Below are 54,489 nucleotides of genomic sequence, written 5' to 3' on the forward strand. Positions count from 1 at the left end.
CGCCAATCAGCCGAGTGAACAACGCTCCAGGCCAATACACCTAGGGGGTGTCTCGCCGCTCTCACGCACGGCAACCCGCTACTGGTCTGTACCAACCCCTTGCCCCCGACCCTCCGGCGACGCAAGCTCCCCTCATGGAGCTGGAGTTGCGGCATCTCAAGACGGTCCGGGCCATCGCCGACGCCGGCAGTCTCACCAGGGCGGCGACAGCGCTCGGGCTGGCACAGCCCGCGCTGAGCGCACAGCTCAGACGGATCGAACGGGTTCTGGGAGGTGAGCTGTTCGAGCGGGGACGGCACGGCGTGCGGGCCACCGCACTCGGCGAACTCGTCCTCGAACGCACCCGCGTCGTCCTGCCCGCGGTGACCGAACTGCAGCAGGAGGCGGCGCGGTTCGCCCGCACCCCGCGCGCCACCGCGTGCCTGCGGCTCGGCGGAACCCACGGTCCGCTGCTCGGCGCCCTGGTGGACCGGCTCGCGGACGCGCTGCCCGACGCCCGCGTGACCACCTGCGCCTCCTGGTCCGAACGGCAGCTGGCCGACCTGCTCGCCGAGGGCCGGCTGGACTTCGCCCTCGCCGGGACGTGCGGGTCCGCCGCCCCGCCGGGCGCCGATGGCCTTCAGTGGCGGGAGATCGCCGTCGACCCGGTCTTCGTCATGCTGCCCGAAGAGCACGCGCTCGCCACCGCGCCCGACGTCGGCCTGACCGAGCTCGCCGGTGAGGAGTGGGCGTGCGTGCCCGGCGACGGATGCTTCGGGGACTGCTTCACCGCCTCCTGCGCCCGCGCCGGTTTCACACCGCACCGCGTGTACGAGACGGACACCGCGTCCGTGGTGCACCTCGTCCAGGTCGGCCGGGCGGTCGGCCTGTGCCGGGCCACCTTCCCGGCCACCCCGGGCATCGTCACCCGGCCACTGCGCGGCACGCCCCTGGCCTGGCGGCACCTGCTCGGCTGGCACGGGGCGACGCAGGACGCGGACACCGCCGCCACCGTCCTCGCCCAGGCACGCATGGCCCACGCGGGCGTGGCCGCGCGCAGCGACAGCTACACCGAATGGCTCGCGGCACACCGCGTGCCGTGAAGCGACCCCGGCTGCGCGGCAGCCGCGTTCCATAACACCGGGGAGAGGGTCAACCGATGCCTTACGCGGGCCGGTTGACCCTCCTTACGGTTTCGGCACCTCCCCACCGAGTGAGAAACCCGAACCGAGGAGATCCCCCATGCTCCGACGACACACCCGGGCCAGAGCCGCGGGTGCCGCCGTGGCGGCGACGGCCGCCCTGCTCGTGGCCGGGCTCAGCGGCTCCGCGAGCGCCGGGCAGGCCGTCGCCCCCACTCCGCCCTCCGCCGCGGAGACCCTGCGCACCGACGCCGCCCCGCCCGCCCTGCTCCGCGCCATGGAACGCGACCTCGGTCTGAACCGGCAGCAGGCGGAGCGGCGGCTGGCCAACGAGGCCGAGGCCGGCGCCACCGCGGGCCGCCTGCGCGCCGCCCTCGGCGACGACTTCGCGGGTGCCTGGGTGCGCGGCGCCGAGTCCGGCACCCTCACCGTGGCGACGACGGACGCCGACGACGTACGCGTCATCGAGGCGCGGGGCGCGCGGGCCACCGTCGTACGCCACTCCCTCGCCGACCTGGACGCGGCCAAGGCCCGCCTGGACCGGGCGGCCGAACGGCAGGACGCGACCGACACGCCGGTCCGGTACGTCGACGTACGCACCAACACGGTCGTCGTGCAGGCCGTACGCCCGTCCGCGGCCCGCGCCCTCCTGGACGCGGCCGGCGTCGACGGCTCCCTCGCCCGGGTCGAGCGGACCACCGACCGGCCCCGCGCCCTGTACGACCTGCGCGGCGGCGAGGCGTACTACATCGACAACAGCGGCCGCTGCTCGATCGGATTCCCCGTCACCCGGGGCACCCAGCACGGCTTCGCCACCGCCGGGCACTGCGGCCGGGCCGGGGCGAGCACCAGCGGCCACAACCGGGTGGCCCAGGGAACCTTCCAGGGCTCGGTCTTCCCCGGCCGTGACATGGCCTGGGTGGCCACCAACTCCCAGTGGACGGCGACCCCGTACGTCAAGGGCGCGGGCGGCCAGAACGTGCAGGTCACCGGGTCCACACAGGCGCCGGTCGGCGCGTCCGTGTGCCGGTCCGGCTCCACCACCGGCTGGCACTGCGGCACCGTCCAGCAGCACAACACCAGCGTCACCTACCCCGAGGGCACCATCACCGGCGTCACCCGCACCTCGGTGTGCGCCGAGCCCGGCGACTCGGGCGGGTCCTACATCTCCGGCAGCCAGGCGCAGGGCGTCACCTCCGGCGGCTCCGGCAACTGCAGCAGCGGCGGTACGACGTTCTTCCAGCCGATCAACCCGCTGCTGCAGAACTACGGCCTGACCCTCAGGACGACCACGGACCCCGGGGAGCCGGGGGAGCCGGGCGAGCCCGGTGAGCCGGGCGGCACCTGGGCGGCCGGCACCGTCTACCAGCCGGGCGACACCGTCACCTACGGCGGCGCCGGCTACCGGTGCCTCCAGGGTCACCAGGCCCAGCCGGGCTGGGAGCCGCCGAACGTACCGGCACTGTGGCAGCGGGCGTGAGCCGCTGAGGCGGGGCGCCACCGCGTGACCGACCGCTCCCCGGACGGCCGACCGGACGTCCGGGGAGCGGCCCGTGTCAGGGGCCGGGCCCGGGGTCCGGCCGTACCGCGGACGTCAGTCCGGCCCGTGCCGCTTCCAGCTGGGCGGCGAAGGCGATGCCGAGGAACAGCGCGACGCCCGTGAGGTTGGCCCACAGCAGGAGCGCGACGAACGCCGTGAGAGGCCCGTACACGGCACCGAACGAACCGCTCTCGGCGACGTACAGCGTCAGCAGCCACGTGGTGCCGACCCACAGCACCAGGTGGACGGCCGAACCGAACGCGAGCCAGGTGTAGCCGGGCTGGTCCCGCCGCGGCGACCAGCGGAAGATGACCGCCGAGGCGACCCAGGCGAGGACGATGCCGGCCGGGAACCGCAAGACCTCCCACCACGCCGACACCCCGGGCCGGCCGAACGCCTCGGCCGTCGACTCGCCCACGGCCGCGCCCGCCACCAGGACGAGGAAGCCCAGGACCATCGGGACGCCCGCGGCGAACGCGAGCAGCAGGGCCCGGCCGTACTTCCGGGGGAAGGGCCGGTCGCGTTCGATGCCGTAGATGCGGTTGGCGCCCCGCTCCACCTGGCCCATGGCCGAGGCCAGATTGAGGACCGAGAAGGCCAGACCGACCCACAGCGCGACCGTGCCCCAGACGTCCGAGTGGGCGCTGCGGCGGGTGCCGTCCAGCGCCTCCTCGACGACCTCCGCACTGGCACCCGGCACGATCCGGCCCAGGGTCAGTTCGATGATCCGTCCGACGCTCTCCGTGTGCGCGGCCGTGGCCACCCCGACCAGGGCGATCATGAAGGGCACCAGGCCCAGGACGATCTGGAAGCCCAGGGCGCGCGCGTTGGTGAAGCCGTCGGCGTACCGGAACCGCGAGAACGCGTCGGCCAGCAGCCGCGCGCCTCCGTAGTGCCGCAACGCGGTGAAGGCCTCGTCGCCGGAGAGCTCCTCCCCGATCATGTCCCGCGTCTGCGGAACGTGTACGACCGTCCCCATCGTCTGCGTCTCTCCTCGCACCTCGGGCCGGCAGCGAGCGCGATCACCGGGGCGCCTGCCGCTCCGGTTCCCGGGATACCGTCTGCCCGGCCGCACGCGATGCAGGCGTGCGGCCGGGCACCACCCGGGCAACCCGCCTGGCCGCCGCCGTCAGCCCTTTCCGACGACGATCACTTCGTCCCGGTCGTCCCAGCGGCGTCTCTCGCTCTTGGGCGGATTGATCCGCAGTCCGTGGCCGGGATCCGTCGAGGCGTCGACGTGGCTCCGGTACCCGATGGCGCACTCGCCCCGCTGGCGCGCCGCGGCCACGACCGTGGCGAAAGCCGTCTCGCGGCCGGGCAGGACGTACTCGGCCGCCGGCCTCAGGTGCACCCCGCTGCCCTCGGCGGAGAACAACTCCTCGAACACCGCCGCCAGGTGCCGGTTCTGGGAGATCTGCGCCATCAGCAGACCGATGAGCTTGCCGCTGATGATCACGTCGGCTCCCGGGCTGATCGGAGCCAGTGCCCGGTTGCGGTCGTCGATGAGTTCGGTGACCACCGGCAGCTCGCGTCCGGTGGCCCGCTCCAGCTCCTGCAGCAGCAGGAGGGTGACGAGGGTCCGGTCGTCGGGCTCCTCGTCCGGCAGCCGGTCCGGGGCGCGGTCCTCGCCGAGCACGATGACGCTGTCGTACGAGGCGATCTCCAGGCGGCGCAGGGTGTCGCGGCGGGTGATGTCGCCCTGGTGCAGGGTCAGGGTCAGTCCGGCGCCGACGTCGCTGTCCGCGTCGCCGACCTGCCGGACCGTGGTGTCCGAGGCGTCCGTGACCACGTCGACGGCCGAGCCGGGCCGGGCGCAGCGGCGCAACTGGTCGACGATGAGGGGCGCTCGGCGGTTCCAGCCCAGCAGAAGCACCCGCTCCGGCCGGGCCGGCGCCGGCCGCGCACAGGCCATCGCCGTGTCCTCGGCCAGGTGGGAGCAGTCGTCGAGCCAGATGGTGTCGTCGTCGCGGGAGATGACGACGAGCAGGTCGTCCGGGCCGATCGGCGTGTGCGGCGGCGGACCGAGCAGGGGGACGTCACCCCGCATCAGCCCGACGACGCTCGACGTCGCGTAGGCGAGCAGCGCGTCTCCGAACGGGCGTCCGGCCAGGGCCGGTGCGCTGGTCAGGTAGAACTCGTCCCCGGCGAAGTCCAGCAGTTCGCGGTGGACCAGGGAGAGCCCGGGGCGGCGGGCGGCCTGGACGATCAGCGCGGCGGTGATCACGTCGCTCTCCAGGACGATGCCGCCCGGCCCCGCGGCGAGGGAGGCCGCGAGCCGGTACCGGTCGTCCCGCACGGCGGCGACGACGGGCGGCCCCGGCTCGTCGCCGGGCAACGCGGCCTTGAACGCCAGCAGCGTCTTGACCACTTGGGCGTCGGCGTCGGGCGCGTCGTGGGGGAGGACCAGTACGACGCCGGCGGCGGCCGGGTTGGTCAGGGAGAGCACGGCCGGGTCTGTGGTGGGGCCACTGCGGCAGATCAGCCGGGTGCGGCCGGTGGGGCCGGCCTTCGTGTTCAGCGCCTCCTCCATCTCGGTCTTGTCCCGGTCGGCGAGCACGGCCACCGCCGCGCCGTACCGGTTGGCGTTGGCGGCCACCAGCTCGCCCACCACCGTGAAGACCTGCTCGGACCAGCCCAGAACCACCGCGTGCCCTTCTTCCAGCACGGTGGAACGGCCCCTGCGCAACGCGGTGAGCCGTTCCGTGAACGCCGTGGTGATCAGGCCGACGAGAGTGGAGACGTACAGCAGGGCGACGAGGGCGAGCAGCACGGACAGCAGCACCCGCACAGGTGTCCCGGTGGCGCCGCCCAGTCGCAGTGTCTCCCCGGTGTGGCGCCACACCTGCACCAGCCTGTCCAGGCGGGACGCCGGTGCGTCCGGGTCGGTCCACACCAGGATCGTGCTGGCCGGAACCACGACCGCCAGACAGAGCAGGGCCAGCCAGCCCACGAGGGCGGGGGCACCGCGTGTGAGCGTGCTGTCGAACCAGTAACGAACCCTGTCTCCGAAAGGAGTACGCCGCGGCGCCACCCTTCTCCCCCCTGTCGCGGTACATCCCCGACCGAAGTGTGCTGGCTCGGCGGCCACGACGGACGAAGACCGCGGCGAGTTCACACCTTCGGGCAGATCCCACGAGAGGCCGAGCCGCGACGACACGGCTCGGCCTCTCACCACGGGGGTCCCCACGTCTTACGGGTAGCTCACCAGGTCGGCGACATCGGTGGCCGAGTCGGACGGGCCGCCGCGGTCGTTGACGACGTGCCGGATGGTCCCGGTGCCGCCGAGGGACACGGTGACCATGTTCCGGAAGCGGACGTCCGGGCGGTCGGGCACTTCGAAGGCGTGCTCGGCGGTGACGCTCGGGTCGGCGTTGAAGAAGCAGTAGCTGCCGAGCCCGTAACGCCTGGTGGCTGGTGACCGCGTCGGCGACCTTGTAGGCGGCGTAGCCCTGCGTGGAGCCGTTCATCCAGGCGGCCTGGTTCGGCGGGTCGTAGGGCATCTCGTTCTGGTGGAAGTACGTCCGGCCGCCGTTGCCGTTCCAGATGGTCTGGTGCTTCTGGTAGTGCTCGACGAACAGGCCGTACATCGTCACGCCGTCGCCGTTGACGACGAGACCGGTGTCGGCGGTGTCGGTGTTCCAGCCGATGCCGCTGCCGGGCGTAGGCGAGGATGGTGCGGAAGTCGTCGACGGTCACCGTCTCGCCGTCGTCGGTGATGCCGTTCATCGACGAGATACCGGTGTGCGACGTATCGAGCTTGTTGCCGCTCCACCCGCCGAAGGACGGTATGACATCACCGCCGGCGGCGCGCACGGTGACAGCCATCGCGCCCGGCCCGGGCTCCGGGGTGCCGCCCGCCCGGCGCGGTCCACCTCTGGTTGGCGGCGCCGGTGCAGGTCCAGATCTGCAGCCGGGTGCCGTCGGCCGAGCTGCTGCCGGTCGCGTCCAGGCACTTGTCGCGCTCGCCGGGGAGGAGGGGAGCGCCGCGAGCAGGGCGGTGGCACGCCGTACGCGCGGGCCGCCCGGTCCGGCGGCCGCCCGCGCCGGAAGGAATTGCGTTGACGCGCCCCTGACAGAACAGGATTTCCGTGGCACGCTGCCTCACGCACGTCTATCCGCACCGCTCTTCGAACCCCACCCTGCCCGTACGCGGAAGCCCGGGCACGGCAGAAGGAGACATGCGTGAGACGCCATCGCACAGCCGCGGGCATCCTGCTGGCCGTCGGAGCCCTGTTCACCGGCGGGCTCGTCGAGGCCGGCGCGGCCAACGCGGCAGCCCCCCACAGCGGTTCGGGACAGTCCGTACCGGCCCGCGCCTCCTCCGTCGCCGAACAGCACACGGCCCGCACCTTCTGGACCGCCGACCGCATGCGCGGCGCCACCCCGCTCGATCTGCTGCTGACCCCCCGGGCCGCCCGGCAGTTGAAGACCCCTGCCGCCGGCGGACGGACGACGACCGTCGAACCCACCGCCGCCCCCGCCGCCTTCCCGCAGGCCGGTGGCGCGTGGAGCGGCGGCGGCGCCGTCGTCAAGACGTCGGGCCGGGTGTTCTTCACCTTCCAGGGACGCACCGCCTCCTGCTCCGGCAACGCCGTGACCAGCCAGAACGCCAGCACCGTCATCACCGCCGGACACTGCGTCAAATACCAGGGCAGCTGGCACACCAACTGGGTCTTCGTGCCCGCCTACGACAACGGCAACGCGCCGTACGGCCAGTGGACCGCGACCAGGACGCTCACCACCCCGCAGTGGGAGGCGAGCGAGGACATCAACCACGACATCGGCGCCGCGGTCGTCGCCCCGCTGAACGGCCGGACGCTCACCTCGGTCGTCGGCGCGCAGGGCATCCAGTTCAACGGCGGCTACAACAAGGCGATGTACGCCTTCGGCTTCCCGGCCGCCTCGCCGTACGACGGGACGAAGCTCGTCTACTGCAGCGGCAACAGTTCCAGGGACTTCCTCTTCTCGCAGGACCACAGCCTGGGCTGCAACATGACGGGCGGCTCCAGCGGCGGTCCGTGGTTCACCGGCTTCAGCGAGGCGACCGGCACCGGTCTGCAGGTCTCCGTGAACAGCTTCGGCTACACGTTCCTGCCGAACCGCATGTTCGGCCCGTACTTCGGCGACGAGGCGAAGGCCCTGTACGACAAGGCGCAGACCTCCTAGCGACAGCGGGGGCGGCGGCGGGCGCCGGCGAGCGGCAGGGGACCGGCGTACAACCCTTGCCGCGTGCGGCGGGTCTTGGTGACTACCGAGCACGCGTCAGAAACGACCGGCCCCTCGCCGCCCCCAGGGGGTTCCCCTTGTACTCCAGAACACTTCAGGCCTCCGCCGTCGCCGTCGCCGCGGCCTCCGCCGTCATCGTGCTGTCGAGCACGGCGCCGGCGGGGGCGTACGGGGACAGCTCCCGCGCCTCCCGCGCGAGTGCTTCCAGCCCGGCCCCCGCGGTGTCCACGCGGGCCGACTTCGACGGCGACGGATACGCCGACGTGGCGATCGCCGCTCCCGGGGGCACCGTGGGCGGCAGGTCCGGCGCCGGCTACGTCGCCGTCGTCTACGGCATGGCCGCGGGGCCCGACGGCGTCAAACGCCAGCTCATCAGCCAGAACCGCTACGGCGTTCCCGGCACCGCCGAGACCGGAGACGGTTTCGGCGACTCGCTGGAGGCGGCGGACCTGGACGGCGACGGCTTCACCGACCTCGTGGTCACCGCGCCTGGCGAGGATGTCGGCGACGCCCGCGACACGGGAACGCAGACCGTGCTGTGGGGAGGAGTGGGCGGACTCGCCACCGGCGCCTCCCTCGGCACCGGCCGGTCGGCCACCGAAGCCGGCGACTTCGACGGCGACGGACACCTGGACCTGGCGAGCGCCGACCGGCTGCGGTACGGACCCGTCGGCCGGACCGGCCAGGCGGCCCGCACCACGCCGCTCGTCGCGCCCGACGCCGGGATCCGCGGCGTCCGCGCGCTGCGGGCGGGCGACGTGGACGGCGACGGCGTGACCGATCTCGTGATCAGCGCCGCCTCGGCCGGCACCGGCGGTTCCACGGCGATCCGGCTGCGGCTGCTGAGAGGCGGCGACCGAGGCCTGGAGGCGGGACCGGTCATCGCCGCCGCCGACACGGTGTCGGCGGAGAGCATCGCGCTCGGCGACACCGACGGCGACGGCCGCCAGGACGTCGTCTTCGGACGGCCCGGCGCGGCCGGCGGCGGTCTCGTCGGGGTCGTACGCGGCACCGCCGACGGCCTCGCGCCCAGGGCCGCGCTCATCGGCCAGAACACGTCCGGGGTCCCCGGAACCGGCGAGAACGGCGACCGCTTCGGCACCGACGTCCGCGTCGGTGACGTCACCGGCGACGGATACGCCGACGTCGTCACCGGCGTCCCCGGCGAGGACCTGGCCGGCCGCGTCGACGCCGGCGGCTTCGCCGTCCTGCGCGGGAGCGCGACGGGCCTCACCGGCCGTGGCGCCGTCGCCGTCAGCCAGAACACGGCCGGCGTGCCCGGCGCAGCCGAGAACGGCGACGCCTTCGGCAGCGCCGTCGCGGTCGTCGGCGGACACGTCGCCGTGTCGGCCCCCAAGGAGAACGGCGGCACGGGAGCCGTGTGGGTCCTCGCCGGGTCCGGCTCCGGAGTCGACCCGGCCGGATCGGTGTCGTTCGGGCCGCGCACGCTCGCCGCCCCGGTGCCGGGAGCGCGGTTCGGTTCCGCGTTCCACCAGTGACCCTGGCACCGCCCGGCAGAACACCAGAAGCCACCCCCGCCACCCGCACCCCCGTTTCACCTCCGCGGCTCAGGGGCACTCCGCGGTGACGGACGCACGGAAACGAGCGCGAGCGGCGGGAGACGGCTATGGCGGTCCGGCACTGTCTGATCAAGACCAGCCCTCGGACGGTGTGGGCCGTCCTCGCCGACGGGACCCGCTACGCGGACTGGGTGGTGGGCACGGCCTCCTCGCGGCCCGTGCGGGGCCAGTGGCCGCAGCAGGACGCGGCCATCGGCTACGAGATACGGATCGGCCCGGCCACGCTGACCAACGAGACCGTGGTGCGGCGCTGCGAGGAGGGCGTCGCACTCGAGCTGGAGGCGAAGGCCGGCTGGCTGGGCACCGCGCGGATCGCCATCGAACTGCGGCCCTGGGGCGAGCACTGCCTGGTCCTGGTGGACGAGCACCCGCTGCGCGGCGCCGGGGGCCGGCTGCACAACGTGGGCGTCGAGGCGCTCATCCAGTTGCGGCACCGCGCCATGCTCGCCCGCCTCGCCCGGCTCTGCGAGGCCACGGCCGGAGCGGAGACCGGAGGAGGCGCGCAGGCGGGGGTGGGCTCCCCCGGAGGCGCTCATGCCTGACGCGGTGGTGATCGGGGCCGGACCCAACGGACTGGTGGCGGCCAATCTGCTGGCCGACGCCGGCTGGAGCGTGACGGTCCTGGAGGAGCAGAACGAGGCGGGCGGCGCCGTGCGCCACGACCGGGGCGTCGACCCGGGGTTCGTCAGCGACCTGTTCAGCTCCTTCTACCCGCTGGCCGCGGCCTCCCCGGTCCTGGCCGGACTGCGTCTGCAGGACCACGGCCTGCGCTGGAGCCACGCACCGCATGTGCTGGCCCACCCGCTGAGCGACGGCGGCTGCGCCGTCCTCGACCGCGACCTCGACGTCACCGCGAAGTCCCTGGACGCCTTCGCACCGGGGGACGGCGACGCCTGGCGCCGGCTGCACGAGGTGTGGCAGCGCATCCGCCCCGCGCTGCTGGACGCCCTGTTCACCCCCTTCCCGCCCGTGCGGGCCGGCGCCCGCCTCGCCGTACGGCTGCGCGGCACGGGCGGGCTGCGGCTCGCCCGCAGTCTGCTGCTGCCGGTACGGCGACTGGGCGAGGAGGAGTTCCGCGGCGCGGGCGGCCGGCTGCTGCTCGCGGGCAACGCGCTGCACGCCGATCTGGCACCGGAGGCGGCCGGCAGCGGCGGCTTCGGCTGGCTGATGTCCATGCTCGGACAGACGTACGGGTTTCCCGTGCCGCTGGGCGGCTCCGGCGCCCTCAGCGCGGCACTGACCCGGCGGCTGCTCGCCCGGGGCGGCGTCCTGCACTGCGGACGCAGTGTCGACGAGGTCGTCGTCCGGCGCGGTCGGGCGGTCGGGGTGCGCACGGCCGACGGCGAGGCGTTCCAGGCCCGGCGGGCCGTCCTCGCGGACGTGTCCGCGCCCGCCCTCTACGGCAGCCTCGTCGCTCCGGAGCACCTGCCCGACCAGATACAGGACGACCTGCGGCGCTTCCAGTGGGACTTCGCCACCTTCAAGGTGGACTGGGCGCTCGACGCGCCCGTGCCCTGGACGGCCGGGCAGGCGGCCCGGGCCGGCACCGTGCACCTCGCGGACGGCGTGGACGAGCTGACCAGGTTCGCCGCGCAGATCGCGATGCGGCAGGTGCCCGACCGCCCGTTCGCCCTGTTCGGCCAGATGACGACCTCCGACGCCTCACGCTCGCCGAGGGGCACCGAGTCCGCGTGGGCCTACACCCACGTGCCCGTCGACGTCCGCTCCGACGCGGGCGACGAAGGCCTGACCGGCGCCTGGAGCGCCGCGGAACAGGAGATCATGGCCGACCGTGTCGAACGCCAGGTGGAACGGTTCGCACCCGGATTCCGCTCCGTGATCCGCGCCCGCCGCGTCCTGGCCCCGCCCACGCTGCAGGCGCTCGACGCGAATCTGCACCACGGCGCCATCAACGGCGGCACCACCTCCCTCCACCAGCAGCTCCTCTTCCGCCCGCTCCCCGGCACCGGACGCCCGGAGACACCCGTCGCCGGGCTGTACCTGGCGTCCGCCAGTGCCCACCCGGGCGGCGGCGTCCACGGCGCGCCCGGCGCCAACGCCGCCCGCGCGGCCCTGCGCCGACGCCTGCCGCCCGGCAGGACACGGGCGCAGCGCATCCTGGCCCGCCGCGACCGCACCGGCCGCAAGCTGTGAGGAGCCGGCGCCGACGGCACGGGGAGCGACCGGGGGAGAGCGGCGGAGGCAGACGGGGGGGCAGAGAACGGGGGAGCAGGGAACGGGGGAGAGAGGTCCGGACGGTCCCATGCACTACGGCCCACTCGTGAACCGCACCGTCGTGATCACCGGAGCCGCCCGCGGGCTGGGCGCCGCCCTGGCCCTGGAGCTCGCCCGCCGCGGCGCCCGGCTGGCCCTGCTCGGCCACGAGAAGGACGCCTTGGAGGCGGTCGCCCGCTCCCTGCCGGCACCGGCGTCGGCGCTGGTCCATGAGGTCGACGTCACCGACGACGCGGGACTGCGCCGCGCCGCCCAGCGGGTACGGGACCGGCTGGGGCCGGCCTCGGTCGTCGTGGCGAACGCGGGGATCGCGGAGGGCGGACCCTTCGCGACCTCCGACCCCGACCGGTGGCGGCGCGTGATCGACGTCAACCTGACCGGCAGCGCCATGACGGCCCGGACGTTCCTGCCGGACCTGCGGGAGACCGCCGGCTACTACCTCCAGATCGGCTCGCTGGCGTCCTTCGGCGCCGCCCCCATGATGAGTGCCTACTGCGCCTCGAAGTCGGGCGTCGAGGCCTTCGCCCACTCGCTGCGGGCCGAGGAGGCACATCGCGGGGTGGCCGTCGGCATCGCCTACATCAACTGGACGGACACCGACATGATCCGCGACGCCGACCGGTACCCGGTGCTGCGGGAGCTGCGCAACCACATGCCGCCGCCCGCCCGGCGCGTGTACCCGGCGGACCAGACCGCCGCCACGCTGGCCCGGGCCGTGGAACACCGCCGTACCGCCGTGTACGTCCCCGGCTGGCTGCGCCTCGCCCAGATGACACGCGCGGCACTGCCACCCGTGGTGCTGCGGGTCTCGCGCCGCCGGCTGCCCTCGCTCGAGGCCCGGATCCCCCTCGACGCCACCGGCCTGCTGGGCGCCGGAGGCCACGCGGACGAGGCCGCGGCGGGCATGGACGCCGGGCGGGAAGGGAGCCGGTGACCGATGCAGACGTTCCTGCCCCACCCCGACTTCCGGCAGACGGCCCTGCTCCTGGACCGCCGCCGCCTGGGCAAGCAGCGGGTCGAGGCACTGCAGGTCCTGCGCGGCCTGACCGTACCCGGCTACGGCTGGCGCCGGCACCCGGCCGTACGGATGTGGTCCGGGTACGAGGAGGCACTCGTGCGGTACGGCCTGGAGATCTGCCGTGTCTGGCGGGAGCAGGGCCACCAGGACAGCTGCGCCGCCTCCCTGGTCGCGGGCCTCGCCGCACACCGGCCGGGCGCCCCGGTGCGCGGCCAGGCGGAGCTGGCGGCCGCCGGCGAGCTGCCGCCCTGGCTCGGCGACGAGGCCTTCCACGAGAGCCACCGCTCGGCGCTCGTCCGCAAGGACCGGGAGACGTACGCCGGCCTGTTCCCCGGGGTGCCCGACGACCTGCCCTACGTGTGGCCGCCGTCGGACCGCGAGCCCCGGCACGACCCCACCGGCGGGGGCGCCCGCTGAGCTGTCGCTCAGAAGGCGTACCGGATGCGCAGCCAGGGCGCGTGGCGGCGGATCAGGCCACGGAGCTCGTCCAGCGCCTCCGCCTTGACGCCGTTGCGGTAGCGGACGTTGAGCGCGCCGTTCTCCGAGCGCTTGGCCTGCTGGAGTTCCGGCCGCCAGAGGACCTCCTCGGCACGCGGATGCCAGCCGAGGTTGACCTCGTGCAGTTCACGGTTGTGCGTCAGCATGATCACCTCGGCGGCGGCCTGCCGCTTCACCCGCGCCGGCAGCACGTCGTCCAGGTGCCTCAGCAGCTCCCCCCAGGCGTCCTGCCAGCCGGGACGGAGGACCACGGGGGAGAGGTTGAAGTGCACCTCGTACCCGGCGTCCAGGAAGTCCGCGGCGGCGCCGATGCGCTCGGCGACCGGTGAGGTGCGCACGTCCAGCAGCCGGGAGTCGTCCGGCGGCATCAGCGAGAAGCGGATCCGGGTGCGGCCGCGCGGGTCGAGCGCCAGCAGGTCCGGGTTGACGAACTTGGTGGCGAACGACGCCTTGGCGGTCGGCCACCGCCGGAAGGCGTGCACGAGATCCGCCGTGTTGTCGCAGATGAGCGCGTCCACCGAGCAGTCGCCGTTCTCACCGATGTCGTAGACCCACGACTCGGCGTCGCACTGGTTCGGTTCGGTCTTCGGACCCTGCCGCGCGACGTGCCGGGCGAGGTGGGCGATGATCCGGTCGATGTTGGTGAAGACGGTGACGGGATTGGCGTACCCCTTGCGCCGCGGCACGTAGCAGTAGGCGCAGGCCATGGCGCAGCCGTTCGAGGGGCCGGGGGCGATCCAGTCGGCGGACCGGCCGTTGGGGCGGGTGCTGAGGGTCTTCTTCTCGCCCAGGACCAGCGTCTCCCCCTTGACGCGGACCCAGCGCTCCACGTTGCCCTCGTTGCCGTGCAGTCCGGGGATGCGCCAGTGGGAGTCCACGGTGACCACCCTCGCCTCCGGGAACCGGGCGATGACCTGCCGGCCGCGCGGGGAGGCGGCCGCCGCCGGCTCGGCGTGGATCTCGCGCACGGGCAGCAGACGGCGGGCGGTGGCGGAGTCCCGGAAGGACGGGCCCTCGCCCGTCGGCGGAACCGGCGACGCCGGGGCGGGACCGAGCGCGTCCAGCCCGAACAGCGTGCCGGAGTCGGCGTCCGAGGCGGAGGACGGGTGGTGCATGGGTGCTCCGGTGCGGGTGGTGCGAGGGGAGGTGACGGGACGGACCTCTCGGCCCACTCTAGGGGGAGGAGGCGCCATCATGAGACTCATCCCCAGCCTCGACCTCGGCCTCGTCCCGTTGCGGGACCGGGTGGGTGAGGCGATCTTCTCCCGGGTCGCCGGGCCGGAAGGCGCGCGGAACCGTGCCCTCATCCACGGCGCGCCCGGCCCCCGCTGGTTCGGCCCCGACCGGCCCATCCGCAGGGTGCACGGTGACGCCTCGATGTTCATCGGAGGCCTGTCCGCCCTGCTGCTCCAGTCGCTGCACCCCCTGGCCATGGCCGCCGTGGCCGCGCACTCCGGCTTCCGCGGCGACCCCTGGGGGCGGCTGCAACGGACCAGCACCTTCCTCGCCGTCACCACCTACGGTCCCGCCGACAGCGCGCAGGCGGCCTGCGACCGCGTCCGGGCCGTCCACCAGCGGGTGCGCGGCACGACCACCGACGGAATCGCCTACTCCGCATCGGACCCGCACCTGCTGTGCTGGGTCCACGTCGCGGAGGTCGACAGCTTCCTCCGCGCCCACCAGCGCTACGGCGCCCACCCGCTGGACGACGCCGGCTGCGACGGGTACGTCGCCGACATGGCGCGCATCGCCGGCGCGCTCGGCGTCCCCGACCCGCCGACCGACCGTGCCGGACTCGCCGAACGGCTCGCCGCCTACCGCCGCGAGCTGCGGGCCACACCCGAGGCGCGCGGCACGGCGCGCTATCTGCTGCTGCGCCCGCCCGTCCCGCTCCTCGCCCGGGTGCCCTACGGCGCCGTCGCCGCCAACGCCGTCTCGCTCCTGCCGCCCTGGGCGTCCAAGGCGCTGCGGCTGCCGCGCCTCCCGGTCGCCGAGGACCTCTGCGTACGGCCGCTCGGCACAGCGGTGACCGCGGGGATCCGGTGGGCGATCGCCCCGGTCCGGGACACCACGCGCGGCAGCCGCGTCTGAACGGGGGCAGCACCTTTGCTGCGCCCGTGGTTTTGCTGTCTCTTTGCCGATGGGGAACTCCCGATCACGGGAAGGCGTTCATCCGACAGAGCGGCGTGACCGACGACCGCGACCGACAGCTGCAAGGGTTTAGGTGGCACCAGTGGCAATGTGGGACCGGATCAAGGACCAGGCGGCCAGAAGTCTTCAGCAGGCCCAGGGCGCTCGTGGGGCGGGCGGAGGGCAGGCGGGACCGTTCGGCGGCCAGGGGCACGGCCAGGCGCACGGGCACGGGCCGGGTTCGTCCTCCGGCGGTACCAAGGCCCAGGTGATCGGGCTGTTCAAGTCTCAGCTGGCGTCCGTGAAGACCGAATTGAAGAGCGGCGCCTACCGGGACGCCAGCATGGCGATGTGCGCGCTCGTGGCCGCGGCCGACGGACAGGTGGAGCCGGCCGAGCGGCAGCGCGTGGAGGAGCTGATCGTCACCAACGAGGTCCTGCAGAACTTCCCGGCGGACCAGCTCCGCCAGCGGTTCAACCAGCACGTGGACCGGCTCCTCACCAACTTCGAGGCGGGCCGGACCGAGGCCCTCCAGGTCATCGCCAAGGCGTCCAAGAAGCCCACCGAGGCCCGCGCGGTCATCCAGACCGGCATCGTCGTCGCCGGTGCGGACGGGCACTTCGACATGAACGAGCAGCAGGCGGTCCGCGAGGCGTGCCACGCCCTCGGCATCTCCCCGGCGGAGTTCGGGGTCTGAGGAGTCCGACCGCACACCGACCGTGAGTGCCCGTGGCCGGCTTCCCTCCGGGAGCCGGCCCGGCCCTCACGACCACCGCCGCGCGACACGCCTGGCCGTGGTGCGCGGGGAGCGGGGCCGACGGGGCTGAGGATGGCGGGGACGGGGGTGGGTCGTCGTCATCAGCCCGGAGGACCGCCACGGTGGACTTCTCGTTGTCCGTCCTGTTCGCGCTGGCCGCCGCGTTCAGCAACGCCCTGGCCACGGTCCTTCAGCGCAAGGCCGCTCTGACCGTGCCCTGGTCCGGCAGCCTGCGGGCCGGGCTGATGCTCGATCTGGTGCGGCGCCCCGTGTGGCTCATGGGCATCCTCGCCGTGATCACCGCTGCGGTCTGCCAGGCCGTCGCGCTCGCGACCGGGCCGCTGACGATCGTGCAGCCCTTGCTCGTACTCGAACTGCCGCTCGCTCTGGTCCTCGGCACGGTACTGCTGCGAGGGCGGCTGTCCCGCCGCGGCTGGGTGGCGGTCTGCGCCGTGGTGACCGGACTCGCCCTCGCGCTGGTCGCCGCGGCACCGGACGACAACCTCACCCATGTGCCGATGGACCGGTGGATCCCGGCCCTCGCCGTCTGCGTCGCCGCGCTCGCGGGCCTCGTGGCCGCCGCGCTGCGCCGGCCGGAAGGGCGCGCCCGCGCCGCCTGCTTCGGGCTGGCCACCGCCGTCTCGTACGCGGTGACGGCGGCGCTGATGAAGACATCGATGCACACACTCGACGACGACGGCCTCACCGCCTTCCTCGCCACCTGGACCACCTACGGCTTCGCCCTGTTCGGAGCCTGCGCGCTCTTCTTCCTGCAGAACGCGATGCAGGCCGGACCGCTCGTCGCGTCCCAGCCCGCGATCACACTCGGCGACGCGTTCGTGAGCCTGGCGCTCGGCATCACGCTCTACGCCGAGGACGTGCGCACCGGCTGGTGGCTCCTGCCCCAGCTGCTGGGCGTCGCCTTGATCGCCGCAGGTGTTTTCGCCCTCTCGCGGCTGCCCCTCGCCCGCACGCTGGCCGACGGGGAACCCTCCGGCACCGGCGTTCAGGGGTCCCCGGACACGGACAGCTGATCGGGAAACGGCCGCCAAGACCTCTTCCGGGGCGGCCACCCGAAGTGATGGTTTGGTTCCTCGTGCGGGTGAGATCGGCGGCCCTGCCTCGTGGGTTCCGCGACGCTTTTCCCTGCAACGCCGGACCGCCCGGCATGCGTTCTGCGACAAGGAGCAGCGCGTTGACGCTTCGTCATTCCCTGGTGAGCGCCCTCAGCGGCATCGTTCTGGGACTCGGCCTGTCGGTGGCCACCGCCCCCGGCGCGGCCGCGGACCCCTGCGGGTTCTACGAGACCGGGTCCGACGCCTACTACAACCACTGCACCAGTGACGGCTCCCACGTCGTCATCGAGGTGGAGGTCTGGGGCCCGAACTACGAACAGTGCGTGGGTCCCGGCCGCACCTGGCTCGGCTCCGCGAGCAAGATCGATGGCGCGTTCTACACCGGGCGAACCTGCTGACACCGTGCCGTCGCGACCCGGGCGGGGCGTTGCCGCTTCCCGCCCGGGCGCCGGACGGCGGCCATTGGCGCTTCTTGACGCTCCATGAGAATCACATTCCGTGACACCCTGGTGACGTGACCAGTGAAGCTGACGGCGATTCGCACGGGGAAGCACGCTTCTCCAGTCACCGCGGCCGGCGCCTCGCCGCCGCGGCGGGGCCTGAGCCGCTGACCGTGGGCGTGGAGGAGGAATACCTCCTGGTGGACCCGTTGACCAGGAGAGTGAGCCCACAGGCGCCCAAGGTCGTGGCGCAGGCCTCCTCCCTGGGACTGGGTGACCGGGTCGGCCCCGAACTGACCCGGTATCAGGTCGAGGTCCGAAGCGATCCGCACACCGCCATGGAAGAACTCCACGAACAGATCCGGTCCACGCGGGCCGTCGTCGCGGCTGCCGCCGCCCGGCACGGCCTGAACATCATCTCCAGCGGCGCACCCGTTCTCGGCCGGCCGACGGCTCCTCCCGTCATCTCCGAGGGAGAACGCTACGCCCGCAGCCTGGCCACCTTCCGCGCGCTGGACGACGATCAGACGGCATGCGCCTGCCACGTCCACATCGGCGTGCCCGACCTGGCCGTCGCGCTCGAAGTCAGCAACCACCTGCGGGTCTGGCTGCCGGCACTGATCGCTTTGTCCGCCAACAGCCCCTACTGGATGGGACGGGACACCGGCTACGCCAGCTGGCGCACCATGGCCCTGGCACGCTGGCCGGTCGCCGGACCGCCGCCGCACTTCGAGTCGCCCGCGCACTTCGAGGACCTCGTCGGCTCCGTCATGGAGGCCGGCGCCGTCATGGACCGAGGCGGCCTGTACTGGGACATCCGGCCTTCGGACCATGTGCCCACCCTGGAGGTGCGGGTGGCCGACGCCGCCGCCACAGCCGACGACACCGTCCTGGTCGCCGCACTCGTGAGAGCCATGGTCGCCACCGCCCTCAGTGCGATCGACGCGGGGGAGCCGGCACCCCGCCCGCGGCCCGAACTCCTGCGCGCGGCCTGCTGGCGCGCCGCCCGCGACGGCCTGGCCGGCTCCAGCGCCGACCTCCCCGCCGGCCGGCTCGTCCCCGCGACCGTACGGGTCGAGCGGCTGCTGACGTGGGTCCGCCCCGCGCTGCGGCGGCTCGGCGATCTGGAGTTGGTGAGCGCGGGATGGACGCGCCTGCGTACCGGCGGCAACGGCGCCGACCGCCAACGCGCCGCCTACCGGCGCCGCGCCAGCCTCACCGACGTCGTCGACCACCTGCTCGCCGCCGGCACGGCCTGATGAAGACGGTGAGGCCGTCAGGTACCGGACGGCGTCATATGCATGGACCACACATCGCCCACCTGGTGTTCGTCCGGGTCGTCCGGGTCGTGGTCGCCGGAACCATAGGGATCGGCGTCCGCGATGACGTATACGCGTGCGCCGGACTCCGCCACCGAGTAGCGGTGCACATGGCCGGTCCGGTCCTGTGCTTCGACGCGTCGGACGGTGCGGCCCATCGACAGGAGGACGGCTCGCAGCTCCTCGTACCCGACCCGGGGCCGGAAGGCGCCGTACCTGTGCGACAGCCGCGTGGGGACGATGGTCGCGGACCGGTCGTGGATCAGCCGGTGGATCTGCACGCCGAAGCCGGTGCATGCCATCGCGCGGTCACCCGTGGGCATGAACGTCACCTCGACGAGGCCGTAGTCCCGCCGCAGGAACCCGCGGCCGGGAACGTCGAGGAAGTCCGCTCCGACGGCGGCCTCCCACGCGGCGGGGGAGGAACCGAGCCCCGCCCCGAGCACGTCGCGGTGAGCGGCGACATGGGCGTAGAAGTCCAGGTCGGACACGCGTCGGCTCCCTCGGTCTGATGATCTGTCCGAGGCGACCCTACGGCAGGGCCCGGCCCGGCCGCTGACGGGCGGCGAGCAACGCGACGTCGTCTTCGTACGCGCCGTGCGACAGCCGGGCCAGGAGGGTGTCGAGCATGTCCTCCAGCGGGCCCTCCATGGGAAGCCGCAGATCGGTGAGGGCGTGCAGCTGCGTGTCGATGTCCGTGCCGCGCTGCTCCACCAGCCCGTCGGTGAACAGCAGCAGCACCGTGCCGGGCTCGGTCGGGACGGTGACGGCCTCGTAGTCCCCGAGTTCGGCCCCGAGGGGCGGCCCGGCCGGGAGCCACAGCACCTCCGAGGCGCCCCCGGGGTGAACGGCGACCGGCGGGAGGTGCCCGGCGGTGGCGGCGGTACAGGCTCCGGCCTGAGGATCCATCAGCACCAGAAGGCAGGTGGCGACGCGATCGAGGCCGATGTGCGTCACCCGGCGGTCGACCTCCCCGAGGATCTCGTCGACGGGCAGGTCGGAGGCGGCGACGGTACGCAACAGGGAGCGGTACTGGCTCATCGTGACGGCCGCCTGGAAGCCGTGGCCCATCACGTCGCCCATCACCAGCAAGGTGCGGCCACCGGACAGGGCGATGGAGTCGAACCAGTCACCGCCGACGAGGGCGCTGCGGCCGGCGGGCAGATAGCGGGTGGCGACCTCCAGGCCGGCATGGGGGCTGCCGGGCTCGGACAGCAGGGCACGCTGCAACTCCAGTGCCATGGTGTGCTCGTGGGTGTACCGGCGCGCGCTGTCGATGGCGACGGCCGCTCGTCCCGCCACGCCCTGGGCCGTGACGACGTCGTCCTCGTCGAACGGCGCCGACGCACCGGCCCGCCCGAGGATCACGACACCGACGGAGCGTCCCGTGGTGGGCAGCGGAACGATGAGGAGCGAGTGGACGCCGGCCGCGCGGAAGATCCTGACCCGCTCCGGGTCCAGCGTGACCTTCTCGAACAGCTCGTCCGTCGCGAGATTGCCGAGCCACGGCCGCCCGGTGTCCATGCACCGCCGCGGGACCGAGGTCCGCGGGACGTCCAGGTACTCGTCCGGCCCGCCCAGATGGCGCAACTGCCATCTCAGCTCCGGCGGGGCCGAGAGCGCCGTCTTGCGCAGCCGCAGCATCCCTGGAGCAGGCGTACCGCGGAACTCGTCCTCCACGATCCCGACCGCGGCGACGTCGGCCATCGAGGGCGCCAGGAAGTCGGCCAGCTCCTCGCACGTGCTCTCGATGTCGAGCGTGGTTCCGATGCGAGTGGCCGCGATGTCCAGCAGCGCGAGCCGCTGGTGCGCGTTCTCGAGGTCGTCCAGGTACCGGCGCAGGTTGCTGACCTCGACGCCGATCCCGCACACGGCGAGGCTCCGGTCACTGGTCCGCACCCGGTGGAAGACCCCACGCCACAGCCTGCGGCCCAGATGGGAGGGGACACGCGTGGTGCCCGTCACGGTCACCTCGCGGGGCTGCCCGTCCTCCAGCACCTTCACCAGTACGTCGTCGGGCCAGGAGACGTCGGGCAGCACCTCACCCAGCGGCCGGCCCAGGAACGCCGCGGCGGGGACCCCGCTGACCTGGACCCACGCGGGATTGACGTAGAGATAGTGAAGCCGCTCGTCGAGCATCATCACGGGGGCCAGGGTCTCTTCGACGATCCGGCGCAGCAGTCCGCAGTCGCACTCCCCGTCCAGCAGGTCGCCCACAGTGCTCGGCGCCTGTCGTGGACGGCCCTGGATGCCGGGCAGCAGCCACGACGGCGGCGGTCGTTCAGCGGCCACCTGTTTCCCTCTTCTGATCGCTGTCCTGACCTGGTCGACTTTTCATCCCATCCTGGGGCAGTAGCGGGCGAACCGCACATCGAGGACCGCGGCCCGGCGTCGGTCAGTGGTGATCCGCGTCGCCCGCGGGGTCCAGCGACACCGTGGCCGTGACGTCCTTCCCCGTCGCCCGCGATGTCGTCTCCAGATCGAGGCTCAGTAAGCGCACCAGGTGCAGTCCGTGCCCGCCGACCCGGCTGGGGTCGCGGGGCTGGAGCCGGGGCGGCCTGGGGGAGGTGTCCCGGACGGTTATCCGCAGGGACCGGCCGTCGGGGCTGACGTTCAGTATCAGGGTGCAGGGGCCGGGGGCGTGCCGGACGGCGTTGGTGACGAGTTCGCTGACGACGAGGCAGGCGTCCTCGGCCGCCCGTCCGCACGGAGGCCGGTCGATCCGTTTCAGCAGATCGACGACGGCACGGCGCGCCTCGGCGATGTCGGGGACCGTGGGGTTCCAGGTACAGGTCAGGCCGAAGCGGGGGTGCTGGTCCGCCGTCCGGACCCCCCTCGCGTGCTGCTCGAGCGAGTTCTCCATGCAGGGTTCCTCGTGTGCGGGTCGTGGCTGTTTTCGTCTACGCGGATCGCCGTGCCGTCCTTTCCGCATACCCCGGACTTGGCGAGGCAGTGCCCTCAGTGCCCCCAGTGACATCACCGGTCGGCATAGCGCGTGGACTTGCGGGTAGGCGCCGACAGAACAGCCGGAATCTCGGGATGGGCGGACGATGACGACCTCGGTGACGACTGACATGGGCGCGAAGACGCTTCCGGCGCTGGAGAACCCTGCCCAGGTGGCCCCGCAGGACGCCAGGGCACTCACCCGGCTGTTCCTGGAGCGCCTGGCCGTACTGGAGGAAGGCACCGCCGAGCACCAGTACGCGCGCAACACGCTGATCGAGATGAACCTGTCGCTGGTGCGGTTCGCGGCCGGACGGTTCCGCGGGCGGGGCCAGGACGAGATGGAGGACATCGTCCAGGTCGGGGTGATCGGACTGATCAAGGCCATCGACCGGTTCGAGGTGTCCCGCGAGGTCGAGTTCACCACCTTCGCGATCCCGTACATCGTGGGCGAGATCAAGCGGTTCTTCCGGGACACCTCCTGGGCCGTGCACGTGCCCCGCCGCCTTCAGGAGGCACGTGTCCAACTCGCCCGAGCATCCGAGGAGCTCACCGGCCGACTGGGCCGCACCCCGACCGTGCGGGAGCTCTCCCAGCTGATGAGCCTGCCCGAGGACGAGGTCGTCGAGGCCATGCTGGCCTCCAACGGCTACACGTCCGCCTCGCTGGACGCGGCCATAGGGCAGGGCGAGGAAGGGGAGGCCGCCCTCGCCGACTTCGTCGGCACCGAGGAGGCTGCGTTCGACCTCGTCGAGGACATCCACGCACTGGCTCCGCGCATCACCGAACTGGACGAACGTGACCGCCTTCTGCTGCACCTGCGCTTCGTCGAGGAACGGACGCAGGCGGAGATCGGTGAGCGCCTCGGCGTCTCCCAGATGCATGTCTCACGTCTGCTCAGCAGGCTGCTGGCCCGGCTGCGGGCGGACCTGCTGCCCAGGTCGTGAGCGAGGCGGCGGCCGGTCCGCCGGCGCCCGGACGGCCCGTCGGCTCCGGTGCGCCGACGGCGTGTACGGCGTGTGCGGCGTCACGCCGACGCCGCGAACTCCGTCGCCGGCCCCGCCCGGGTCCGTGATCTCATCGCCCGCGCCCGGGGTCGATGAGGACGGCGAGGGTACCCCGGGCATCATGTGGGTGATTGGTGAAGATCCGTTCGCCGTTCCGGATCCGGTCGACCGCCCTGAGGCGGCAACCGGCGGACGGCGAACGGCGGTTACGGGGCGGGGAAGGTCGGGACGATGGTGACGTCGCAGGCTCGTGCTGCCGAGCTGATGAGAGCGGCTCGGGTGGGAGCCGAGGCGGAATGGGAACGGCCGGAGCCGTCGGTCCTCCTCGTGGAGGACGACCCGGGTGACGCGTTGCTGGTCGAGGAACTGGTCGCCGACAGCGCCCTCAAGATGCGCCTGCGCTGGGTCCGGTCGCTGACCGAGGCCGCCCAGGCGCTCGCGACGGAGGTGCCCGACTGCGTCCTGCTCGACCTGCACCTGTCGGACGCCCGGGGCCTGGAGGCGGTCTCCCTGCTCCAGGCGCACGCCGAACAGGTGGCGGTCGTCGTCCTCACCGGGCTCGCCGAGGAGGAGACCGGCCTCGCCGCGGTCGCGGCCGGCGCACAGGACTACCTGGTCAAGGGCCGGGTCGAGCCGGAGCTGTTCGGGCGTGCGGTGCGTTACGCGATCCAGCGCAAGCAGGCCGAACAGGCGGCGGTCGCCCTCCAGGCCAGCCAGATGCAGGCGCAGGAGAACGCCCGCCTGGAACGAGGCCTGCTGCCCCGCCCGCTGCTGCGCGCCGAGGGCGTGAACGTCGTGGCCCGCTACCGGCCCGGCCGCGCGCAGGCCCTGCTGGGCGGTGACTTCTACGACATCGTGCAGAGCGCCGACGGCACCGTCCACGCGCTGGTCGGCGACGTCTCCGGACACGGGCCGGACGAGGCGGCGCTGGGCGTGGCCCTGCGGATCGCCTGGCGCACCCTGGTGCTCAGCGGCATCGCCGGGTCCGAGCAGATGACCCGGCTGGAGGAACTGCTGGTGGCCGAGCGGGCCCGCGAGGAGGTCTTCGCCACCCTCGTGAGCCTGGCCGCCGTACCGGGTGAACAACGCGCCCACGTCGTACGGGCGGGCCACCACGGGCTGCTGCTCCGGCGCGGCGGCGACGACGTGGAGTGGGTCGAGGTGCCCGGCGGGCCGGCCCTGGGCATGCTGCCCGGCGGCGCGCACTGGCCGATCGCCGAACTGCCGGTGCCGACGGGGGACTCGGTGGTCCTCTTCACCGACGGACTCTTCGAGGGACATGTGAGCCGCGGCCCCCAGCGCCTGGGGGAGGAGGGCCTGCTGGCCCTCGCCCGCAAGGCGGCCGGGCTGCCGCCCGAGGCGTTCGTGGACCGTCTGATCGAAAGGGCCGAGGAACTGGCCGAGGAGCGGGGCGGCCTGGCCGACGACGTGGCCGTCGTCCACCTGAGCTGGAACTGAACGCGCCCGCACTGGGATTGAACACACCCGCGCTGGAACTGACCGAGTCTGAGCTGTAAATGAACGAGTGGGACGAGTGGTGGCTGGAAACACGATGACGGACCTGCGAGGCGGCGTGTGGAGCGGCCGCAGACTGACGGTGCAGGGGTGGTTCTACCTCGTGCTCGCGCTCATGACGCTCCTCGTCGTGGTCGGCACCGTCGTCGGCACCAATCTGCTGAACCGCACCGCGGAGATGACGGACCGTCTGATCCAGCGCGTCCAGCCGGCCCAGACCGAGGCGTACCGGCTGCAGGCCGCCCTGCTGGACCAGGAGACCGGCATCCGCGGCTACGCGATCACCGCCGACAAGCAGTTCCTCACCCCCTACACCGAGGGCAGGCGGGACGAGGACAGGGCCGCCGCCCGACTCCGCACGCTCCTCGGTGACCGGCCCGAGCTGCTCGCCGACCTGCGTGCCGTGGAGAAGCAGGCCGCGGACTGGCGACGCGTCTACGCCGAACCCCTCGCCGCCTCCGTCACGCCCGGCGAGCCGGAGCCGACCGACCAGCAGGCGGCCGAACGCGGCAAGACGGAGTTCGACCAGGTGCGTGACCGGCTCGACGAACAGAGCGACCGACTGGCCGAGACGGTCCGGGACGGCCGGGACCGCCTCGCCCACGAGCGGGCGGTGCGCAACTCGGTGCTGGCCGGCCTGGTGGCCGTCTTCCTGCTGACCGGAGTGGCACTCGCCGTCCTGGTACGGCTCCTCGTCACCCGCCCCCTGGAGGCGCTGCGCACCGCGTCGCGGCGCGTCGCGGGCGGTGACTTCTCGTACGTCATCACCGGCGAAGGACCCGTCGACGTGACCACGCTGGCTGGTGACGTGGAAGGCATGCGCAGACGGATCGTGGCCGAACTCGACGCCTCCCACCGCCAGCAGGAGATACTCACCAGTCAGGCCGCCGACCTGAACGCGCAGGCCGTGGAACTGCGCCGGTCCAACGTCGAACTGGAGCAGTTCGCCTACGTCGCCTCCCACGACCTCCAGGAGCCGCTGCGCAAGGTCGCGTCGTTCTGCCAACTGCTGGAGAAGCGCTACGGGGACCAACTGGACGGCCGCGGCCTGCAGTACATCGAGTTCGCCGTCGACGGGGCCAAGCGTATGCAGGTACTCATCAACGACCTGCTGACCTTCTCCCGCGTCGGACGCCTCAACGACGCCCGGGTGCCCGTCGCCCTGGACCAGGCGCTGGACAAGGCCCTGGCGAACCTGGTCTCCGCCGCCGAGGAGTCCGGAGCCCGCGTCGACCGCCCGGACCGGATGCCCGAGGTCGTCGGGGATCCGACCCTGCTGACCATGCTCTGGCAGAACCTGGTCGGCAACGCCCTCAAGTTCCGCCGCCCCGAGGCCGCCCCGCACGTCACCATCACGTGCGACCCCGACCCGGACGACGAGGGCAGCCTGCGCATCGGCGTCACCGACAACGGCATCGGCATCCCGGCGGAGTTCGCCGAGAAGGTCTTCGTCATCTTCCAGCGGCTGCACAGCCGGGATGCCTACGGTGGTACGGGCATCGGTCTGGCACTGTCCAAGAAGATCGTGGAACACCACGGCGGCAGGATCTGGATCGACACGGACTACACGGGCGGAACCCGCTTCTGCTTGACTCTTCGGGTCACCGCCGACACTCCGGTCCCGACGACCGGCACGCGCACTGAGGAAAAGGCCCTGACATGACCACCCCCGCCGCCACCCCCGTCGACGTCCTGCTCGTGGAGGACGACCCGGGCGACGAGCTGATGACCCGCGAGGCGTTCGAGGACAACAAGATCGGCAACACGCTTCACGTCGTCAGGGACGGTGAGGAGGCGTTGGACTTCCTCTACCGGCGCGGCGACCACACCGAGGCGCCGAGGCCCGATCTCATCCTGCTCGACCTGAACCTGCCCAAGTACGACGGCCGTCAGGTCCTGGAGAGGATCAAGTCCGACCCGGATCTCGCCCACATCCCCGTGGTCGTCCTCACCACCTCGGCGGCCGAGGAGGACATCCTGCGCAGCTACAAGCTGCACGCCAACGCCTACGTCACCAAGCCGGTGGACCTGGACCAGTTCATCGCCGCGGTCCGCCAGATCGACGACTTCTTCGTCCAGGTCGTCCGCCTGCCCGGCCGCACCATGTGACACCGCGGCTGCTACCGTTCGAGGTGGCGTGACAGACACGCGATCACCGGACCAGGGAGGTTGATGAATATGGCCGCCGTCGGCCCTCATCGGCATGCCCTCGTCCGGTCCGCGTGACTGCGAAGCGCGGTCCGGGTCATCCCGACGACCAGGAGAGACACATGTCTTCCGCTTCCTCATCCTCATCCACGTCCGCCGACCTGCTCACCGACCGTCTCGTACTACGGCCCTGGACCACCGGCGAGATCACCGCGGTCCTCGACGGCACCAGGTCCGAGCGGTGGGCGGACGATTTCCCCGCCGAGGGCGACCGCGTGATCGCCGGCCTGCTCGGCCGGCACCCCGCCTGGCTCGGCGCGTTCGGCCACCGTCTGATCGTCGAGCGCGACACCGGCTTGGTGGTGGGCTCGATCGGCCTGTTCTGGCCGCCCGCTGACGGTGTGCTCGAGATCGGCTACGGCGTCGTGGCCTCCCGCCGAGGCCGGGGCTACGCCACCGAGGCCACCCGGGCCCTGACGGAGTTCGCGCTCACCTCGCCGGACGTCCACACCGTCTCCGCCGACGTGGAACTCTCCAACCCGTCCTCCGTCCGGGTGCTGGAGAAGGCCGGCTTCCGCCGCTGGACCACCGACGAGAACAAGGCCGGCTACCGGGCGGTGGCCGCGGATCACTGACGGTTTCGGTGCCCGAGGGGCCCTGAAGGAAATCCTTCAGGGCCCCTCGGGGTCAGTGGGGTCAGTCGCCCCCGCCACCTCCGCAGGACGAGCCGCCGCCGCAGGACCAGCCGCCCCCGCAGCCGCCTCCTCCTCCGCCGCCGCTCCCCCAGGAACGGCCCTTGCGCGAGGACCGGCGGCCGCCACGTACCGCCGAGACGGCCACCGCGATCAGGACGATGGCCAGGATCGCCACGAACTCCATGTTCCGTACCCCCGTTGTCGTGCGTGGTGACATTGTGCGTGGGGGATGCCCCGTGTGATCACCTGACCAAGCCTCATTTGAGCAACTTCAGAGCTAGGGGGTGTCTCGTCGATCAGGCCGCGAGCCCGGCATGATCGACGAGACGCCCCCTAGGACCTGGGCGCTTCCCCCACCACCCGGCACCACCAGCCTTTTTGTGAAGGTGACGGGAGGGGCATGAGGGGATACGGAGCCGCGTTGGTGCGGCGGATGCACGATTGGAATACTGTGATCATGGATGTCGCTCGCAGGAACAACGTCACCGTCACCGGCAATCCGCAGGGCCCGACGGTGGTGCTGGCCCACGGGTTCGGTTGCGACCAGAACATGTGGCGACTGACCTTGCCGGCCCTGGTGGAGGACTACCGCGTCGTCCTCTTCGACTACGTGGGGTCGGGCCGCTCCGAGCCGTCCGCGTTCTCCGAGGAGCGCTACGGCTCCCTGGACGGTTACGCCCGCGACGTGGTGGAGATCTGCGAAGCGTTCGACCTGCGCGACACGACGTTCGTCGGGCACTCCGTCAGCGCGATGATCGGTGTCCTGGCCGCCGACATGGCTCCGGAACGGATCGGCGCGCTGGTGATGGTCGCCCCTTCTCCGCGGTACATCGACGACGACGGCTACCGGGGCGGATTCAGCGCGCAGGACATCGACGAGCTGCTGGACTCGCTGGAGGCGAACTACCTGGGCTGGTCGGCGGCGATGGCACCGGTGATCATGGGGAACGCGGACCGCCCCGAACTCGGAGAGGAACTGAGGAACAGCTTCTGCGCCACCGACCCGGACATGGCGCGGGTCTTCGCCCGCACCACGTTCCTGTCGGACTCGCGGGACGACCTGAAGCGCGTGAGCGTGCCGACGCTCGTACTGGAGTGCACCGACGACGCCATCGCACCCCGGGAGGTCGGTGCCTTCGTGCACCGGGCGATCCCCGGCTCGACACTGGTCACTCTCGACGCGACCGGGCACTGCCCCCATCTGTCCGCACCCGAGGCCACCAACGCGGCGATCACGGCCTTCCTCACGGGCCCGCGATGATGTGCCGCACCGGGCAGCAGCCCGAGCCGAGCGACGCCGACGACGAGAAGGCGGCGGACGCGGCCTTCGCCACGCTCCTGGAGGACAGCGCGGAGGAACTGTACGAGTGCGCTCCCTGCGGATACCTGTCCACACTGATGGACGGCACCATCGCGAAGATCAACGCCACTCTGCTGGGCTGGCTCGGTCTGGAGCGGAAGGCGGTGCTGGGCCGCATGCGGTTCACGGACCTGCTGACCGTGGGCGGCAAGCTGTATCACGAGACGCACTTCGCGCCGCTGCTGCGGATGCAGGGCGAGATCACCGGCATCGCCCTGGAGCTCAAACAGGCCGACGGCGGCCGGATTCCCGTACTGGTCTCCTCCGTGGTCAAGAAGGGCGGCACCGGCGAGCCGCTGCTGATCCGCACCACCGTCTCCGACGCCCGGGACCGCCGCGCCTACGAGGAAGAACTCCTGCGCGGCCGGCGTGCGGCCGAGGAAGCACGCAAACGGGCGGAGGCCGACCGGGCCCGGCTGCAGGACGCCCTCGCCGTGCTCCAGCAGTCGCTGCTGCCCGACAGCCTGCCGCCACTCCCCGGAATGGAGACGGCCGCCTACTACCACACCGCGTCCCCCGACCGGCTCGGCGGCGACTTCTACGACGTCTTCCCCATCGACGGCAAGCGCGTCGGGTTCTTCCTCGGCGACGTCTGCGGCAAGGGGCCCCAGGCCGCCGCGGTCACCTCACTCACCCGCTACACCCTGCGGGCCGCCGCCCTGCACGACCCCGACCCCGTCTCGGCCCTGTCCACACTCAACAAAGTGCTGCACGAGCGCTACACGGGCACCGGCGACCCGCGCTACTGCACCGCCGTCTTCGGCACGGTCGAGGCCGATCCCGCGACCGGGCAGGCCGCCGTCCACCTCGCCTCGGGAGGCCACCCACCGGTCCTCGTCCTGCGCGCCGACGGCACCGCCGAATTCCTGCCCACCCCGGGCGGCCTCCTCGTCGGCATACTGCCCGCCGCACGCTTCACCACCGCCACCACCGTCCTCACCGCGGGGGACACCCTCCTGCTCTACACCGACGGCCTCACCGAAGCCCGCACCGGCGCGGAACACACCGGCCTGTACGGCGAGGAGGCCCTGCTCTCCTTCGCCACCGGCCACGCCGGAAAGCCCCCGCACGACATCATCGACGCCCTGACCGGCCTCCTGCGCGGTTTCGGCGACGGACTCGACGACGACACCGCCCTCCTCGCCCTCGGCGTTCCCACCCCCGGCCCCCGGACGAATGACGAATGATGAGCCCGCTGAAGATCACCACTCGAGACGCCGTCACCGGTCCCGTACTGGAGATCACCGGCGAACTCGACTACGCCAACGCCGGCGAACTGCGTGAACTGCTCGCCACCGTCCCCCTGCGGCCAGGGGGGCGTCTCGTGCTGGACCTGGGCGGCATGGAGTTCTGCGACTCCAGCGGCATCAGCGCCCTGATCGCCGCCCACAACCAGGCCCGAGCCGCCCAGGCCGACTTCGCACTCGCCGCCGTCCCCGGCAACACCCTTCGCGTCCTGCGCGTCGTCGGCCTCGACCAAATCCTCAGCCTGTACCCCGACAGCGACACCGCCACTCGGCCCTGACCCGGCAGGTGAGGGGGCCGGGGCAGCGGTGGCGGCTCGGGGTTCGCGCCTCCGTTGGGATCACTGATGGGGGCCTTCCCAGTGATTCACCCCGGGTTCGCGCACGCCGTACGCATCGCGGCGGGTACGCCGTCTCCGCGGAAGACGGCCCAGCGATCCTTGAGGAGATCAGCCATGTACACAGTGGTCCGGCGGTACGAAGGGGTGACCGATCCGGCTGAGGCGGGACGCCTGGTGAACGAGGAGTTCGTGCCGCTCGTCCGGCAGGTCCAGGGTTTCGTCGCCTATTACTGGGTCGATGCCGGGGACGGGGTGATGGTGTCGGTGGGCGTCTTCCAGGAGCGGTCCGGAGCCGACGAGTCGACCGAGAGGGCGAGGGACTTCGTACGGGACCGCCTCGCCGCTCTGCTTCCCAACCCGCCCCAGATCACGGCCGGCGAAGTCGTGGCCCACTCGTAGCGGCGGTCAGCGGCTCCGCGTACTCGACGAGCGCTTCCCGTCCATGCCGTCACCGGTGATCACCGAGGGCCTGTCCGGCGGATCATGCCGGACAGGCCCGTGCTCCCCAGGACGGCTCAGCGCTTGAGCGTGAAGGTGAAGTCGCCGGACAGCCTGCCGCCCAGCCGGACAGCCGAGACGAGCTTGCCTTCCGCGACCAGCCTCTCGACCTCGGCTCGCGAGAGCCGGCAACCCTCGGCGATCAGACGCACCGGCCGGACGGGGATCCGGGCCGCGAAACGGACCGATACGTCGATCACCTCGCGGTCCAGGTGATCCGAGCCGCCGGTGTCGAGACGCCAGGCGTCGTCCCAGTCGAGAGCGATGCGATTGCGGCGCCGCACGACCGGATCCTGGAGCAGTTCCGCTGTCAGGCCGAGGTCGTTGTCGTGCAGCCGGTCCAGCAGCTCAGGCCGTACGGAGCGCACGTTCGCCCGCTCCAGGAGGGTGAGCTTCGCCGTCGCCCCGCAAGACGTGCAGAGCACGAGGAGCCAGGCGTCGATGAGCTTGTGGTTCGCGTTGACGCGGAACTTGCCGCTCGCCCGGAAGCGATCGGAACCGCACACGTGACAGCGGCGGCGGACGAGCGGGAGGCAGGTGGGCGCGACAACCCAGGTACTGAGCACAGAAGTACACCGGTTTCTGTGAGAAATCCGCAGCAGAAAGGAGCGCGGCGCGGATGCGCGACGCGCGACAGATCAGCGCTCGGGAGGTCTCACAGGGTGTACAACGGCACGTCCTCGACTAGACGACTCGGTCCGGCTGCACGGTAATGGCGTACGGCGGCGCCGCTCCACTGGTTTTCGGGCGCGCGGGGCGCGGTACGCGAGGTTCCGCGACCTGCCCCGGTCAGCCCAGCATCGAGAACAGCCGGTCGGCTCCCAGCAGCCCCAGCGTCGTCCCGATGGCATTGGCGCACAGGAAGAGCGTGTTCTGGCCCACGGACAACGGCTCCGCCTCGGGATCGGCCGTGAGCGCCCTGAGGCGGTCCTGGCCGAGGCCCCACACCATTCCCCGTACTCCGACAGGCCTGCGGAAGGCCAGGAGGGCCCCCACGGCGCCGAGGCTCGCGGCCGCGCCGCCCAGGGGAGCGCCCGCCGCGAACGACTCCACGGCGCCCGCCGCCAGGAGAAGCGGGATGACGAGGCGGTACGCCTCGTGCCCCCGGCGGTACGGGCGGAAGACGACCCAGTTCAGGAACAGGAGGCACGCCACGGCAGCGGGCATCGCCACGAGGGCCGCGAAGATGTGTGCGGTCTGCTTCCCGGAACACGTGACGCCGTAGCGCGATCCGCAGCCTCCGGTGATCGCCATGTCCCGGTAGATCAGGTACAGCGTCGCCAGCAGGACAGCCGCGACACCGGTGCACACCGCCATGGCCACGTACGTGCCGAACGTCGGTCGCATAGGCACCGTTCGGACCGGCATACCAGGCCCCTCCGCTCAAAAACGGGGCTGACCCAGCCCCCACCCCAGGCTGACGATCATTAAGCCAGTCGAACGACGCGATGTCGATAGCCGGCCCGCCGACCACGTCACCGCGCTGCGTAGCAGGAGGCGACCGCGGCGGCGCGGTCGCGCAGGGACGTGCGCAGCCACTGCGGGGCCAGGGCCTCCGCGTCCGTGGTGAGTTGCCACAGCGCCCACTCGGCGTGCCGTGCGTCCTGGAAGGTCACCTCCAGCCGCAGCCGGCCGTCCGCGTCGGGTTCCTCGGCGCGGACGGCCAGTGCGGTGCTCACCAGTTCCTCCCGCCGCGCAGGGTTCACCCGGACCAGGACGGTGACCTGGTCGCTGTCGGACAGGAATCGCGCACAGCGTTCCCGCCAGATCCGGTCCAGATCGGCCCGGTCCGGTCGCTGTGCCGGTTCGGGCAGTTCCTCGGCGGCCAGCACCCGCGACAGCCGGTAGGTGCGGTCCGCGCCGTCTCTCGTGGCCAGCAGGTAGACCCGGTCGCGTACGGTGACCAGGCCGATCGGGTCCACGGTGCGCCACCGCGGACTCTGGCCCGTGGCCCCGTAGTGGATGCGCAGCTTGTGACCGGAGAGCACCGCGCGCCGCACTTCCACCATTGTGGCGTCGGGCAGTTCCTCGGTGACCAGGCGGTGTGAGAGCAGGTCGGTCTCCGGGTCGACGAGCAGTCGCCGGGCGGCGTCGCTCGTGGCGGCCCGGTGGCTCTCCGGCAGCGCGTCGACCACCTTGCGCATGGCCGAGGCGAGCGCGGAACCGAGGCCGAACACCTGCTCGCCGCGCCCTGTTCCGGCGACCAGCAGGGCAAGGGCCTCGTCGTGGTTCAGGCCGGTGAGATCGGTCTGGAAGTCGGGCAGCAACGCGAAACCGCCACGCCGGCCGCGTTCGGCGTAGACCGGGACGCCCGCCGCGGACAGCGCCTCGATGTCGCGCAGCACGGTACGAGTGGACACCTCCAGCTCGCGGGCCAGCGCGGCGGCGGTCATGCGACCGCGCTGACGCAGCAGCAGCACCAACGAGATCAACCGGTCGGCACGCATGCGAAAACGTTAGCGGAATACGTGACTGAGGGTGTCGTGATTCGCAGGGAGGCTTACCGATGTGACGCCGGAGGACGTGCGTACCGCCGATGAATCGAATGGAGCTGATGTGGCGATGGAGCGATCGACGGTCAACCCGTGGACGTGGTCCGTGGAGTTGGGCTACAGTCAGGGCGTGGTCGTCTCCGGGCAGACCCGGACCCTGTACTGCTCCGGGCAGACCGCGATGAGCGGCGACGGCAAGCCCCAGCACGCCGGTGACATGGCCGCGCAACTGGCGCTGACCGTCGACAACCTGGAGGCCGTGCTCGGCGAGGCCGGCATGTCCCTCGCGAACCTCGTCCGGCTGAACGTCTACACCACCGACGTCGACCGGCTCTTCGAGCACTACGGCGTGCTGGCGTCCCGGTTGGGCGCCGCCGGGGTGGCACCGACCACCACCATGCTGGGGGTGACACGGCTGGCGCTTCCCGACCTGATGGTCGAGATCGAGGGCACCGCGGTCGCGTGAGCTCGCCAAGCGTGCTGAACGGGCCGGCTCCGGATGCGGAGCCGGCCCGTTCCGTCATGGACTACCCGCCGGTCTGCCTCACATGTCCGGCGGGAACCACGCCTGGAGGTTCTCCGGGTTGATCGGTAGGGAGATGTGCTCGTGCGTGATCAGCCACCTGCCGTCCGCCTTGCGCAAGCACACGCTCGAACGCACCCAGATCGCCATGTTCATCCCGTTCTTACGCGTTCCCGAGTCCAGGTGGAGCATGTGCGCGAAGGCGATGTCCGCGGCGCTGCTCGCGACGGTGAGCGAGTGCGTCTCCAGGCCGATCGGGCCGTCGTATTCGTCGAACCACCGCTGGAAGTTGTCGCGGACCTCTTTGTGCCCCGTGAACTGGAGCGGCGGAACGACGTCGTAGTAGACGACGTCGTCGGAGTAGAGGGACATCAGCCGGTCGATGTCCTTGCTCTGACTGGCGTCGACGCGGTTTTCCAGAAGTGCCCTGATCTCGGACTCGTGCGAAGTCATCGCATCCTCACTTTCGAAGCTGTCCTTGCCGGTTGATCTCACCTGCTTCGACCGAGCGGCCCGGCGAAGTGTGAGGTGCGCCGGAGACCTCACACTTCGTGGGGCCGTTCTGTCGTGACCGTCGACAGCCATCGCGAGACGAGAAAACGGGGGACACCGTGACCATCCAGCCCGGACCGGGGGACGACCTGCTCGAACCGAGCCTTGCCGCGCTCATCGGCGAACGGCGTCGGCTGATCAACCTCGCCTACCGGCTCCTCGGCTCCCTGTCGGAGGCCGAGGACGTCGTCCAGGAGACCTACGTCCGCTGGTACGCCATGTCCCGGGAGCGGCAGGAGGCTGTCGAGTCGGTCGGCGGCTGGCTGACGACGGTCGCCACCCGCATCTGCCTGAACCTGCTCGGCTCGGCACGGGCCCGGCGCGAGCAGTACGTGGGCCAGTGGATCCCCGAGCCGCTGCCGGAACCCACCGAGCGGCTTGACGGGGCTCTCGCCACCGCGGCCGTAGACCCGGCCGACCGTGTCACCCTGGACGAGTCGGTCAACATGGCCTTCCTGGTGCTGCTGGAATCCATGACACCGGCCGAGCGCGTCGCGTTCGTACTGCACGACGTCTTCCGGTACTCCTTCACCGAAGTGGCGGAGATGGTCGGCCGCAGCCCGGCCGCCTGCCGGCAGCTGGCCTCCTCGGCCCGCCGCCGGCTCCGGGGCGCGCGGCCGCCTGCCCGCCCGGTGCCCGCCGACCAGGACGCCGACGTCGTCAGGAACTTCAAACAGGCCTGGGAGGCCAAGGACATCGGCGCCCTCATAGGCATCCTCGACCCCGCCGCGACAGCGGTCGGCGACGGGGGCGGACGCGTCACCGCCTCGCGGCACCCGATCGAGGGCGGCGAGCGGGTGGCGCACTTCCTGGTCGCCCTCGCCGACAAGGCGACCGACCTGGTGTTCGTCGAGCGGACCGTCAACGGACGCCCCGGTCTGGTGGCCGAGCACGCCGGCGCCACCGTGGCGGTGTACGCGTTCGACATCGTCGGCGGCCGCATCAAGCACATCTGGGGCGTGCTGAACCCGGAGAAGCTCCGGCCCTGGACCACCTGACGCGCCGGCGAGATGTACCAGCGGTGCCGGTCAGCGGGACGACTCCGCGGGAGAACCGGCCGGCACCCGCTCGGGCACCTGGAGGTGGTACACGTGGAAGGCCCGCCCGATCACCGGCTGGGCGACGTTGCGTACGCGTACGCCGCCGCTGGTCATGCCGTGTTCCGTGCCGGCGTGGGCGTGGCCGTGGACCGCGAGGTCGGCGCCGGCGGAGTCGATCGCCTCGGCCAGCAGGTAGCTGCCGAGGAACGGGTAGATCTCCAGCGGCTCGCCCGCCAGCGTGTCCGGCACGGGGGAGAAGTGGGTCAGCGCGATCCGCGCGTCGCAGTCCTGCTCGCCGAGCCGCTCCAGCGCCGTACGCAGTCCGTCGGCGCAGCGGCGGGTGTAGCGGACGAACTCCTTCATCAACGGCTCGCCGAACTCCCCGGCGTTGCGGCCCGCGAAGCCGCCGCCGAAGCCCTTGGTGCCGGCCACGCCGACGCGGCCTCGCGCGCAGTCCACCACCGTGCCCTGCCCTTCGAGCACGTGGGCGCCGCTGTCCCGGAGGATCGCCGTAACCTCCTCGGGCCGTTCGTCGTGGTGGTCGTGGTTGCCGAGGACCGCCACCACCGGCACGCCGAGGTCCTTGATCTCGCGCGCCACCACCCGGGCCTCCTCGGGCGTGCCGTGCCGGGTCAGGTCGCCTGCCAGGAGCAGCACGTCGGCGCAGTCGGGCAGGGTCTCGAACGCGGGCCGCAGCACCCCCTGGCTGTCGGGCCCCATGTGGATGTCTCCGACGGCTGCGATGCGGATCATGCCAGTTCCTCCGCCTGGTCGGGGGACGACGCTTCGGCGACCACGAGGTCGCAGCGCACAGTGAGCCCGGCCAGTGCCTCACGCACGTCCCGGGCGACCTCGTCGCGGCAGTGGGCCGACGGCACGGTGCCGGTCACCAGCACCGAGTCCCCGTGCACCGCGACCTGCACCCCAAGCTCGGCCAGCGGCCCGCCCGCGAGGCGTTCACGCAGGTGGGCGACGCGGTAGTCGAGGTTGCTCATGGCTGTTCCTCCCGCGGCTCGATCACGTTCAGCCGTTCGAGAAGGAAGAGGAACGCGGCGGGCATCGGCTCCGCGCCGCACTCGCGCCGTACGAACTCCCAGTCGACCTTCTCCCGCAGCGCCCGGGCGACGGGCAGGACCGCGCCGAAGTCGCAGTAGTGCTCGGAGAAGGCGGAGACCAGGCTCGCCAGCAGGTCCGTGGCGGACAGCACCGGCATCAGCACCGACTCTACGGGCATCTCCTCCGCCCGCTCCAGCATCTCCGTGGTGACGGGCCGGTGCGCCAGCCGGAAGATGATGTCGACGGACTGCCCGAAGCACTCCGTCTTCAGCAGCCAGTCCTCCGGCGGCGTCCGCACCTCCAGACCGCCCTCGCGCAGCGTGTCCGCGACGGTGTCCGCGTCCTCGGCGCGCACGCAGAAGTCGGCGTCGTGCTGGAGGTTCGTGCCCGCGCCGTGCGCGTACGCGGCGACGCTGCCGGCGAGCGCGAACCGGTGCTCGTTCCCCTTCAGCAGCGTCCCGATCTGCTTGGTCGCCTCCAGGATCGCCTGCGTACGGTCCCGCGGCAGATCACCCTGCGTCCCGGGCGCCTCGGACGGCACGTGATTCCTCACCGCCGTGGCCAGCCGCAGGTCGCCGGTCCCCGCTCGCCGGGCGGACGCCGGACCGTCACTGTGCTGCGTCATGACCGCTCCCTTCCAGATGCCGCGAACCAAGTACCCGGCAGATCCGCTCTGACGACACGCCTTCGACGACACCGTTCACGGGCGGGCCACCACCCGCAGTGTCCGCACGGACGGATCCGCCGCGTCCGGGATGAGCACTCCGTGCTCGACACCGCTGCGCAGGTAGTCCAGCACCTCGGAGGTGATGACCTCGCCCGGCGCGATCACCGGCACCCCCGGCGGATACGGGCTGATCATCTCCGCGCTGACACGTCCCGCGGCCCGCTCCGCGGGCACGTGCTCGACCGGCGCGAAGAACGCGGCGCGCGGCAGCATCGCCTGCTCCAGTTCCAGCGCCGACGGCTCCGGAAGCAGCACCGGAGGCTGCCGCTCGATCGAGTCGGCCTTCTCCACCAGCGCCCGGAGCGCGTCCAGCAGTATCTGCTCGGTCGTGTCGTCATCGGCGTAGGTGATCGAGGCGCTGATCCGGCAGCTGTCCGATCCGCCGAGGTCGACGTGGCGGTGCGTCCGCAGCCACTCGGCCGCCTGCATCCCGCTGATGCCGAGCTCCCGCACATCGATCACGATCTTCAGCAGGTCGAGGTCGGCGGCGAGCCCCGCCTCCACCACCTCCGGCCCCATGACGCGCAGACCCGGCAGTTCGTCGGCCGCCGCCCGGATCCGCCGGGCCCGGGCGAGCGCGGCGTCCAGCAGTTCGTGCCCCTGCTCCACCATCTGGCGCCGCCAGCCGTCCAGGGTGGCGTACACCAGGGCGGAGGCGCTGGTGGTGCCGAGCAGGTCCTCGCGCTGCTTGAGCACTTCGGACGCCACCCGGTCGTACTGGAGGTGGAACACCGAGCTCTGCTCGATCGCGCCGCCCATCTTGTGCACGCTGGTCACCACCAGGTCGGCCTCGGCGTCCATTCCCCAGGACGGCAGGCCGGGGTGGAACGGCAGATGGGCGCCCCAGGCCTCGTCCACGATGAGCGGTACGTCGAAGTCGTGGCAGACCCGGGCCACTCCCCGCACGTCGGCACAGGTACCCCAGTCGGTCGGGGTGATCAGCAGCATGCCCTTGGCGTCCGGGTGCTCGCGCAGCCGGTCCCGTACGTCGCCGGGCTCCGGCGGGTGGGCCAGGTGCCGCTCGGCGTCGAACTCCGGGTGCACCCAGATCGGCTCCACGCCGTTGACGACGACCGCCGCGACCACGGACTTGTGCGCGTTGCGCGAGATCAGCATCTTCTCGCCCGGGCCGGCCACCGCGAGCATCGCGGTCTTGACCGACAGGGAGCTGCCGCACGTGGAGAAGAACGCCTCCGTGGCGCCGACCGCGTCGGCCATCAGCTCCTGCGCCTGACTGATCACTCCCTGGGACTGACGGCGGTCGTCGAGCCCGTTGAGGGTGAGCACGTCGGAGCGGAACACGTCCTTCCCGACGATGTCCGCCACCCGGGGGTCCGCGCCCCGGCCCTGCTTGTGCCCCGGCGGACCGTACGCCACGTCCCCCCGGCGCCGGAACTCCTGAAGGGCCTCCAGTACGGGGGCCCGCGAGTGGTCCATCGTTCCTCCCGGATCGCGGAAAACACCGGTCACGGCCTCGCGAGGACGCCGCCGTAGCCGGTCCGGCCGCGTCGTACGGCCGTACCGTCCGTGTTGCACCGTCACGCCGAGCGAAACTCCGCCGAACATCGCTCTCCGTACACGGCGGGCCCCGGCGCGGCACCTGTGTCCCTCCCCGTTCCATGACCTCGCGGGTGTCGAGGCCGCGCCCGGTGGAACCCGGAGGGGGCCCGAACGACCGCCGCCGACGCCCCCGGGAGGCCTCGTGGCCCGCACGCTCGACGACGTGCACGCCACCCTGCGCGCCGAGGTGGCCCGCCGGGCCGACGAACTGTGGGACGTGGCCCTGCGCCTGCACGCGGACCCCGAGTACGCCTTCGCCGAGCACCGGGCGGCGGCGCTGCTCACCGGCGCACTCGAACGCGACGGTTTCGCCGTCGAGCGCGGGGTGGCGGGCATGCCGACCGCGTTCACCGCGCGCTCGGGCGAGGGACGTCCCACGGTGGCGCTGCTGCTGGAGTACGACGCCCTGCCCGGCCTCGGCCACGCCTGCGGCCACAACCTCATCGCCGCCGCCGGCCTGGGCGCGGCCCTCGCGGTGCGCACGGTCCTCGGCACGACACCCGGTTCCGTCCTGGCGGTCGGCACCCCGGCGGAGGAGGGCGGCGGCGGGAAGGCCCTGGAGACGGAGGCCGGCGTGTTCGACGACGTGGACGCCGCGCTGATGTTCCACCCCGGCGTCCACGACTGGGCGCGGGCCCCGCTGACCGCCCAGGTGCAGTACCGGGTCGGCTTCCACGGGCGCGCCGCCCACCCCACCGGCAGTCCGACGGAGGGCGTCGACGCGCTCGCCGCGCTGATCGAGCTGTTCAACGTGCTGCACGCGGTCGGCCGGCGGCTGCCGCAGGCGTCACACGTGCAGGGAATCATCACCCACGGCGGTACGGCCACCAACATCGTCCCGGAATACGCCGAGGGCCGGTTCGGCCTGCGCGCCGCCACCACGGGCGAACTGGAGGACCTGGTGGGGCAGTTGCGCACGTGCGCCGAGGGCGTCGCCCGTGCCACCGGAACCCGCGCCGAGACCGTGCAGGCCACCGTCCGCTACGAGCACTTCCGCGACAGCCGGCCCCTCTCCGAGCGGTTCGCCGGGCACCTCGCCCACGCGGGCATCACCCTCACCCCGCCCGTCCCCGGCATCAACCTCGGCTCGTCGGACATAGGCAACGTCAGCTCGCTGGTGCCCGCCATCCACCCCTTCGTCGCCGTCATGGACGCCGACGGCTCCGACCACACCCCCGAGTTCGCCCGGGCGGCGGCCTCGGACCGGGCCCGCACGGTGCTGACAGCCGCCACGCAGGCCCTCGCGTGCACCGCGGCGGACGTCCTGCTCGACCCCGACCTGCGCACGACGGCCTGGGCACGGCACCGGGAACCGGCGGCGGGCCGGTAAGAGGTCGCACGGGCCGCCACCCGGCCGCGTAGGGTGCCGGGATGACTGCGATACCAGGGGAGTTCGCACGCGGCACCATCGAGCGCGAGGGACAGGCCGGGCAGGCGTGGCTGGCCGAGTTGCCCGGGATCGTGGACGACTTGCTGGAGCGCTGGGCATGCGTGCCGGACGGCGAGGTCACGCATGGGGGAGTGGGCGTCGTCGTCCCGGTGCGGCGGGACGGCGAACCCGCTGTGCTGAAGGTGTCGTTCCCTCATCCCGGCAACGTCCACGAGCCCGACGCCTACGTGGCCTGGGCCGGGCGCGGTGCCGTCGTGTTGCACGAGCGCGACGACGAGCGGTTCGCCATGCTGCTGGAGCGGGTCAGCACCTCGACACTGGCGGAACTGGAGGACGGCGACGAGGTGGTGGCGGTCGCCGGGCGGCTCAACCGCCGCCTGGCCATCCCCGCGCCGCCCGGCCTGCCCCGGCTGCGTGAGCAGGCCGGCGCCTGGGAGGAGCAGCTGGGCAGGGACGCTGAGGAGCTGCCGCACGCGCTGCCACGCAGGGTACTGGACGCCGCCGTGGCGACCGTCCGCGAACTGGGCCGCGCCCAGCCGGACACCCTCGTCCACGGCGACCTCCACGCCGGGAACATCCTGCGCGCCGACCGCGAGCCGTGGCTGGCCGTCGACCCCAAGGGGTGTGCGGGAGACCCCGCCTACGACGGCGGAACCCTGCTGAAGTCACGCGCACTGGCGCTCGTCCAGGCGGACGACCTGCACAAGGCCGTCCACCGCGTCCTGGACGTCTTCGCCGAGACCGCGGAACTCGACCGCGAGCGCGTCCGGCGGTGGGCCCAGTTCCACGCGGTGCAGTCCGCGTACTGGGGCCGGCGCCATGGCTTCCGTGTGGCCCGCGGCGGAACACGGCTGGACCTGCTCACCCGGTTCCTGGACCACCTGGCGGAGCTGCTCACGGAACGCCCGTGAGCGCGGCCCGACGACGACCGCCGCGGAGTGCGCGGGGACGGGTGGCGGACCGCCCCCGCGCCCGGTGGGTCAGCCCACCAGCACCTTGTCGCGCACGGCGGTCGCCGGTTGCGTGAGCGCGAGCCCGAAGTTGTCCTCCACCTCCGCTCGCTCGGCGGCGTCGGGGTACGGGTTCGTGCACGCCACTCCGGCGCTGGAACCCGACATCAGACTGGTGCACGGGCCGGGCTTGCGGTCGGGCAGGCCGAGGATGTGACCGATCTCGTGTGCCGAGATCCGGACCGTGTTGTAGCCCTGGTTGACGGCCTGCCGTCCGATGTAGACGGTGCCGTTGCCGAGCGAGGTGGGCAGGGCCCGTGGCCAGCCGTTGTCGGCCAGTATGCGGATGTTGGCGCGTTGTCCGGCCGCGGCAGGGCGCAGCTCGACGCTGTCCACGCTCTCGTTCCAGATGGCCGCGCCACGGTCGACGGCGGCCTTGAACTCCGCCGACGCACTCGCGTCGTACGTGACGACGCGGGCCGCCTGGGCCCGCGTATCGGCGGCCGCCGGCGCGGCGTGGGCCTGGCCCGCGGTGGCCAGGCCCGCCGCGAGGGTGGCAGCGAGGATGGGGACGAACGTGCGTGCGTGCAAGGTCGGCCTCCTGTGGGGGAAGGTGGGCGTGCTCATGCCACGTTCTGCAGGGCTCCCTGCCCGTGCCCGGCGAACGTCAATCCCTCAATCGGCATCCCCGCCCACGATGCCGTAGCCCTGCGGACATGTGCACGTGCCGCTACCCGCGGCGCGGGCTCGGCATGCCGAGGAGGCCGCGCCCCGATAGAATCTCAGAATTTGACAGGACATTTCACAGCAAGCTTCTTCGCTGGGAGAGGGCCGCTGACCTGGCCGGAGTGATCGATGTCCCGCAGACACCCGACCGACGACGCTGACGAGCTGCTCGCCAGGCTCGGAGCGCTGACCGCACAGGCCCGTGAACGCGCGGAGCTCCAGCGGTCGCGGCTGGAGCTGGCCGTCGCCCTCCAGCAGGGCATGCTCCCCGCCACCCTGCCGGTGGTCCGCCGCTTCCACCTGGCCGTCGAGTACCAGCCCGCCCACCACGGTCTGAGCGTGGGGGGAGACTGGTACGACGCGTTCCGGATGCCCGACGGCTGCGTCGGGCTGTCCATCGGCGACGTACAGGGTCACAACATCGAGGCAGCCGCCTTCATGGGGCAGGTCCGGGTCGGACTGCGCGCCCTCGCCTCCGTCACCAGCGAACCGGGCGAACTCCTCGCCCGCACCAACAACCTGCTGCACGCCCTCGGCACCGACCTCTTCGCCACCTGCACGTTCATCCGCCTCGACCCGGCGACCGGAGTGCTGGAGAGCGCGCGGGCCGGGCACATACCGGCCGTCTGGGCCAGGGCGGACGGCCGGTCCGGCCTCGCCGACGACGCGGGCGGACCGCCCCTCGGGGTGCTCCCGGAGATCGAGTACCCGGTGACCGTGCACCGCCTCTCCGCGGGCGACGTCCTCGTCCTGGTCACCGACGGCGTGGTGGAGGGACCGGCGCTGAGCCTGGACGAGGGCCTCGACCAGGTGGTGCGGCTCGCGGGCGTCGCCGCCGTCGCCGGCATGCAGGCGACCTCGCTGGCCACCGCGGTGATCAAAGGCGCCGAACGGGTGGGGCACGCGGACGACGCCGCCGTCCTCGTCGTCGGCCGCGACAAGCCCGCCCCTCACTCCTAGGGGGTGTCTCGTCGATCAGCCCGGCATGATCGGCAAGACACCCCCTAGGGAGATCCAACGGACGCCGCCGCCTCGCCGAACGGCCGGTCCCGGTGTGTGATGACAACTGTGGTGCGTACCCCGGATCGGCGCCGAGCGGTCGTCTACGGCTTCCAGATGCTGGCCGTCGCCGCCTGTTATTACGCGGCGGGACGGCTAGGACTGCTTCGCCAGCTCGCGGTCGGAGACGCGGTGTTCACGCCCATCTGGCCGCCCACCGGCGTCGCGGTGGCCTCCCTGTTCATCTTCGGCCTGCGCTGCTGGCCGGGCATCGCACTCGGAGCTCTTCTCATCGTCCTGTCGCTCACGTCGCCCGGGCCCTCCGTGCTCGGCACCGTCGCCGGGAACACCCTCGCCCCCGTCTGCGCCTACCTCATGCTGCGCAGGGTGGGATTCCGGACCGGTCTGAGCCGGTTACGGGACGGCGTCGCCCTGGTCTTCCTGGGGGCGCTCGCCGCGATGCTGATCAGTTCCACGGTGGGCGTCACCCTGCTGGTCGTCACGGGCAAACTCGGCCTGGACGGCTTCTGGCCGGTCTGGCTGGCCTGGTGGGTGGGCGACGCGATGGGCGTGCTGCTCGTCACCCCGGCCCTGCTCCTGCTGAGCGAGGCACGCGAGCCGCCCGACCTGGCGCGCTGGAAGGAGGCCCTGGCCCTGGCCGCCGTGGCCTGCGCCGTCATCCCGGTGGCCACGACCAGCAGGCTGAGCCTGCTCTACCTGATCTACCCCTTGCTGATCTGGGCGGCCCTGCGCTTCCAGCTGGTGGGCAGTGTGCTGTGCGCCCTGGCCGCCTCCGTCCTGGCCACCCTCGCGGCCACCGACGGCAGCGGCCCCTTCGCGGAGCTGACCCGAATCGAGGTGATGATCAAACTCCAGGTCTTCAACGGATCGATGGCCCTGACCGCCCTGCTGCTGTCGGCCGTGATCACCGAGCAGCACAACACCCGGCGCTCGGTGGAGCTGGCCTGCCAGGAACTGGTCGAGGTCCTCGAACACCTCACCGCGGGGGAGGCCCCGCCCAGCCGCTCACCGACGGACCGCGACGGCCTGCCGCGGGACCGCGACGGCCCACCGGGCAACGGAGCGGGCCCTCGGGCCTCGCCCGAGGGCCCCTGAGCGTCACGAGTGCGTTCGCCCTGATGGCTGAGTGGATGACGACGAGGTCGTCCTTCGCCTGGACGGCGTAGAGGCCGGTTCACCAAGGCGCGCGGCCGCGGGCTGGCCGCTCGGGTACGGCCGTAAGCGGCCCATGCGACGGATCAGCCTCGCTGCCGTCGGGCTCGTCGCACCTCCTGGTCGATGGCCCAGGCGTCGGCGACCGGGCCGAGATGGCTCAGCTTGTCGGGGTTGATGACCGAGCGGATGGACTGGATCCGCCCGCCGAGCATGTCGAGGACCATGGTGTGGAGGACCCTGCCGTCCCGGTCCCGGAAGACCGCGCCCGGCTGACCGTTCACCTCACGCGGCTCGAACGTCACGTCGATCCGAGCCATCAGCGGATACACGGAGGCGAGCAGCCGTGCCACGTTCTCGGCGCCGACGACGGCCCTGGAAAGCTGCGGGGCCTTGCCGCCGCCGTCCCCGACCAGCTGCACGTCGGCGGACAGCAGCTCCCGCAGCCCCTCAACATCGCCGCTCCTCAGCGCGTCGAAGAACCGCGTCGCGAGCTCCTGCCGCTCCTGACGGTCCGCCTCGAACCGCGGCCGCCCGGCCCGCATGTGCCGGCGCGCCCGCACCAGCAGCTGCCGGCACGCCGCCTCCGACCGTCCCACGGCCGCGGCGATCTCGTCGAAGCCGAAGGCGAACACCTCCCGCAGCACGAACACCGACCGTTCCAGCGGGCTGAGCCGCTCCAGGAGCAGCAGCGCCGCCATCGAGACCGAGTCGGCCAGCTCCGCCGAGCGCTCGGGGTCCTCGTACGGATCGCTGAGCAGCGGCTCGGGCAGCCAGGGTCCGACGTACTCCTCCCGCCGCACCCGAGCCGAGCGCAGCACGTCGATCGCGATCCGGGTCACCGTCGCCGACAGAAACGCCTTGGTCGACCTGGGCCGTGTGGGGGAGTTGTCGAAGCGCAGCCATGTCTCCTGGACCGCGTCCTCGGCCTCGCCCACGCTGCCCAGAATCCGGTAGGCGATCGAGAACAGCAGCGGCCGCAGCTCCTCGAACTCCTCCACCCGCCCGGTCTGCCCGGCCTGCTCGACCTTGCTCATGCGACTCCCTCCAGAGGCCTTGCGGGGCGGAGCCCCGTCGGGACCGGGGACCACCCCGGCCCCGGAACGTGCCCGCCGCTCAGTGGAACTGCCCGGCCACGTAGTCGCCGGCCGGCTGCCGGGTGATGACGTTCAACCGGTTCACCGCGTTCATGAAGGACACCAGCATCACCAGAGCGGTGAGCTGCTCCTCGTCGTAGTGCGCGGCAGCCCGCGCCCACACCTCGTCGCCGACCCCGCCGGCCGCGTCCGCGACCCGGGTCCCCTGCTCCGCCAGCTCCAGCGCGGCACGCTCGGCCTCGGTGAAGACCGTCGCCTCCCGCCACGCCGCCACCAGGTGCAGCCGTACCGGCGTCTCGCCGGCGGCGGCGGCCTCCTTGCTGTGCATGTCGATGCAGACGGCGCAGCCGTTGATCTGGCTCACGCGAAGCGCCACCAGTTCCTGCGTCGAGGCCGGCAGCGGCGACTCCTTGAGCTCCCTGCCCGTGGACATGAAGTACTTGAGGGCCTTGCCCGCGGTCGGGCTGGTGAAGTAGTTCAGTCGAGCGTCCATGAGGTGCCCCTCCCTGTCGTGCGCGGTCGTCAGTGCCTGCACACCCGAGACGAGACAGCCCGGCGCCCTGTGACATGGCCGCGTATGTGGGCGCCGAGATCACTTACGAGACGGCCCTCAGCCGCGCTCACCGGCGCACAGAGCGGCGTCCACGGCGCCCTGGAGGTGGCGCAGGCTCTGTCCCTGGGCGGTCCACGTCGTGGAGTAGACGGTGACCGTGCCGCGGCCGGCGGTGGCCCGGCCGCCCGCCACGGAGTTGCCGGGCAGGTCGCCGCCGTGGCCCCAGTAGACGCCGCCGCAGCTGAGCGGGATGGAGGCGACCCCGTAGCCGTAGCGGCTGCCCGCCGGGTACGTGTCCCGGCCGCCGACGTCGGAGGCGTCCCGCGTCATCAGGCGCAGTGCCCAGCCGGGCAGGAGACGGCCCCCGAACAGCCCGTCCCAGAACTTGTTCAGATCCTTCGGAGTGGAGACCAGGCCGCCGGACGCGCCGAACTCGTAGCCGGGCAGCTCGGTGAGGTCGACCCGCCCGCCCTGGGGATTCGCGGGGTGCACGCCGTAGTTGCGGGCGTGCGGTCCCCGCAGGGTCAGCTCGCCCGGTGCGGGCCAGTACGTGTCGTCCAGGTGCAGGGGGCGCAGAATGGTGCGCTCGATGTAGTCGCGGAAGCCGACCCCGGACGTCTTGTCGATCACCATGCCGAGGACCAGGTAATTGGTGTTGGAGTAGCCCCAGTCGGTCCCGGGCTCGAAGTCGGGCGCCTTGCCGAGCGCCAGCGCCAGATACTCCTCGGGCGTGCCCGGCCGGGTCCAGTCGACCAGCGTGGAGTACTCCGTCAGCCCGCTGGTCTGCTTGAGCAACTGCCGGATGGTGATGGTGCGGTCGGCGAGCTGGGGTACGTATCTGCCGGCGCGGTCATCGAGCCGTATCCGGCCGTCCGCCACCAGGCGCATCACCGCCGTCGCGGTGAACGCCTTGGTGTTGCTGGCCAGCCGGAACCGGCCGTTCGCGTCGACCATCGACCGGCCCGAGCCGAGGTCCGCGACCCCGGCGGTCCACGTCGCCTTGCCGGCACTGGAGTAGGCCAGGGCGCCCGGCACTCCGTCCTCCTCGACGAGCAGGTCCAGCTGCTGCTGCACCGGGTCGGCGGGACGGGCCGTCGCCGTGGGAACGGCGGTGGCCGTGAGGGCGGCGGCGAGCAGGACTGCGGCGGCGAGACGCTTGTGTTTCACGGATCTTCCCCCTGGTCGTGGTCCGCGTCATGCGGACCGATCAACTGTGCTCGTCGATCTTCCCTGTGGTCCGCCGCGCGCTCAATGCGGTTGGACCCCAGGTCCGGGGTGGGGGTAGCCCCCGGCTGTGGGGTCGGACAGCCCGGTGGCTCGCTGGATAACTGCTGTGCTGCGTACGGCAGTTGACAGCGGACGACAGCCGCCTCGTCAGCTCTGGGCGCGTCCCTGCTTGCCGACCTCGTCGGTCATGTCCGTCACCTGCCGCGCGGGAGGGGCGTCCGCGTTCACGTCGGTGCCGAAGTCGGAGAACTCCAGGACCGTCCGTACCGTCGCCTTGGTGGCGGCCTTCACGGTCATGTCGACCTGCTGGCGGCGGATACGCCCGTCGTCGTCGAGCCAGAGGTCCATCGGCAGGCTGGGGCCGACCTGCTTGCTCAGCTCGCTGCCATTGGGCAGCTTGGCGACGTCGACCGTCACGCGGTACCGCGTGGTGTGCACGCCGTCGATGACGGATGTGCCTTTCCTCGTCACGTCCTTGTCGTCGATCGCCTTGGCGAACGCCGCCGACTGGGCCGGATCGTTCACGGACTGACCGCCGGCTCCCTGCCGGGCGGCTACCTTCTTCAGGTCGATCTTGATCCACGGCTTGCCGCCGGGCGCCTGCCCCTCGGGAGGCTTCTGGTACAGCACCCGGTCCACCACCCGCTGCTCGATCCGCTGGCCTTCCGCGGTGACCGTCATGACGCTGTCGCCGTCATCGAGGTCGACGGTGCCCTCGCCGTTCGCGGTCGCCGAGGAGCCCTCGGCGGAGGTCCGCACCTTCAACGTCACCCGTGCGGTGTCCTCTTCGGCTGTCTTGTCGTAGGCGGAGCGTACGGCCTGCGTGCCCTGTTCCCGCGCACCGGCGCTCCCCGTGGAGGAGACGCCGTCCGAGGGTCCTGCCGCGTCGCTGTCGTTCCCGCAGCCCGTCACCAGCACCGTGCCGGCGAGAACCCCGGCGACGGATAACGCGCCGATCCTGCTGCCGTTGCCTGACCTGGCCATCAAGACGATCCTCCTGTCTGGCTGTTCGACGTCCGACTCTCCGGTCACCGACCGGCTCAGTGCGATACCGGCCGTCACGTGTACGGTTCCAAGTGCCCGGATACGGCACGAACGCACCACCTACGCAACCCGTTCTGCCCGGGACGCACGCGGACGCTAATCCCAAACGAGACGGCCGTCGGCGACATGCGGGGCCGCGGTGTCCTCAAGACCGCGCCCTGCCCAGAGCGCGTCGGCGAGTTGAGTCAGGTAGGCGGCGAAGGTTTCTTCTCCGGGGCTCGGGATCTCGGCCTCTCCGTAGGAGCCGATCAGCCCGTAGCCCCCACCGGGAGTGCAGTCGGTGTAGAGGCCGTAGAAGCCGTCGGGGTCGCCGGCGGAGACGGGCAGGTGGCGCTGGTGGGGCTGATCGTCGAGGCCCTCGGCTCCCGCCGGGCCGTTGAACCACACGCTCAGCATGTCGAGAGGCCCGATTCCCTCGCCGCCGGGCAGGAAGTAGCCGGTCGGCTGAGGATCGTCCCCGGATACGGGCCAGTCGAAATCGGACGCCGGGCCGGTGCCGTTGCGCACCAGGTAGAAGGCGCGCACATCGGCGGGGACCGTCAGGTCGAGTTCCTGTTCGAGAGCGCGGATGTCGTCCTGTGCCGCGGGCGCGGGTAGCCGTTCGAAGGTGCGGGGCGCATGCTGTCGAAGCCATGTCTCGATGCGCGTCCAGGCGGCCAGGGCGAATTCGGCCTGTACCTGATCATCATTCATGAGCGGGACCCTAGCCGCTGGGTGCCGACGTGATCGCCGCCGTGCGGTCGCTGCGGTTGCCGCTTCCGCCATCGGGGTCATGCTGGAAATGACGGGGCACCCTTCGATGCCCGCGAAGGGTACAGCGCCCTCTTCTCGCAACCCAGGAGGCTGTCATGGGACAGCACGGCGGAACTGTGACGGTCATTCCCAGCTGGATTCCCCAGGAGACCATGTTCGACATCGTGTGGGAGGACGAGAGGCTGTCGGATCCCCGGCCGAACGGCAGATGGGACGGACAACTCGCCTTGTTCGGGGGAACCGGTAGCACCCAGGGGGAGTGGGACTGGGAGGCAGCCGCGCAGAAACTGGGTCTGTGGGTGCCCGTGCCGAACGGCGCAGGCCACAGGCGTTTGATCGCGACGCTCGACCAGTTCGTGTTTCCGCTGGTGACCGGGATGTCGGGAACCGGCCATCTGATGCCGGGTCTCGCACCGGTCAGCGGAGAGCTGACTCTTACTTGGCGGGGAAACTCGTCCGGATTCTGAGCGTCGCGTGCTCGACCAGCTCACACCGTGGCCTGGGGCTGTTCCGGGCACAAGTAGTACACGGCGGTCTGCTCGGCGTGTGACGCGAGGAGGCCCCGCAGTTCTTCCGCGGCGGTCTTGAGAAGGTCGCCGTCGCGGGCGGCGTTGAGGGTTTCGAGGGCGAAAGCGACGTGCGTCGAGCCTTCGGTGACGCGGGTGCGGTGGGCGTCGCGGTGGTTCCAGTGGCGGGTGAGGACGCCGGCCGTGTCGGCGTAGATGATCTCTCCGGGCTTGGGGTTCTCGACGGTGTCGGGTTCGCCGAGCGGGGTGAAGGATTCGGAGCCGTCCGCGTACCGGATGTCGACGTCCCCTGCGACATGGTCGAGGTCGAAGGCGCCGGCGGGCAGGCCGTGGCGGACGGAGACGACGTTGTAGGAGTCGACCGCCGGGTTGATGCGCGGCAGGGCACCCTTCTTGGCGAGGCGGCGGCCGAGCGCGTCGACGCTGGGGCGGACGCGGCGCGGGTTGGTGCCGAAGGAGCGGTAGGCGGCGTGCCACTGCTCGATGCGCGGGTCGGTCTCGTCGGCGGGCTGCCAGACGCCGAGGGCGAGCTGCTGCTCCAGCGCCTCGACAGCGGCGGCGGTGTCGGGCCAGGGCTCGTGTCCGCGCAGGCCGGTGGCGGTGACCAGGGCGATGAGGGTGTCGGGGAAGGCGTCGGCGACGGCAGGGGCGATGCGGAAGACGGTCATGGGAGGGTTTCCGTTCCTTCGTGCGTGGGTGCGTGGGTGCGTGGGTGGTGCGCGGGTGCGTGGGCGCTTGGCTGCGCGTGTCGGTGTGTATCGGGTGAGGTGAATCTCTGCTGATATCGGGTCGGCTCAGGCGGTTTCAGGGCTTCCAGGGGCCGATACGGTCCAGGCGGCGGCGCTGTTGCAGGGCGGTGGGGACGTCGAGGTCCTGGCCGCGTTCGGTCAGGTGGTCGGCGACAGCCGTGCGGTGCTCGACGGGCTTGTGGTCGTCGTACTTGAACTTCGCCCGTACGTCGGTCACCGCCAGGCGCAGACCGCGGATGCCGGGCAGCATCCGGCCGTAGGGCGGCTGGTCGACGGCGATGGGGGCGTGGTCGCCGTCGGGCTGGAAGTGGGCCATCTGATGGCGCAGCAGTTCGGCCTTGGCTTCCGGGTCGTCGACGATGTGGGCGCGGCAGGTGAACTGGACGGCGGTGTAGTAGCTGGTGGGCACGCCGTCGGTGGGCGGGGTGCCGGGCTTGGCGCGCCACGGGCCGGGGATGAAGGCGTAGTCGCCGAAGACCGTGAACAGGACGTTCGGGTCGTTCTCGATGGCCTGCCAGATCGGGTTGGGGCGGGCGAGGTGGATCAGCAGGTGGCCGGGGGCGCTCGTGAAGTGGGTGGGGACGGCGACCGGGGCCTGGCCGGGCAGGCCGTTGACGCTCAGGATGCCGAAGTCGTGCCCGTCGGCGACCCAGGTCTGCCATTCGGCTTCGTCGAGGCTCGCGTCCCAGGGCTGGATGAACATGCGGTACTCCTTGCTGTGGGGCGGCGGGGCGGCGGGGCGGCGGGGCGGTGGTGCGGCTGGCGGGAGGCGTTCAGGTGAGGGCGAGGAGGCTGACGGCGACGGCGGCGGTGCCCAGGCCGACGAGCTGGCCGCGGTGGATGCGCTCGGCGAGCACACTGCGGGCGAGCAGGACGGTGCCGGCCGGGTAGAGGGCGGTGATCACGGCGACGACGGCCAGGTCGCCGCTGCGGGCGGCGAGCAGGAACAGCAGGTTCGCCACCGAGTCCAGCACTCCGGCGGCCGCCGACATCGAGTACGCGGGCTTCTCCGCCCCGAGCCTGCGGTACAGCAGCCCGGCAGCTGCCAGCGTGACCGCGGACGAGACCCCGCGGCCGACGATCAGAGGGGCCACGCCGCTGTCGGACGGCGCCTGGTGCAGGAAGATCAGCTGCAGTGCGATCGCGGCGCCCGCGCCGAAGGCGAGCAGCAGCGCGGTGCGCGACGGACGGGCCGACCCGGCGCCGTGGCCGGCGCTGACCAGTACCACCGCGACCAGCGCGAGCGGCAGACCCGCCAGGCCGGCCAGGCCGAGGCGCTCGCCCTGAAACAGGCCGACACCGACGGGGAGCATGGCGGAGATCAGGGCGGTGATGGGCGAGAGCACGTTCATCGGGCCGATCGCCAGGGTCCGGTAGAGCAGCGCGAAGGCGGCGGCCGACGCGACGCCGGACGCGGCACCCCAGCCGATCGTCGCGGCGCTGAAGGAGGCGCCGAGCACGGGCCAGAGCAGCAGCTCGACCGCGAGCGAGGCCGGGGCCGCGATCATCACGGTGCGCAGTACGTGGGCCTTGCGGGCGCCGAGGCCGCCGAGGAAGTCGGCACAGCCGTAGGCGAGGGAGCTGCCCAGGGCCAGCAGCAGAGCGATCACGGTACGTACATCCCTTACTATCAATGGAACGACTGAACCGTACATTGAACCGACCGCCCTGTGTCAACCAAATGACCGTACGGTCCATTGAAATGGTCCACTGCTGAGGATGGTGATCGGATGGCCGAGACAGAGGCAGCCCTGCGGACGCTCGCGCACAACGTCAGGACGGCCCGCAAGCGCGCGGGCCTGTCCCTGGACGAGCTCGGCCAGCGCGCCAAGGTCAGCAAGGGCGCCCTGGTGGCGCTGGAGAAAGCACACGGCAACCCGAACTTCTCCACCCTGGTCAGGCTGGCCGACACCCTCGGCGTCTCGGTGTCCGCCCTGATGGAGGGACCGGCCGAAGGCCGCGTCCGCGTCGTGACCGCCGATGCCGTGATGCCCCTGTGGACCGGAGCCGAGGGCAGCGAGGCCCGGCTGATGCTCACGACCTCCGGCCCGGCCCCGGTCGAGGTCTGGCGGTGGAAGCTCGAACCGGGGGAGGAGTACCCCAGCCACCCCCACCAGGCCGGAGTCGTGGAAACCGTCAGCGTCACGGCAGGCCGGATGATCCTCATCGTCGACGGCACCGAGCATCCCGTCGAAACCGGACAGACCGCCAGTTTCGATGGCGATGCCCCCCACACCTACCGCGGCGCCGGCACCGAGACCTGCCACCTGATCATGACCGTCCACATCCCGCCCGGCCCCGCGGCGGCGGTCTGACCTCCGGCATGGGGCGGAGAGAGAGCGTGGTCAGCCCGGGTATCGTCCTCGGTCTCTCGCGACGGTTCGTCAATGGTGAGCCGACGAGCGTCGTATCGTCACTTCCATGTACTACGAAGAGGCAGAGGGCACGGGCGAGGACCGGCCGACGACCGCTCGGCTGCGGCAGGTGCTGGAGCGTGCCGAGCGTGTCGTCATCGTCGAGGCGTCACCCGCCGAGGCCGACTCCGCCGACCTGCCCCGCCTCACCGTGACCGGCGCCGAGATCGGCGAACTGGCGCGGCTCCTGGCCATCGTGGACGGCGGCACCGGCGACAGGTGCCGCTGCATCGGCTGGCCGACGATCACGATCTACGGCACGCGGGGAGACCTGATCGCCCGCTGGACGCTGCACCACCAGTCCGGTCTGCGCGGACTGGGCGACTGCGACGCCGATCTGCGGGACGGCCCGGCGCTCACCGCGTGGCTGGCGGAACGAGGACTGACCCGATCGCGGAGCGTGCAGGAGGGGCTGGCCAGGGAAGAGGCCGAGGAGGAGCGGCGCCAGAAGGAGTGGATACAGGCCGCGCCGGAGGGGCTGGCCCAAGCCGCAGCGGACGTGGCCCGCCCGCCTGCGCGAGACTACGAGGCCTGGTCGGGTGGCCGTCAGCAGGCCGGCGACCGGCTCGCCGCTCTCGCCCAGCAGCGGTATCCCGACAGCGGCGAGCGGATCCGGCTCCTCCTGGCCTGGCTCGGAGTGTCCGCCCGGCGGTCGAGCGGCGGCATGAAGTGGTACGACATGGCGGTACTCCGCCAACTCCTGGCCGAGAACCCGGGCGTCGTCCTCGCCGCGTGTGTCGCGTCCCCGCTGACTCCGGCCCAACTCGACGGCGCCGCCCAGCTCTTCCGCACGGTCGAATGGACCAAGGCGCAGGGCAGAAACCTCCCGAAGCCGCTGAAGTCCCTGCTCATCGAGCACATCCGCGCGGACGGCACCGACGCCATGCGGTTCTGCATGAACCACGGCTACTACGGTGCCAAGCGGACCGTCTGAGCGGTCCCGCCCACGATGCCCTGTGCCAGGGTGGCGGGCATGGCCTGGCAGACTGAGAGCCCGGAACTCTGGGCGTTCCTGGAGTCACTGCAACCCGGCGCGGTACGTCGACGCCGGCACCGATGTCGTCGACGTAGGGCAGCGCGTCTCGTGCGAGTTCCTTCAGTTCGACACGTACAACGCCGAGGCCAGACTGTCCTTGAAGGCATTGCGGCCCGACCCTTTCCAGGCGTTCGCCTACCGGAGCGCGGTGGGTCAGGCGCTGCTCGGCACGGTCGTCAAGGTCCTCCCCGTCGGCGCCTTCGTCGACGTCGGGGACGGGGTCCTCGGGCTGGTCCCCTTCAAGGAGGTCCACGGCGGACCGGCGGCATGCCCGCCGGAGGCCTTCGAGAGCGGCGCCGAGATCTCAGTCGTCGTCTCGGACATCGACCGGCCGCATCGAAGGGTGCTCCTCTCCACGCCGGAGGCCGCCCCGGCCGTCACGAACGGGGCAGACCCGTCACCGTCCTGACCGGGCCGGCATCGCGCGATGCCCGGGGCCAAGCGGTCAGTGGGCGGCCCCGGCGGACGCGGTCTTCTTGCGTGCGCGGTAGGCGGCGGCCTTGTACTTGTTGCCGCAGGACTCCATGCCGCACCACTGGCGCCGCATGCCACGGGACCGGTCGACGTAGACGCGCGTGCACTCCGGGTTGCCGCACTCCTTCAGCAGTGGGACGTCCGGACCGCTGAGCAGTTCGACGGCCTGCCGGGCCACGGTGGCCAGGGCCTGCTCGGGAGTCGCCTCGGTGTGCCGGCCGGTCACGGTGAGCTGCGGTGTCGCGGCAGCCTTGCGCGCGGCGCCGTTGAGCACGGCGAGCGCTTCGCGGTCGGGCTCCTCGTCGAGGCGACGGTTGGTGATGAGCCGGTAGACGGCCTCACGCACCGTGGTCGCCTCCCGGACGTCCTTCTCCTCGCCGGGCGTGATCGTGTCCACGAGTCCGGATTCCAGGTACCAGGCGTTCAGCCGCTCCGGGGTCACAAGCATCTCGAACCGGGTCGAGCGCCGGGCCCGGAGAGTGGCCGCGAAGTCGAGCACCGGATGCCCGCAGACGAACACGTGGTCAGGATTCACGTCACCATCCTGACAGGTGACTCAAGTCGAAGGCGAGGAGCCCCGTCGCCGTCAGGTGAGCGAACGGACCGGTGCCACCTCCCGCTGCCGGTCGTGGCCCGGCTCCAGCCGGATCTCTCGGCCCTGCCACCGCCGTCGCAGCCAGCGGTCGTGGCTGGCGATCACGACCGCGCCCGGTCCGGTGCCCAGCGCCGCCTCCAG

58 protein-coding genes and 2 pseudogenes (1 of these 60 only partly in view) are annotated in these 54,489 nt (G+C 72.0%); 32 read left to right on the forward strand and 28 right to left on the reverse strand.

The annotated features are described in order from the left end of the window. The first annotated feature begins 134 nt into the window (after positions 1–134). On the forward strand, positions 135–1,082 hold the full coding sequence (locus tag AMK31_RS30710; RefSeq protein ID WP_073943979.1) for a LysR family transcriptional regulator: 948 nt from the start codon (positions 135–137) through the stop codon (positions 1,080–1,082). A 139-nt stretch (positions 1,083–1,221) separates the two neighbouring features. Beyond that, positions 1,222–2,601 carry an alpha-lytic protease prodomain-containing protein gene (locus tag AMK31_RS30715; protein WP_073943980.1) on the forward strand — a complete coding sequence of 460 codons (1,380 nt, stop codon included), beginning with the start codon at positions 1,222–1,224 and terminating at the stop codon, positions 2,599–2,601. 76 nt (positions 2,602–2,677) lie between these two features. On the opposite strand, the gene AMK31_RS30720 is transcribed toward AMK31_RS30715, so the two are convergent. The 4 genes and pseudogenes from AMK31_RS30720 to AMK31_RS41740 all read right to left on the reverse strand — a co-directional run. Further along, complete coding sequence (locus tag AMK31_RS30720; protein ID WP_073943981.1) at positions 2,678–3,640, reverse strand: YihY/virulence factor BrkB family protein; 963 nt, start codon at positions 3,638–3,640, stop codon at positions 2,678–2,680. Between the two features lie 150 nt (positions 3,641–3,790). Further along, positions 3,791–5,692, reverse strand: coding sequence for a CASTOR/POLLUX-related putative ion channel (locus tag AMK31_RS30725; RefSeq protein WP_073943982.1), 1,902 nt, complete (start codon positions 5,690–5,692; stop codon positions 3,791–3,793). A 159-nt stretch (positions 5,693–5,851) separates the two neighbouring features. Next, positions 5,852–6,317 (reverse strand): annotated as a pseudogene (locus AMK31_RS30730) (coagulation factor 5/8 type domain-containing protein); the annotation flags it as partial. A 209-nt stretch (positions 6,318–6,526) separates the two neighbouring features. Then, positions 6,527–6,619 (reverse strand): annotated as a pseudogene (locus AMK31_RS41740) (RICIN domain-containing protein); the annotation flags it as partial. A gap of 224 nt (positions 6,620–6,843) precedes the next feature. On the opposite strand from AMK31_RS41740, the gene AMK31_RS30740 reads away from it, so the two are divergent. The 6 genes from AMK31_RS30740 to AMK31_RS30765 all read left to right on the forward strand — a co-directional run bounded on the left by AMK31_RS30740 (position 6,844) and on the right by AMK31_RS30765 (position 13,137). Continuing rightward, the gene (locus tag AMK31_RS30740; protein ID WP_073943984.1) at positions 6,844–7,827 is read left to right on the forward strand and encodes a trypsin-like serine peptidase; all 984 of its coding nucleotides are present in this window, start codon (positions 6,844–6,846) and stop codon (positions 7,825–7,827) included. 137 nt (positions 7,828–7,964) lie between these two features. Beyond that, positions 7,965–9,386 carry an FG-GAP-like repeat-containing protein gene (locus AMK31_RS30745; protein WP_073943985.1) on the forward strand — a complete coding sequence of 474 codons (1,422 nt, stop codon included), beginning with the start codon at positions 7,965–7,967 and terminating at the stop codon, positions 9,384–9,386. Between the two features lie 128 nt (positions 9,387–9,514). Further along, positions 9,515–10,009: an SRPBCC family protein gene (locus tag AMK31_RS30750; RefSeq protein WP_073943986.1), complete on the forward strand. Its 495-nt coding sequence runs from the start codon at positions 9,515–9,517 to the stop codon at positions 10,007–10,009. Next, positions 10,002–11,621: a phytoene desaturase family protein gene (locus AMK31_RS30755; RefSeq protein WP_073943987.1), complete on the forward strand. Its 1,620-nt coding sequence runs from the start codon at positions 10,002–10,004 to the stop codon at positions 11,619–11,621. The genes AMK31_RS30750 and AMK31_RS30755 overlap by 8 nt, the downstream gene beginning before the upstream one ends. Before the next feature lie 109 nt (positions 11,622–11,730). Further along, positions 11,731–12,636: an SDR family oxidoreductase gene (locus AMK31_RS30760; protein WP_073943988.1), complete on the forward strand. Its 906-nt coding sequence runs from the start codon at positions 11,731–11,733 to the stop codon at positions 12,634–12,636. Between the two features lie 3 nt (positions 12,637–12,639). Then, positions 12,640–13,137, forward strand: coding sequence for an MSMEG_6728 family protein (locus AMK31_RS30765; protein WP_073943989.1), 498 nt, complete (start codon positions 12,640–12,642; stop codon positions 13,135–13,137). Positions 13,138–13,145: 8 nt separating this feature from the next. Here the strand turns inward: AMK31_RS30765 and AMK31_RS30770 are convergent, their stop codons facing one another. Next, complete coding sequence (locus AMK31_RS30770) at positions 13,146–14,333, reverse strand: spore photoproduct lyase family protein (RefSeq protein WP_073943990.1); 1,188 nt, start codon at positions 14,331–14,333, stop codon at positions 13,146–13,148. A gap of 79 nt (positions 14,334–14,412) precedes the next feature. On the opposite strand from AMK31_RS30770, the gene AMK31_RS30775 reads away from it, so the two are divergent. The 5 genes from AMK31_RS30775 to AMK31_RS30795 all read left to right on the forward strand — a co-directional run bounded on the left by AMK31_RS30775 (position 14,413) and on the right by AMK31_RS30795 (position 18,880). Next, on the forward strand, positions 14,413–15,309 hold the full coding sequence (locus AMK31_RS30775; RefSeq protein WP_073943991.1) for an oxygenase MpaB family protein: 897 nt from the start codon (positions 14,413–14,415) through the stop codon (positions 15,307–15,309). A 142-nt stretch (positions 15,310–15,451) separates the two neighbouring features. Next, the gene (locus AMK31_RS30780) at positions 15,452–16,045 is read left to right on the forward strand and encodes a tellurite resistance TerB family protein (RefSeq protein ID WP_073943992.1); all 594 of its coding nucleotides are present in this window, start codon (positions 15,452–15,454) and stop codon (positions 16,043–16,045) included. Positions 16,046–16,227: 182 nt separating this feature from the next. Further along, a complete protein-coding gene (locus AMK31_RS30785) occupies positions 16,228–17,139 on the forward strand; it encodes a DMT family transporter (RefSeq protein ID WP_073943993.1) in 912 nt (303 codons plus the stop codon). Between the two features lie 161 nt (positions 17,140–17,300). Beyond that, the gene (locus AMK31_RS30790) at positions 17,301–17,579 is read left to right on the forward strand and encodes a DUF6355 family natural product biosynthesis protein (RefSeq protein WP_073943994.1); all 279 of its coding nucleotides are present in this window, start codon (positions 17,301–17,303) and stop codon (positions 17,577–17,579) included. Between the two features lie 116 nt (positions 17,580–17,695). Further along, the gene (locus AMK31_RS30795) at positions 17,696–18,880 is read left to right on the forward strand and encodes a carboxylate-amine ligase (protein WP_241842766.1); all 1,185 of its coding nucleotides are present in this window, start codon (positions 17,696–17,698) and stop codon (positions 18,878–18,880) included. Positions 18,881–18,897: 17 nt separating this feature from the next. On the opposite strand, the gene AMK31_RS30800 is transcribed toward AMK31_RS30795, so the two are convergent. The 3 genes from AMK31_RS30800 to AMK31_RS30810 all read right to left on the reverse strand — a co-directional run bounded on the left by AMK31_RS30800 (position 18,898) and on the right by AMK31_RS30810 (position 21,803). Beyond that, on the reverse strand, positions 18,898–19,431 hold the full coding sequence (locus AMK31_RS30800) for a hypothetical protein (protein WP_073943995.1): 534 nt from the start codon (positions 19,429–19,431) through the stop codon (positions 18,898–18,900). A gap of 40 nt (positions 19,432–19,471) precedes the next feature. Further along, a complete protein-coding gene (locus tag AMK31_RS30805) occupies positions 19,472–21,232 on the reverse strand; it encodes a SpoIIE family protein phosphatase (RefSeq protein WP_143204272.1) in 1,761 nt (586 codons plus the stop codon). A 103-nt stretch (positions 21,233–21,335) separates the two neighbouring features. Further along, a complete protein-coding gene (locus AMK31_RS30810) occupies positions 21,336–21,803 on the reverse strand; it encodes an ATP-binding protein (RefSeq protein ID WP_073943997.1) in 468 nt (155 codons plus the stop codon). A gap of 187 nt (positions 21,804–21,990) precedes the next feature. Between AMK31_RS30810 and AMK31_RS30815 the strand changes: the two genes are divergently transcribed. The 5 genes from AMK31_RS30815 to AMK31_RS30835 all read left to right on the forward strand — a co-directional run bounded on the left by AMK31_RS30815 (position 21,991) and on the right by AMK31_RS30835 (position 27,188). Further along, entirely contained in the window at positions 21,991–22,830 is an 840-nt protein-coding gene (locus AMK31_RS30815) for a SigB/SigF/SigG family RNA polymerase sigma factor (protein WP_073943998.1), read from the forward strand. Positions 22,831–23,121: 291 nt separating this feature from the next. Then, positions 23,122–24,348, forward strand: a complete 1,227-nt coding sequence (locus AMK31_RS30820; RefSeq protein ID WP_073943999.1) for a PP2C family protein-serine/threonine phosphatase — start codon at positions 23,122–23,124, stop codon at positions 24,346–24,348. A 94-nt stretch (positions 24,349–24,442) separates the two neighbouring features. Beyond that, positions 24,443–26,068, forward strand: a complete 1,626-nt coding sequence (locus AMK31_RS30825) for a sensor histidine kinase (protein ID WP_073944000.1) — start codon at positions 24,443–24,445, stop codon at positions 26,066–26,068. Further along, positions 26,065–26,514, forward strand: coding sequence for a response regulator (locus AMK31_RS30830; RefSeq protein ID WP_073944001.1), 450 nt, complete (start codon positions 26,065–26,067; stop codon positions 26,512–26,514). The genes AMK31_RS30825 and AMK31_RS30830 overlap by 4 nt, the downstream gene beginning before the upstream one ends. A gap of 161 nt (positions 26,515–26,675) precedes the next feature. Beyond that, positions 26,676–27,188 carry a GNAT family N-acetyltransferase gene (locus tag AMK31_RS30835; protein ID WP_073944002.1) on the forward strand — a complete coding sequence of 171 codons (513 nt, stop codon included), beginning with the start codon at positions 26,676–26,678 and terminating at the stop codon, positions 27,186–27,188. 61 nt (positions 27,189–27,249) lie between these two features. Here AMK31_RS30835 and AMK31_RS30840 read toward each other — a convergent pair whose 3' ends face one another. Next, entirely contained in the window at positions 27,250–27,432 is a 183-nt protein-coding gene (locus AMK31_RS30840) for a hypothetical protein (RefSeq protein WP_073944003.1), read from the reverse strand. A 273-nt stretch (positions 27,433–27,705) separates the two neighbouring features. On the opposite strand from AMK31_RS30840, the gene AMK31_RS30845 reads away from it, so the two are divergent. The 4 genes from AMK31_RS30845 (at position 27,706) to AMK31_RS30860 (ending at position 30,592) form a co-directional block, all read left to right on the forward strand. Then, positions 27,706–28,509, forward strand: coding sequence for an alpha/beta fold hydrolase (locus AMK31_RS30845; protein ID WP_073944207.1), 804 nt, complete (start codon positions 27,706–27,708; stop codon positions 28,507–28,509). Further along, positions 28,509–29,795 (forward strand): PP2C family protein-serine/threonine phosphatase, encoded by a 1,287-nt coding sequence (locus tag AMK31_RS30850; RefSeq protein WP_073944004.1) that lies wholly within the window; start codon positions 28,509–28,511, stop codon positions 29,793–29,795. Before AMK31_RS30845 ends, AMK31_RS30850 begins: the two co-directional genes overlap by 1 nt. Beyond that, entirely contained in the window at positions 29,795–30,133 is a 339-nt protein-coding gene (locus AMK31_RS30855; RefSeq protein ID WP_073944005.1) for an STAS domain-containing protein, read from the forward strand. Before AMK31_RS30850 ends, AMK31_RS30855 begins: the two co-directional genes overlap by 1 nt. Before the next feature lie 174 nt (positions 30,134–30,307). Further along, a complete protein-coding gene (locus AMK31_RS30860) occupies positions 30,308–30,592 on the forward strand; it encodes a hypothetical protein (protein ID WP_073944006.1) in 285 nt (94 codons plus the stop codon). 116 nt (positions 30,593–30,708) lie between these two features. Here the strand turns inward: AMK31_RS30860 and AMK31_RS30865 are convergent, their stop codons facing one another. The 3 genes from AMK31_RS30865 to AMK31_RS30875 all read right to left on the reverse strand — a co-directional run bounded on the left by AMK31_RS30865 (position 30,709) and on the right by AMK31_RS30875 (position 33,138). Further along, the gene (locus AMK31_RS30865) at positions 30,709–31,257 is read right to left on the reverse strand and encodes a DUF1062 domain-containing protein (RefSeq protein WP_073944007.1); all 549 of its coding nucleotides are present in this window, start codon (positions 31,255–31,257) and stop codon (positions 30,709–30,711) included. 223 nt (positions 31,258–31,480) lie between these two features. After that, on the reverse strand, positions 31,481–32,038 hold the full coding sequence (locus AMK31_RS30870; protein WP_073944008.1) for a hypothetical protein: 558 nt from the start codon (positions 32,036–32,038) through the stop codon (positions 31,481–31,483). Between the two features lie 128 nt (positions 32,039–32,166). Continuing rightward, entirely contained in the window at positions 32,167–33,138 is a 972-nt protein-coding gene (locus tag AMK31_RS30875) for a helix-turn-helix transcriptional regulator (protein WP_073944009.1), read from the reverse strand. Between the two features lie 115 nt (positions 33,139–33,253). Between AMK31_RS30875 and AMK31_RS30880 the strand changes: the two genes are divergently transcribed. Further along, the gene (locus AMK31_RS30880) at positions 33,254–33,649 is read left to right on the forward strand and encodes a RidA family protein (protein WP_073944010.1); all 396 of its coding nucleotides are present in this window, start codon (positions 33,254–33,256) and stop codon (positions 33,647–33,649) included. A 78-nt stretch (positions 33,650–33,727) separates the two neighbouring features. On the opposite strand, the gene AMK31_RS30885 is transcribed toward AMK31_RS30880, so the two are convergent. After that, on the reverse strand, positions 33,728–34,159 hold the full coding sequence (locus AMK31_RS30885; RefSeq protein WP_073944011.1) for a YybH family protein: 432 nt from the start codon (positions 34,157–34,159) through the stop codon (positions 33,728–33,730). A 158-nt stretch (positions 34,160–34,317) separates the two neighbouring features. On the opposite strand from AMK31_RS30885, the gene sigJ reads away from it, so the two are divergent. Continuing rightward, positions 34,318–35,256, forward strand: coding sequence for an RNA polymerase sigma factor SigJ (gene sigJ / locus AMK31_RS30890; protein WP_073944012.1), 939 nt, complete (start codon positions 34,318–34,320; stop codon positions 35,254–35,256). Positions 35,257–35,286: 30 nt separating this feature from the next. On the opposite strand, the gene AMK31_RS30895 is transcribed toward sigJ, so the two are convergent. From AMK31_RS30895 to AMK31_RS30910, 4 genes are all read right to left on the reverse strand, one after another. Next, positions 35,287–36,051, reverse strand: a complete 765-nt coding sequence (locus AMK31_RS30895; protein ID WP_073944013.1) for a metallophosphoesterase family protein — start codon at positions 36,049–36,051, stop codon at positions 35,287–35,289. Next, positions 36,048–36,293 carry a hypothetical protein gene (locus AMK31_RS30900; protein ID WP_073944014.1) on the reverse strand — a complete coding sequence of 82 codons (246 nt, stop codon included), beginning with the start codon at positions 36,291–36,293 and terminating at the stop codon, positions 36,048–36,050. Before AMK31_RS30900 ends, AMK31_RS30895 begins: the two co-directional genes overlap by 4 nt. Continuing rightward, positions 36,290–36,979 carry a nucleotidyltransferase family protein gene (locus tag AMK31_RS30905; protein WP_073944015.1) on the reverse strand — a complete coding sequence of 230 codons (690 nt, stop codon included), beginning with the start codon at positions 36,977–36,979 and terminating at the stop codon, positions 36,290–36,292. The genes AMK31_RS30900 and AMK31_RS30905 overlap by 4 nt, the downstream gene beginning before the upstream one ends. A gap of 75 nt (positions 36,980–37,054) precedes the next feature. Beyond that, positions 37,055–38,518, reverse strand: a complete 1,464-nt coding sequence (locus AMK31_RS30910) for an aminotransferase class I/II-fold pyridoxal phosphate-dependent enzyme (RefSeq protein ID WP_073944016.1) — start codon at positions 38,516–38,518, stop codon at positions 37,055–37,057. A 265-nt stretch (positions 38,519–38,783) separates the two neighbouring features. On the opposite strand from AMK31_RS30910, the gene AMK31_RS30915 reads away from it, so the two are divergent. Next, positions 38,784–39,971 carry an amidohydrolase gene (locus AMK31_RS30915; RefSeq protein WP_073944017.1) on the forward strand — a complete coding sequence of 396 codons (1,188 nt, stop codon included), beginning with the start codon at positions 38,784–38,786 and terminating at the stop codon, positions 39,969–39,971. Between the two features lie 41 nt (positions 39,972–40,012). Then, entirely contained in the window at positions 40,013–40,942 is a 930-nt protein-coding gene (locus AMK31_RS30920) for an aminoglycoside phosphotransferase family protein (RefSeq protein ID WP_073944018.1), read from the forward strand. Between the two features lie 69 nt (positions 40,943–41,011). Here the strand turns inward: AMK31_RS30920 and AMK31_RS30925 are convergent, their stop codons facing one another. Further along, entirely contained in the window at positions 41,012–41,572 is a 561-nt protein-coding gene (locus AMK31_RS30925; protein ID WP_073944019.1) for a snapalysin family zinc-dependent metalloprotease, read from the reverse strand. Positions 41,573–41,836: 264 nt separating this feature from the next. Between AMK31_RS30925 and AMK31_RS30930 the strand changes: the two genes are divergently transcribed. Together AMK31_RS30930 and AMK31_RS30935 are read left to right on the forward strand one after the other, a co-directional pair. After that, positions 41,837–42,667, forward strand: coding sequence for a PP2C family protein-serine/threonine phosphatase (locus AMK31_RS30930; protein ID WP_073944020.1), 831 nt, complete (start codon positions 41,837–41,839; stop codon positions 42,665–42,667). Positions 42,668–42,766: 99 nt separating this feature from the next. After that, entirely contained in the window at positions 42,767–43,822 is a 1,056-nt protein-coding gene (locus tag AMK31_RS30935; RefSeq protein WP_073944021.1) for an MASE1 domain-containing protein, read from the forward strand. A gap of 143 nt (positions 43,823–43,965) precedes the next feature. Here AMK31_RS30935 and AMK31_RS30940 read toward each other — a convergent pair whose 3' ends face one another. The 5 genes from AMK31_RS30940 to AMK31_RS30960 form a co-directional block, all read right to left on the reverse strand. Beyond that, positions 43,966–44,916, reverse strand: a complete 951-nt coding sequence (locus AMK31_RS30940) for an RNA polymerase sigma-70 factor (RefSeq protein WP_198948603.1) — start codon at positions 44,914–44,916, stop codon at positions 43,966–43,968. A gap of 79 nt (positions 44,917–44,995) precedes the next feature. Beyond that, positions 44,996–45,469, reverse strand: a complete 474-nt coding sequence (locus tag AMK31_RS30945) for a carboxymuconolactone decarboxylase family protein (protein ID WP_073944022.1) — start codon at positions 45,467–45,469, stop codon at positions 44,996–44,998. 117 nt (positions 45,470–45,586) lie between these two features. Then, the gene (locus AMK31_RS30950) at positions 45,587–46,696 is read right to left on the reverse strand and encodes a serine hydrolase domain-containing protein (protein ID WP_073944023.1); all 1,110 of its coding nucleotides are present in this window, start codon (positions 46,694–46,696) and stop codon (positions 45,587–45,589) included. Positions 46,697–46,903: 207 nt separating this feature from the next. After that, positions 46,904–47,740 carry an LppX_LprAFG lipoprotein gene (locus AMK31_RS30955; RefSeq protein ID WP_073944024.1) on the reverse strand — a complete coding sequence of 279 codons (837 nt, stop codon included), beginning with the start codon at positions 47,738–47,740 and terminating at the stop codon, positions 46,904–46,906. A gap of 156 nt (positions 47,741–47,896) precedes the next feature. Then, positions 47,897–48,493, reverse strand: a complete 597-nt coding sequence (locus AMK31_RS30960; RefSeq protein WP_073944025.1) for an SMI1/KNR4 family protein — start codon at positions 48,491–48,493, stop codon at positions 47,897–47,899. A 155-nt stretch (positions 48,494–48,648) separates the two neighbouring features. Here AMK31_RS30960 and AMK31_RS30965 point away from each other — a divergent pair, with 155 nt between their 5' ends. Then, the gene (locus tag AMK31_RS30965; protein WP_073944026.1) at positions 48,649–49,020 is read left to right on the forward strand and encodes a hypothetical protein; all 372 of its coding nucleotides are present in this window, start codon (positions 48,649–48,651) and stop codon (positions 49,018–49,020) included. A 20-nt stretch (positions 49,021–49,040) separates the two neighbouring features. On the opposite strand, the gene AMK31_RS30970 is transcribed toward AMK31_RS30965, so the two are convergent. From AMK31_RS30970 to AMK31_RS30980, 3 genes are all read right to left on the reverse strand, one after another. Continuing rightward, positions 49,041–49,748, reverse strand: a complete 708-nt coding sequence (locus tag AMK31_RS30970) for a B3/B4 domain-containing protein (RefSeq protein WP_073944027.1) — start codon at positions 49,746–49,748, stop codon at positions 49,041–49,043. A 136-nt stretch (positions 49,749–49,884) separates the two neighbouring features. Continuing rightward, a complete protein-coding gene (locus tag AMK31_RS30975) occupies positions 49,885–50,532 on the reverse strand; it encodes an FMN-binding negative transcriptional regulator (RefSeq protein WP_073944028.1) in 648 nt (215 codons plus the stop codon). Between the two features lie 70 nt (positions 50,533–50,602). Then, positions 50,603–51,439, reverse strand: a complete 837-nt coding sequence (locus AMK31_RS30980) for a DMT family transporter (RefSeq protein ID WP_073944029.1) — start codon at positions 51,437–51,439, stop codon at positions 50,603–50,605. A 120-nt stretch (positions 51,440–51,559) separates the two neighbouring features. Between AMK31_RS30980 and AMK31_RS30985 the strand changes: the two genes are divergently transcribed. From AMK31_RS30985 to AMK31_RS41745, 3 genes are all read left to right on the forward strand, one after another. Next, entirely contained in the window at positions 51,560–52,144 is a 585-nt protein-coding gene (locus AMK31_RS30985; protein WP_073944030.1) for a helix-turn-helix domain-containing protein, read from the forward strand. Between the two features lie 106 nt (positions 52,145–52,250). Further along, a complete protein-coding gene (locus tag AMK31_RS30990) occupies positions 52,251–53,177 on the forward strand; it encodes a hypothetical protein (protein WP_073944031.1) in 927 nt (308 codons plus the stop codon). A gap of 208 nt (positions 53,178–53,385) precedes the next feature. Next, complete coding sequence (locus tag AMK31_RS41745; protein ID WP_241842767.1) at positions 53,386–53,688, forward strand: S1 RNA-binding domain-containing protein; 303 nt, start codon at positions 53,386–53,388, stop codon at positions 53,686–53,688. Positions 53,689–53,724: 36 nt separating this feature from the next. Here AMK31_RS41745 and AMK31_RS31000 read toward each other — a convergent pair whose 3' ends face one another. Then, positions 53,725–54,288 carry a CGNR zinc finger domain-containing protein gene (locus tag AMK31_RS31000; protein WP_073944032.1) on the reverse strand — a complete coding sequence of 188 codons (564 nt, stop codon included), beginning with the start codon at positions 54,286–54,288 and terminating at the stop codon, positions 53,725–53,727. A gap of 51 nt (positions 54,289–54,339) precedes the next feature. Further along, a protein-coding gene (locus AMK31_RS31005; RefSeq protein ID WP_385312075.1) for an ABC-F family ATP-binding cassette domain-containing protein crosses the window boundary here: on the reverse strand, positions 54,340–54,489 show its 3' portion. Its footprint extends 1,617 nt past the window's final position; the window shows 150 of its 1,767 coding nt (coding positions 1,618–1,767); the start codon falls outside the window, past its right edge; the stop codon is at positions 54,340–54,342.

The sequence above is a fragment of the Streptomyces sp. TSRI0107 genome, from assembly GCF_001905845.1.
Lineage (GTDB): Bacteria > Actinomycetota > Actinomycetes > Streptomycetales > Streptomycetaceae > Streptomyces.

What these genes read in the sequence shown, in the direction of transcription:
- AMK31_RS30770 (WP_073943990.1), bottom strand. Translation starts at nt 14,333, where the DNA reads ATGCACCACCCGTCCTCCGCCTCGGACGCCGACTCCGGCACGCTGTTC.
- AMK31_RS30875 (WP_073944009.1), bottom strand. Translation starts at nt 33,138, where the DNA reads ATGCGTGCCGACCGGTTGATCTCGTTGGTGCTGCTGCTGCGTCAGCGC.
- AMK31_RS30715 (WP_073943980.1), top strand. Translation starts at nt 1,222, where the DNA reads ATGCTCCGACGACACACCCGGGCCAGAGCCGCGGGTGCCGCCGTGGCG.
- AMK31_RS30990 (WP_073944031.1), top strand. Translation starts at nt 52,251, where the DNA reads ATGTACTACGAAGAGGCAGAGGGCACGGGCGAGGACCGGCCGACGACC.
- AMK31_RS30855 (WP_073944005.1), top strand. Translation starts at nt 29,795, where the DNA reads ATGAGCCCGCTGAAGATCACCACTCGAGACGCCGTCACCGGTCCCGTA.
- AMK31_RS30900 (WP_073944014.1), bottom strand. Translation starts at nt 36,293, where the DNA reads ATGAGCAACCTCGACTACCGCGTCGCCCACCTGCGTGAACGCCTCGCG.
- AMK31_RS30820 (WP_073943999.1), top strand. Translation starts at nt 23,122, where the DNA reads ATGGTGACGTCGCAGGCTCGTGCTGCCGAGCTGATGAGAGCGGCTCGG.
- AMK31_RS30935 (WP_073944021.1), top strand. Translation starts at nt 42,767, where the DNA reads ATGACAACTGTGGTGCGTACCCCGGATCGGCGCCGAGCGGTCGTCTAC.
- AMK31_RS30835 (WP_073944002.1), top strand. Translation starts at nt 26,676, where the DNA reads ATGTCTTCCGCTTCCTCATCCTCATCCACGTCCGCCGACCTGCTCACC.
- AMK31_RS30775 (WP_073943991.1), top strand. Translation starts at nt 14,413, where the DNA reads ATGAGACTCATCCCCAGCCTCGACCTCGGCCTCGTCCCGTTGCGGGAC.
- AMK31_RS30965 (WP_073944026.1), top strand. Translation starts at nt 48,649, where the DNA reads ATGGGACAGCACGGCGGAACTGTGACGGTCATTCCCAGCTGGATTCCC.
- AMK31_RS30940 (WP_198948603.1), bottom strand. Translation starts at nt 44,916, where the DNA reads ATGAGCAAGGTCGAGCAGGCCGGGCAGACCGGGCGGGTGGAGGAGTTC.
- AMK31_RS30895 (WP_073944013.1), bottom strand. Translation starts at nt 36,051, where the DNA reads ATGATCCGCATCGCAGCCGTCGGAGACATCCACATGGGGCCCGACAGC.
- AMK31_RS30755 (WP_073943987.1), top strand. Translation starts at nt 10,002, where the DNA reads ATGCCTGACGCGGTGGTGATCGGGGCCGGACCCAACGGACTGGTGGCG.
- AMK31_RS30750 (WP_073943986.1), top strand. Translation starts at nt 9,515, where the DNA reads ATGGCGGTCCGGCACTGTCTGATCAAGACCAGCCCTCGGACGGTGTGG.
- AMK31_RS30930 (WP_073944020.1), top strand. Translation starts at nt 41,837, where the DNA reads ATGTCCCGCAGACACCCGACCGACGACGCTGACGAGCTGCTCGCCAGG.
- AMK31_RS30765 (WP_073943989.1), top strand. Translation starts at nt 12,640, where the DNA reads ATGCAGACGTTCCTGCCCCACCCCGACTTCCGGCAGACGGCCCTGCTC.
- AMK31_RS30850 (WP_073944004.1), top strand. Translation starts at nt 28,509, where the DNA reads ATGTGCCGCACCGGGCAGCAGCCCGAGCCGAGCGACGCCGACGACGAG.
- AMK31_RS30885 (WP_073944011.1), bottom strand. Translation starts at nt 34,159, where the DNA reads ATGACTTCGCACGAGTCCGAGATCAGGGCACTTCTGGAAAACCGCGTC.
- AMK31_RS30960 (WP_073944025.1), bottom strand. Translation starts at nt 48,493, where the DNA reads ATGAATGATGATCAGGTACAGGCCGAATTCGCCCTGGCCGCCTGGACG.
- AMK31_RS30830 (WP_073944001.1), top strand. Translation starts at nt 26,065, where the DNA reads ATGACCACCCCCGCCGCCACCCCCGTCGACGTCCTGCTCGTGGAGGAC.
- AMK31_RS30905 (WP_073944015.1), bottom strand. Translation starts at nt 36,979, where the DNA reads ATGACGCAGCACAGTGACGGTCCGGCGTCCGCCCGGCGAGCGGGGACC.
- AMK31_RS30815 (WP_073943998.1), top strand. Translation starts at nt 21,991, where the DNA reads ATGACGACCTCGGTGACGACTGACATGGGCGCGAAGACGCTTCCGGCG.
- AMK31_RS30840 (WP_073944003.1), bottom strand. Translation starts at nt 27,432, where the DNA reads ATGGAGTTCGTGGCGATCCTGGCCATCGTCCTGATCGCGGTGGCCGTC.
- AMK31_RS30720 (WP_073943981.1), bottom strand. Translation starts at nt 3,640, where the DNA reads ATGGGGACGGTCGTACACGTTCCGCAGACGCGGGACATGATCGGGGAG.
- AMK31_RS30825 (WP_073944000.1), top strand. Translation starts at nt 24,443, where the DNA reads ATGACGGACCTGCGAGGCGGCGTGTGGAGCGGCCGCAGACTGACGGTG.
- AMK31_RS30810 (WP_073943997.1), bottom strand. Translation starts at nt 21,803, where the DNA reads ATGGAGAACTCGCTCGAGCAGCACGCGAGGGGGGTCCGGACGGCGGAC.
- AMK31_RS30970 (WP_073944027.1), bottom strand. Translation starts at nt 49,748, where the DNA reads ATGACCGTCTTCCGCATCGCCCCTGCCGTCGCCGACGCCTTCCCCGAC.
- AMK31_RS30975 (WP_073944028.1), bottom strand. Translation starts at nt 50,532, where the DNA reads ATGTTCATCCAGCCCTGGGACGCGAGCCTCGACGAAGCCGAATGGCAG.
- AMK31_RS30860 (WP_073944006.1), top strand. Translation starts at nt 30,308, where the DNA reads ATGTACACAGTGGTCCGGCGGTACGAAGGGGTGACCGATCCGGCTGAG.
- AMK31_RS30845 (WP_073944207.1), top strand. Translation starts at nt 27,706, where the DNA reads ATGGATGTCGCTCGCAGGAACAACGTCACCGTCACCGGCAATCCGCAG.
- AMK31_RS30985 (WP_073944030.1), top strand. Translation starts at nt 51,560, where the DNA reads ATGGCCGAGACAGAGGCAGCCCTGCGGACGCTCGCGCACAACGTCAGG.
- AMK31_RS30955 (WP_073944024.1), bottom strand. Translation starts at nt 47,740, where the DNA reads ATGGCCAGGTCAGGCAACGGCAGCAGGATCGGCGCGTTATCCGTCGCC.
- AMK31_RS30710 (WP_073943979.1), top strand. Translation starts at nt 135, where the DNA reads ATGGAGCTGGAGTTGCGGCATCTCAAGACGGTCCGGGCCATCGCCGAC.
- AMK31_RS30945 (WP_073944022.1), bottom strand. Translation starts at nt 45,469, where the DNA reads ATGGACGCTCGACTGAACTACTTCACCAGCCCGACCGCGGGCAAGGCC.
- AMK31_RS30910 (WP_073944016.1), bottom strand. Translation starts at nt 38,518, where the DNA reads ATGGACCACTCGCGGGCCCCCGTACTGGAGGCCCTTCAGGAGTTCCGG.
- AMK31_RS30760 (WP_073943988.1), top strand. Translation starts at nt 11,731, where the DNA reads ATGCACTACGGCCCACTCGTGAACCGCACCGTCGTGATCACCGGAGCC.
- AMK31_RS30880 (WP_073944010.1), top strand. Translation starts at nt 33,254, where the DNA reads ATGGAGCGATCGACGGTCAACCCGTGGACGTGGTCCGTGGAGTTGGGC.
- AMK31_RS30870 (WP_073944008.1), bottom strand. Translation starts at nt 32,038, where the DNA reads ATGCGACCGACGTTCGGCACGTACGTGGCCATGGCGGTGTGCACCGGT.
- AMK31_RS30920 (WP_073944018.1), top strand. Translation starts at nt 40,013, where the DNA reads ATGACTGCGATACCAGGGGAGTTCGCACGCGGCACCATCGAGCGCGAG.